The following is a 57,671-nucleotide window of genomic DNA, read 5'->3' as shown; positions in this document are numbered from 1 at the left end:
GCTATCCCGACGTCCTGACGGACTTCAACGGGGTTACCACCGACGAGGACTATGATGCCCGGGGCCTGCTGACCCAGCAGATCAGCGCCTCCAACGACACCCAAGGCTACAGGCGCACCATACAGACTGACTGGCACCCCCAGTTCCGGGTGCCCATCGAGCGCCGCATCTACGATGCAGCGAACGTGCAGGTCGAACGCTGGACATGGGCATACAACGCCCGCGGGCAAGCAGTAGGCGCAACGTCGCACGATCCCGCTTCCAGCTTGGCTCGGACCACCACCACGACCTATTGCGAGCAGGCCGACGTCAACGCGGGAAACTGCCCATTCGTGGGCTTGCTGACTTCGATCAAAGGCCCCCGCGGCGATGTTGCGGAGCTTACGACCTATCAATATTACGCCTCCGATGACGCGGCCTGTTCCGGCACCCCCACCACTTGCTCGCATAGGAAGGGGGATCTATGGAAGATCAGCAATGCACTGGGGCACATCACCGAGTACTTGGCCTACGACGGTGCAGGCCGAGTACTCTCGATGCGAGACGCCAACGGCGTAGTCACCGATTACGGTTATCACCCACGTGGCTGGCTCACCACCCGCATCGTTCGAGGACCTGATGAATCGAGCCAGGCCGATGATCAGATCACTCGCTTTGAATATTGGCCCAACGGCCTCGTCAAGCAGGCGACCCAACCAGACGGCGCCTTTGTTGTGTTCACCTATGATGCGGCCAAGCGGCTTACAAGCATTGCCGACAATGCCGGCAACACGCGGCAGTACACCCTCGACAATGCGGGCAATCGGGTGACAGAGGACACGCTCGATGCCAGCGGCGCACTCACACACACACTTTCGCGCATCTACGACCAGCTCGGCCAGCTGACAACAATGGCTACCTCCAGCGGTGACCCCACCGACATTGGCTACGATGCCAATGGCAACGCCACCCAGGTTACCGATGCGCTCGGTCGAAGAACCCAGCTCGGGTATGATCCGCTCAATCGCCTGGCCAGCACATTGCAGGATGTCGATGGCGTGGCAGCGGAGATCCGCAGCCAGTACAACGCGCTGGACCAGGTCACCCAGGTCACCGACCCGAAGGGCCTGCATACCACCTACGCCTACAACAGTTTCGGTGACCTGACTGGACAGGTCAGCCCGGACACTGGCGCCAGCAGCTTCACCGTGGATGCCGCCGGCAACCGCAAGACGGCCACCGATGCGCGTGGCGTCACCGCCACCTATCACTACGATGCACTCAACCGCCTGATCGGCATCGCCTACCCGGACCCCAATCTGGACGTGGGCTACAGCTACGACGTGGCGCCTGCCGCGTGTACCGCCGACGAGCGCTTTGCCAAGGGGCGCCTGGGGCAGGTGCTGCACGCCAATGGCAGCACCCAGTACTGCCATGACCGCTTCGGCCAGGTCACCCGTAAAGTGCAGACGATCAATGGTGTCGCCAGCACGCTGCGCTACGCCTACAGCAAGTCGAGCCGTCTGACTGCGTTGACCTACCCCGATGGCAGCGTGGCCGACTACGTGCGCGATACCCAAGGGCGCATCAGCCAGATCGGACTGACCCGGCCCGGCCAGGCCCGCCAGATCGTGGTGAACAGCGTGACCTACGCGGCCTTCGGCCCGGCGACGGGCTGGACTTATGGCAATGGCCGCCAGCTGCAGCGTCCGCTGGACCTGGACTATCGCCCGCAGGCGGTGCACGACCCGGCCGCGGGCGGCCTGTCGCTGGGCTATGGCTATGACCCGGTCGGTTCGATCACCGAGCTGAAGAACGGCACAGGCTCGACGGTGCTGGCCAATTACGCCTACGACGCGCTGGGTCGCCTGACCCAGACCCAGGACGGCGCGACCGGCACGCCGATTGAAAGCTATGCGTATGACGCCACCGGCAATCGGACCGCGCTGACCACCTCGGCAGGCACCGCCAGCTACACCTATCCCGCAACCAGCCACCGCCTGACTGCGGTGGACGGCGAAGCGCGCAACCATGACGCGGCGGGCAACACCACCAGCATCGGCGGCAAGACGCTCACCTACAACGATGCCAACCGCATGAACGCGGTGAAGCAGGGCAATGCCGTGCTGGAAAGCTACGGTTACAACCATCGCGGCGAGCGCGTGCTGCGTACTCCAGCCGGTGGCGCAGCTCAGATCACGCTGTACGATGAGGCCGGGCAATGGCTGGGCAACTATTCGGCCACGGGCCAGGCGCAGCAGCAGGCCATCTGGCTGGACAACTACCCGATGGCACTGATCAATGTGCCAAGCACAGGTGTGCCGGAGTTGGCCTACATCCAGCCGGACCATCTGGGTACGCCGCGTGTGGTGATCGACCCGGCGCGCGATGTGGCGATCTGGGAGTGGAGCAACAAGAGCGAGGCGTTCGGTAACCAGATTCCGAGCGCAGATCCGGATGGCGATGGTGTAGCGTTCGGGCTTGCGCTGCGCTTCCCAGGCCAGCAGGCGACGGATGCGAGTGGGTTGTTCTACAACTACCAGCGCGAGTATGACCCGGCGGTGGGGCGGTATTCGCAGAGTGATCCGATTGGGCTGATGGGGGGGATCTCCAGCTACGGCTACGTAAACTTAAGTCCTATCGGAATCAGCGATCCATTGGGACTTTTCGAAGCAGCGGATTTGCCTAATTTGCCGGATTGGCTGGTTGACGGAGCAGCGGGTTTGGGTGACGGTATCAGTGGAGGCCTGACCTCCGACTTCAGGGACTGGGCAGGCATCGGCAGCGTGAACAAGTGCTCGAGCAGCTATCGAGGTTCCGAGTGGGCAGGAATTGCTGCGGGATTAGTAGTGCCGGTGGGACGCGTCAGCTATGTATATAAGGTTGGTCAGCTTCCGAGGGCAGGCTTGTCTTTGGAACAGACAGTGGCGGCGAGAAATGCTCTGAAGTCCTACTATCGTGGCCGCCCACTGGATACTCTTTTGCCGAAGATCAGTAACAGGTTCGGCTATCCCGGAGCACAGGAAATACTGGCGAAGAATGGGGGCGACGCTGCCCGAGCCATTGCGCGATCTGGGAACACAAGTTTTCCGTGGACGCTCGGCTTGGTTGGTGCTGGTTCGGCCAAGGCGGCAAACAGCGCTGTCACTGCAGCGGGGAGGGAATGTGACTGCAATTAAAATGGTGGAAGGCTCTCTCGATAGCGAGTTCTATCTTATTGACTATCAAAGCGTCGGGAAAAGGCGCGTAGCGAAGATCAATGAAGATGGCGTTCTTGTGGTATCCGAGTCCGCCTCTTCTTCGGGGGCGCTTCCTCTACGAGGCGTTGTAGGGGAGGGGAGGTCTGGGTCGATGTACGTGCCAATGGCATTCCTCTCGTGGCATCTGGATGCTTCGCATGGGACGCCAGATTATTCCCGTAGCCTTGTATTGATGATCGACGGAAAGTTGATGGGAGATGGCTTCTCGGTGCCAGTGATTTCTTGGTCGAAGCGATGCTTATCGAGAGAGTTTGATGTACACCTTGAGGATGGCTGGAGCTTCAGAACAAAGTATACGGCACCATTCATTAGGGAATTCTTTATGCAGATGAATGTTGGTGGGACTTTGGACGCGCAGCCCGTGGATTTCATCGAGCAAATAATAACGGTCGTTGCGGAATTGAGGCCTGATTGGATCGCGGGGTTTGCGAATCAAAATATCTCTTAAGTGAAGTGCTCGACCTGGCGCATGGGTCACCTGGCTCTTAATGCCAAAGGCGATTGGCTACGTTGTCGGGAGGGATAGATCGTGGCACTCGGAAGACCTTCTTTGTGTAGAGGTTCCTCCCGTATCGTACTGCTCATAGGACGATACGCCGTCAAGTTCCCCCGCGTGTCCCGTCTGCGTCGGGTCACACAAGGACTACGCTGCAATCAAGCCGAGGTCGATGCTTGGAAGGAACAGCGCTACCCGAACCTTTGTCCCATACTGTGGTCGTCACCTGGGCCATTACTGGTTGTAATGCCTCGCGCACGCAGTATGTCGGACAATGAATTCGACGCATGGTTCGAATCAGACGATTGGCCGCACTTTGTTGGAGACGCCACGCCCTACGAGTTGAAGAGTGCTGATGCAGGCGTTCTTCCGGATGGACGGCGCGTGATGGTCGACTACGGCCTAGCTGGTTACCGATGAATCGGGGTGTAGGGGCAGCGCCCCTGCGGGGGGCGCTTTACACGCGCTGGCGGGGCCTCGGCCCACGGCTCATGTAGACAACATTGGACGCCCCAGCGCCGGAACTGGGGGCGCCCACGCGGAACCGCCGTTCTCGGCGAATTCTGAGCGCTTCGGCTAGGTAGATAACACTAGATTTCGCCGTAGTTGACGCCTTCCGGGCAGTTGCAGCCCGGGGAGCCGCCTCAGCCATCATCAGCCGCCATTCGCGTGCAATGTTGCAGGTCAGGGACCACCAGGCCATATCACGCTCGATACATAATTTCGCATAATGTATATTATGTTCTTAGGCTGCAGGCGTGGCTGGCACAGCGCTTGCCCAGCCCCCGGCTCCTACGTTGGCATGGAGCCTGATCAATGCGTGCTCGAAAACTGACCGGCCCTTGGGTCGGTTTTTCGTTTAAGGGCGGCCGACTGGTCACCCCGAGGGACGCGAGCTACTGCCGGAATCTGGCGTGGCTTTCGCTGACAGCTGCCCAAGCCCACGAATGGCGCCGAGCTCCGAATTTCCATGCAGCGCGAAACCTGCGAGCTTCCTGGATCCGACACCATGCCAGCTCCAGGCATGAATACACCGACGACGAATAGAGACGCCGCCGCAGTCTTCTGCTCGGACGTCGCACATGGATCCATCAAGATGCGGCCGGTATCGATCGCATCATGTATTGACAGCGCAATCTCCACACCAGCCCAAATCAATGGCAGCAGGGCAAACCACGCAATGTGCCCAGAAGGATCGCTGTAGCTGATCGGGTTGCCTAGAGCGTAGGCGTAGAAGTTCACATCGCCTGACGCGAAGCCATAGGAATCTTCACTGATGAACCGGCCCATGTCCGGGCTGTAGTAGCGCGCCCGATAGTAGTAGAGCCCGCTTTCGTCCTGTTCCCGCCCTGTGTAGCGGTAGGGGTTGGTGGCGCTTCCTGCAGAAGCCTGCAACTGACCATAGGGCGTGTAGTCGTAGCGTTGCAGCAGCTCACCGGCCCCATTGGTCAGGCCACGCGTACTGCCCAGATGGTCGGTCAGATAGTACGCCCGGCCGCCTGAGTCGTTGCGGGCGAAGCGCTGATCGACTCCAAGACCCGTCAGTATCGGGTTGACCTGGCTTCCGACAGTCTCCTGTACGGCATTCTGACCGTCATACAGGTAATGAGTGGTGGTACTTCCTTCGGTACGAACGACGCGCCGGCCCAGCGGGTCATAGCCGAATGTGGCCAGAGTGCTGGCCCCTTCCCGTATTTCCACGAGTTGGTTGCGCACGTTCCACACGTAGCTGCGGACGCCATCGCTTGTGAGATTGCCGTTGTCGTCGTAGCTCAGCGTGCGGCCATTGTGCGTCAGCTGGCGGTTGGCATCATCGAAGCTGCTCGCGCCCGTATCTGCCACGCCAAGCCTGTGAGCTGGTTGCTTCGGCTTGCCGGGCTCGATCAGGCGCAGGGCAATTTCCTTCTCGTGAGCCCACGCCACCCTCGCTTTGCCGCAAAACTCCTTGCCGTTGTCTGTCGTGATCACTTGCGGCAAACCGCGCTCAACGGACAATCTGTCCAGCACACTGGCAACCCCCTGCCCGGAAATGACCCGTTCCACCTCGATGGCCACCGCCTCGTGGGGGGCGCCGTTCTCGAACACCTGCTCGGCCAGCAGCTTCTTCAGGCGTGTGTTCTCGGCCTCCAGGTCCTTGAGCCGCTTGGCGTCGGGCACGCTCATGCCACCGAACTTGCTGGGCCACGCGCTACTCAATCTCGGAGGGGGAGCGCAGCTCGGCATAGAGCGGGGAGCAGCCCTCCCCTACCCTCAATATATCTTCCCAATCGTTCGCCCTGGGCGACACCCTCTTCCAGCCAGAGCAGACTACTGAGAGCCAAAGCTCTGGTCGGCCGCCCGGGCAGAACCAGCGAAAACTCTGCCAGAGCAGTAATGGCGCGAGGGAAGACACACCGCGCGACTACGACCCCTCACCTGGATCGTACTGCCACGCGCCCGACGTCTGGCCGTCATATCGGCTTTCGATGTCCTTCAGCCAAATCTCCAGGTCGCCAATAAAACGAATCTTATCGAAATCTTTGAACTTCACTTTGTTGAGCTGTTCCGAAAGCTGCTCAAGTAGCTCCCGGGAAACGTATCGCATCTTTTCCTTCATCGAAAGCGGGACGATGGTCGGCAAGTCCAGCATGACATCGGTATAAAACTCTGCCTTCTTCCTGCGGAATTGCACTCTACGGCTAAGGTTCAGTTCGGGGTCTTGACACAGCAGGAGCAATGCCACGCTCGTCACCTCGTCGCCATAGGACCGAGCGTCGAATTCTGAAGCATTGTCTACGTAGTAGTACAGGATCCTGTCTATTCGCGATTGCCAATCGTAGTCGGCCGTGAAATCCAGCTTCATTGAAACCCCTATCTTCTTACTTTATTCCCTGGAGGGAGCTGACCTGTCTGCGAGAGGAAGTTGTCAATTTTCATCTGCTCTAGAGTCAGCGCCTCTGCTTTTGTCCCGACAAACTCTTTCCTCAACTCGACTCCGCCCGTGCCGATTCCACTCAAATATTTCTGCGAGTATCGCTTGTCCGCATTCTGGGTTGTACCAAATTTCCACAATTCGCCCCTGGATAGCCAAACTTGAGCGGTGGGGTTTTTACTTCCTCTGGTCATCACAGGATACCAGCCGTCGGCCCTGGCCCGGAGAGCATACTGATAGACCTTCTTTGATCCCGCGCCGTATCCACCTCCAGGAGCGACGAGCCCGATACCGAATCCTACGGCGGCGATCACCTTTGCTTCGGTGGTCTCGCAGGGGTCGAGCAGGGTCCTTCCGGTGTCATAGGCGTCGTATACGGACAGGGCAATCTCTATCCCAGCCCAGATCAGCGGCAGCACAACAAACCACGCGATGTGTCCTGAAGGATCGTTGTAATTGACCGGGTTGCCTAGAGCGTAGGCGTAGAAATTCGCGTCGCCAGACGCGAAGCCATAGGAATCTTCACTGATGAACCGGCCCATGTCCGGGCTGTAGTACCGCGCCCGGTAGTAGTAGAGCCCGCTTTCGTCCTGTTCCCGCCCTGTGTAGCGGTAGGGGTTGGTGGTGCTCCCTGCTGCAGAAGCCTGCAACTGCCCATAGGGCGTGTAGTCGTAGCGTTGCAGCAGCTCGCCGGCCCCATTGGTCAGGCCACGCGTACTGCCCAGATGGTCGGTCAGATAGTACGCCCGGCCGCCTGATTCGTTGCGGGCGAAGCGCTGATCAACTCCAAGACCCGTCAGTATCGGGTTGACCGTGCTTCCGACAGTCTCCTGTACGGCATTCTGACCGTCATACAGGTATTGAGTGGTGGTACTTCCTTCGGTACGAACGACGCGTCGGCCCAGCGGGTCATAGCCGAATGTGGCCAGAGTGCTGGCCCCCTCCCGTATCTCCACCAGTTGGTTGCGCACGTTCCACATGTAGCTGCGGACGCCATCGCTTGTGAGATTGCCGTTGTCGTCGTAGCTCAGCGTGCGGCCATTGTGCGTCAGCTGGCGGTTGGCATCATCGAAGCTGCTCGCGCCCGTAGTCGCGGCAGGCAGGATCTGACTGGCAAAACTACCGCTTTGGCTGATGATCTGGCCGTTGCTGTCATATCCGAAGCCTAGGGTGCCGATCGCTTGTTGACCAGGCTTCTGCCACGCCAAGCCTGTGAGCTGGTTGCCGGCGTCATAGCTATGCGCGACTTCGATGCCGTTGGGTAGCGTCAGGTTGCTCAGGCGGTCAGCACCGTCATAGGTGAACTGAACCGATTCCATGCCCTGATCAAGCTGACGAAGGCGGTCAGCCGCGTCATAGGCGTAGCTGACTTTGGCCTGTGCCGCCGCGCGCATTTCCGTGCGTCGGCCTACGGCGTCGTGGGCATATCCCACTGATCCCTGCGGGCTGGACTCGGCGATCAGCGCGTCAGATTCATCGTAGTCCCAGCTCAGTGCACCAACTGCACCGGTATCAGTGAGTGTGCGGATTCGATTTCCGGCATCGTAGGAATAAGTAGCTGTGGACCCGTCTGGGAAGGTGGTTGTCTTCGGTCGTCCCAGCACGTCATACGTGTTGGTGACGCTGCGCTGCATCCGATCGGTGTAGCTGGTGACGCGATCGGACAGGTCATAGGTCCACTGCTCCACCTTGCCCGAGGCATCCGTTCGCGTCAGCAGGCGATCGCGACCGTCATAGGTGTAGGTGATGCCGTTGCCATTGGGCAGCAGCACAGCATCAACATTTCCGTTGGCGTCGTAGCCGTACTCAACCCCTGCTCCATGCGCATCCAGCAGCTTCCTGACACGCCCCATGATGTCGTACTCGCGGCGCACGACATTGCCTTGCGGGTCTTCGGTCGCGATCAAACGGCCCAGAGAATCAAAGCGATAGCTGGTACGTCGGCCTAGGGGATCGGTGACACCGACAAGATCGTACCCGTCGTAATGGAGCTGCAGGGTCCTTTGCAGCGGGTCGGTGGCGCTTACCATCTGGCCTGCTGCGTTGCAGCGGTAAGTCGCAGTACGGTTGAGTGGATCGGTTACCGAACTGAGGCAACGGTTCTGGTAGCCCAGCTTAGTCACGCGGTTCAATGGATCAGTGATGGTCGTCAAATCACCATCAGCGTTGTACGCCATGCTGACCGTACGCGCCTTGCTGGTGCCAGCCAGCGCGGTGATCTGCGTGGTTTGGCCATCGTTGTTGTAGACGTACTCCGTCTTCCGCCCCAACGGATCTGTGCTACGAACCAACTGACCATTGCTGTTGCGCTCGTAGGTGAAGGTCTGCGCATCGGCGGTCCCATAGGCAATCGTTTCCGATACCGGGTACGGTGTCCCCTGGGCGAATACGATCCTGCGCTTGCTGCCGTCAACCTCGGTAACCAGGGTGCCGCTCACACCATTGTCGACATGCGCGTAGTCCACGCTGATCTCGCCGCCATCGGCCTGGATCTGCTTGATCACCCGACCAGTCGAAACACCGTTGACCACCTCGAACTGATTCAGTAGCAGGCGATGCCCGCGCTGGTTGGTGATCGATTCAATGCGGTGCTGTACGACACTCCCGTTCTGAATGCGGGTCTGGAAGGTGTATTGACGGGAGGTGGCATCTGGATAGGTTGCCCTTGAGAGCAGCCCATTGCTGTCGTAGGTATAAGACCATTCCCTACCGGTGTGGTCCCGCAGTGATTTGATGCGATTGCTGCCGTCGTAGGCAATGGTGACGGAACGCCCGCTGGGCGAGATGATTTCCGACACCAGGCCTGCGTTGTAGAGAAGGGACGTCCGATTACCGTGGCGGTCCTCAATCCAGCGCACACGGATGTCGTTCCAGCTTGAGAACTGCATGCGCGAGCCATCACGAAGCGTAAGCAGGAACGCGCGTCCCCAAGGCTGGGTAGGGTCTGAATCGTAGACCGTCTTTATCAATGCGCCGGCGAAGCGGGTATTGGAGCCGGCTTGGCGCCACTCTCCCTGATTGCCGGTGCCGGAGATTCTATCGAACCGAAGTGCCGAGCCATTGGGCTGTACCAACTCCAGCACGTCGTAGTTGGCAGTATTGGGACGATTGAGGGTGTAGCCCCAGTTCCACGACATGCCGATACCGAAGACGCCGCGTTTGAGGTCGTTTGGCCGGTAATTGCGCCCTACAGTGATGGGCACGACATCATCGATGGCTACATCGGTTTCCGCGTGTGTGAACTCACCGGTCTTCAGGTCAATGGGGTCGCCCGCCACGGCCGCGTCACCACTACAGCCACATTCACCGGAGTTGTCGGGGGCCAGTCCAAGCTCGCTGGCTCCGTTGCCACCCGGGACGCTGTACATGCCCCCCATCGTCTCGTGCAGGGCGACGCCCTGTTCGGGCACAAAGTGGCGCCCGTCCTTGGAGACCGTGCCGCGCCCATACACCCGCCAGCCATCCGTGGGATCGTAGATCCAGAAGTCAGCCTCGGTGCCCTTCTTGTAGCCGTCGTAGTTCGGGTAATAGACGCGGATGCCATTGCGGGCATTGGGATCCAGGCCGCGCACCTGGGCGGCACCGGGCTCCACCGTGAACGCCATGGGGTGGTTTTCCATCACCGGGAATGGCGCCCTGTTTACCGGCGTCGGAACGATGGCGATCTCGTTGACCAGTCGCCCCTTGCGGTCATGGATGACCGTGCCTTTGGGGATGTGCAGCTCCAGCCCAGGGATGTCTGGATGGCTGACAATCAGGTCCTGCTTCAGCGGTGAGGCAATTCGCACCTTGTCGCGTGCACTGATCTTGGGTAGATGCATCAGGTAGGGCAGCTCGTTCAGCTGCCCAGCCTTGACCTCTACGCCAACTACGAACTGCCCATACTGATCATCACCGACATTGGCGGTGCTTCCGTCAACGTACAATTCCTGATGGCCCTTGGGCAGGTCAAACAACGCGAACCAGCCGTCAGCATTGGTTCGGGTCGAGATGCTGCCGACACTGACCTCCACGTTTGCAACCGGCATCTGGTCCACTCGGACCACCCGGCCGCGCAGCGCGGTCACCTTGTAGCGTGCTGCCATCGCGGCTGAGTACGCGGCAGGCTCAACACGCTTGTCCCCGCCATAGATCCGCCAGCGGTTATCAGTGTTGTCGCGCCCCGGATACCAGACGCCGCTCTCGACCACGCCATGTGCGCGGCAAGGCCGGTAGCCGTTGGCCGCCTGCTCGCAGCTGGCCTGGTTCCCCGCCTGACCAGTAGTGACCCGCTCACCTGCTGGCTCCGCATCGGCATCGCCCGGATCAACCGTACCTCCTGAGGCATCGAGGGCAGCAGTTCCAAAATCGAGCGCCACCAACGGCTGCGCCTTGCCCTCCGTAGTACGCACGCCATCGATCATCAAGGTGTAGTGTGAAGCGGGGAACAGCGACCGCTTCGGTGACACAAACAGGAGCCGGCCACCTTCGACCGGCATCACCTCGATGGGGGTAGATCCGCCAGGACCAATCAAAGTGACCGACGTCGCGGAGAAGTCGGCCATGTTGATGGGCTGGGTGAAGCGCACTGACAATCGCTCTGAGGGCAATACGTCCCTGCTGCCTTGGGTGGGAATCGATCCCCCCAGCCCCGCCTGCTGACGATCCTGATGTGCAAGCGCATTGGAGAATCGCCCATCCTGCTGGCTGTAGATCAATTCAGCATTCTGCTGAGTGCCACGTCGATCAACGCCACCGGCGAGGCGCACCCGACCATCACTCAGCAACAGCGCTGCGTGCCCACGGCGCGCGATGCTGGTTTCATCGCTGAGAGCGAGCGTACGGTTGCTGCGCTCGTTCCACAATTCGGCAGGCATCCCCTCAACACCGGTATCTCCGCCGGCGAACAGCACGCTGCCGTCTGTAAGCACCGTCGCCGTGTGACCTGCGCGTGGCGACAGCGTCAGCTCATCAGCTGGCGCGAGCTCATCCTTTGCGGGGTCATACCAGAGCCCGTCACGGTGCAGGGTTCCATTCTTGTCGGCCCCTCCCCAGACAAGAACCCGACCGCTGGGAAGCAGCGTCAGGCTCGGGTTGAGCCGCGCTGCCGGCAGGACAGTGACTTTGGCGGCTCCAGTCGGACCGCCCTCCCCCTTCTGAAGCCGGGTTCCAGCAGCGTTCAACGTCAACCAACGTCCATCATTGAGCTGTGTTCGCTGCTCCCGTCCCGGCAACGGCTGCCATACATCACTGGCACTTGTGTCCGCCGCACGGGCCTGCGCGGGGGGAAGGAGACCTGCATCAAGATGCCAGAGCGAACTAGCCATTGACAGTGCACCCAGCAGCAACCCAGTGACGAACACCTTGGGTCGACCAGTCTTGACTGCCCAGAACTTGGAGATTCCATTCTTCATAGTCGTTGATCTCTTCGCTGCTACGCTCAGGGCAAGTTCGAGACGGACACGGTCGCGTTGGCCGACCTTCCAAGATCGGGATCCACCAGGATCCAGTACGTTCCCGTCTCCGGCAACGTAAGGTTCAGGCTTGAGGCCGTCGTCGGCCCCGTCGTTCCTATCGAATATCCGCGGCGCCGATCACTGGGCTTGAAGACCTGATAGACAACGCGACCTCCGGCGGGTTGCGTGACCTGCCCTGCCACCTGCAACGTGACCTTTTCGCCCTGCGCACCCGCAAAGGTCAGCAGGCCATCTTGACCTCGACGCGACAACGCAAGTGGAGCACCAACGCCGCGTTGCAGGGCGATCCCAACGTTGGACGACAACGTTGCACTGAACTGCATCGTCTGTCCTGGCGCCACTGTCTGGACCAGGATGCTGTAGTCCCCGGCCACGGTGTTGTAGAAGTCGATGTCGCAGCCCCCGTCGCTGACATAGCAGTACGACGTGTCAGCAATGCTGGCGCCACTGGGTGAGTATGCGTACACCCGGACGTGGTTCCCTTCGTTGAGGGTCAGGCCACTGATGGCGAACCCGAGGTGCCCCCCCGCCGTTGCCTGGAATCTGAAATGCGCCGACTGGCCCTGTTGGCTCGAGGCAAACTGGGTGTCCGGGCCATCCACAACCAGCGGGTTCGATCCACCAGTGGACAAGGTAACCTGCCCATTGGTAGTGGCACCGTTGTCTGGATCTGCCCAGACCCAGTACGTTCCAGACTCTGGCAGAACCAGATTGATCGACCCTCCCGATGTCGGCGTAATTACGCCGACCTCGTAGGTGCGACGCCGATCACTGGGCTTGTAGATCCGGTATCGAACCGTCTTCGCCGATGGCGTGGTGGATTGCCCGGCAACAAGCAGGGCTACCGACTCCCCTGCACTGCCGGTGAAGGTCATTACTGCATCCTTGCCACGACGATCCAATTGCAGATTCAGTGGCACGTCCCGAGCGAGTGCAGGGCTGACGCTGCTGCTCAACCCTGCCTTGAACTGCATGGTCTGTCCTGGCTCCGTCGCCGAAACGATGACGCTATATGCTCCGGCGGTGGGGTTGTAGATATCAATGTCGCAGCCGCCATCAGCGACGTAGCAGTAAGAGATATCGCCCACACTGTCGCCATTGGGGGCGTATGCGTAGATGCGCACATGGTTGTTGCTACTGACCGCCAAGTCGCTGATCCCGAAGCCCAGGTGCTGACCAGCCGTCACATTGAAGCGGAAATGGGCTGACTGTCCGGGATAAGCCGAAATGAACTGAGCCACTGCTCCATCGCGCTCCATACCACTGACCGTTCCGGTGGAGAGCGTCACGTGCGAACGGGATGTTGCACCCTTGACTGGATCAGCCCAGATCCAATACGTACCCGTCTCCGGCAGTACCATATTGATCGAACCACCGGTCTGCGGACTGACCGAATGGATGTAGTAGCCGCTCCGCCGATCGCTCGGCTTGTAGACCCGATAGATCACCTGACGATCTCCGGGCAACGTCGTCTGCCCGACCACCTGGAAGGCCAGGCTCTCCCCCTGCGTACCGCTGAATGTGATCAGGCCATCCTGACCGCGACGCGCCAGATCGAGTACGGCAGGAACGTCGCGTTCCAGTGCAATACTCCTGCTGGACGAAAGCGTTGCATTGAACTGCATTGCTTGGTCGCTGTGCTCCGGAACGATCATGACACTGTAAGTGCCCGTGGTCGGGTTGTAGATGTCGATGTCGCACCCTCCATCGGCAACATAGCAGTACGAGTCATCCTGGATGCTGCTGCCATTGGGTGCGTAGGCGTAGATCCGAACTTGCGTCCCACTGCTTACAACGAGATCGCTCAGGCCGAAGCCAAGATGTTGGCCAGCGACGGCATTGAATCTGAAGTAGGCTGTCTGACCGGGAAGGATGGTTTCCACAGGCACTGATCCGCCGCTATGGGACAGGCCACTAGTGGTGCCCGAGGAGAGGGTGACTTGTGCGCTGGCGGTTGCGCCATTGTCAGGGTCGGCCCATACCCAGTACGTGCCGGTCTCTGGCAGCGACATGTTCAACGAACCGCCGGTAAGTGGCGTGATCGAGCCGAAGAAATATCCGGACCTTCGATCACTCGGTTTGTAAATGCGGTAGCGCACGCTGTTGCCAGCGGGTGCGGTTGCCTGGCCAGCCACCTGCAGTGCCACGGTCTCACCCTGAGTGCCATTGAAGGTGAGCACCCCGTCCTGGCCGCGACGTGAAAGCGTCATCTGGCTTGGGCTGTCACGAATCAGCTCAGCCGGTGCACTGCTGGACAGCGTCGCGGTAAATTGCATGCGCTGCCCTGACACGGACGGAACCAGCACCACGCTATAGGTCCCTGAAACCGGATTGAAGATGTCGATGTCACAGCCGCCCCGCTCTACATAGCAGTACGAATCGTCCTGGAAGCTGTCCCCGTTGGGTGCATAGGCGTATATTCGGACATGCGTGCCATCAGAAACCGCTAGGTCACTGACGGCAAAGCCAAGGTGCTGGCCCGCCGCCGCAGTGAAGCTGTAATGCGCAGATTGCGCGGGTTGATCTGCAACAAATGCCGCCGCCGCACCATCCAGAACCATGCCACTGGTGGTGCCGGTGGACAGTGTGATCCTGGCACTCGCAGCCGCTCCAAACTCAGGATCTGCGTATACCCAGTACTCGCCGCTCTCGGGCAGGCGAATGTTCACTGCCCCGCCCGTCTCAGGGAGGATACTGGCGATGTGATAACTCACCCTTCGGTCGCTGGGCTTATAGACCCGATAAGCAACCGTCCTGGCTGCAGGTACGGTGGATTGGCCCGAGATCTGGAAGGCCACGGTCTCGCCAGCCATGCCGCTGAACGCCAACAAGGCATCCTGGCCACGCCGATCCAGGCTCAGATTGAATGGCACATCCCGCGAAAGCGTGGAGCGCAGCGCTGACGAAAGCGTAGCCCGGAACTTCATCGTCTGAGTCGTACCCACTGGGCGCATGACGATGCTGTAGGTCCCACTCACAGGGTTGTAGAGTTGTACGTCGCAACCTCCATTGTTCACATAGCAATATGTTTCGTTGCCCACACTGGCGCCACTTGGCGTGTAGGCATATATCCGGACGTGCGTGCCATTGTTGACGCTCAGATGACTGACGCCAAAGCCCAGGTGCTTTCCTGCCACCGCATTGATGGTGAAGGACACATCCTTGCCTGCAGCGCTTTGATATTCCCCTATGCTGCCGTCCTGCTCCATTTCACCCAGAACGCCCGCTTCCAGGGTCAGCATTGACGTCGTAGTTGCACCGTGTTCCGGGTCAACAAAGACCTGATACGTGCCCGCGACATTGGTGTCTATCAACAGGGTTTTCTCGCCCGCAGCGTAGCCGGAGGCAATGGTCGTGCCATCCGGACGAAGCGCCCGGAAGTACACGCCTGCTCCCATTGGTACTGTGGTCTGCGCTGCGATCTTGAGAGCAATCACTTCGCTGGCCGATGCTGGAAAGACCAGGCGTGCATTCTGGCCGTGGCGGGGCAAGACCAGAGCAGTTGGTGCGCCACGGGTCATGTTCACCACAAGATCGCGGGACACCGTTGCGTTGAACGTCATGGTCTGGGTTGAATCAAGCGGCACGACTTCCACACCATGAACGCCCGCTTCCAGCGACGACAGGTTGAGATCGCAACCGGCATTCACCAGGTGACAGGTCGTGTTGGCCAACAGGACACCATTGGGGCGATACACGTTCACAACCACGCCGCTGCCGTTCGCGATGATCAGGCTGCTGATGCCAAGGCCCAGAGAATCCCCTTGGGATGCGTTGATCTGGAAATATGCAGCTTCCCCTGCCCGCGAAAGTGCATGAGTTGAAGTGGCGCCATCAATGACGGGACTTCCCTCGCCGGCACTCAACAGTACCTCCGTTGCAACTGTTTCCCCGTATCCAGCATCGATCACGACGTCATAGGTGCCGGTGGCTGGAAGGGCCAGGTTCATTACCATTCCACTTGCTACGGCGAGGGACTTCCAGAGGGTTCCATCTGGATGGTGAACCCGGTAGTAGACATTGCGACCTGCGGGCAGGGTCGTCTGACCAGCAACCAAGAGTCCAAGCACCTCACCTGCCGTTCCGGTGAAGCTCAGCCTTGCATTCTGCCCAGGGCGCAAAAGGGAAATGGGCAACGGCGTGGCGCGCGCCAAAGTGTGCTGCGAGTCAGTGGACAACGCTGCCTGGAATGCCAACAGGCGAGTGCCTGACGCTGCAGGTGCTATCAGAATTGCGTGTCTGCCCGTACTCAGGGCCGAGAGATTGAGGCTGCATCCGTTGTTGGCCTGCGTGCACTGCTGGAATCCAGCCTGCCCTCCATCAGGCCCCTGCACAGTCACTGTTGCCGAACCCCACGCTGGAGGACCGGTCTTCTCCGCCAAACCCAGCCCCAACGGCACTCCCTTGCGAGCGTCGAACACCAGTCGACGACTCTGTGCTGCAACGCTCGTACTTACTTCCTGCAGCGCGCCATCAACATCCAGGACGACGGACCGCTCCAGCTGCAGCTTCCATGCCAGTGGCCCCGCCTTGGGAGTCAGCACCAACAGGTGAGTGCCAGCAGACTTCAATGCAGGCATGTGGAAACTTGGCGAATTGGCCGAGACTGTGCCTGAGGCCAGGCGTTTGTTGCCGACTCCATAGAGAGCAAAGTTGAGCTCGCTGGCCAGTGCGGAAAATTGGGCGCTTATGTAGTCTCCGCCCTGCGCATCGAACAGGATGGCAACGCCTTGACCGGCTGCAGTCGTCGAAAGATCGTTGAGTTGGCCATCGACAGCCAGTCGTTTCACAGCGCCAATCGTCGACTCGTCGATTCCCGGCGGTACAACGAGTACGTCGTCCGTACTCACTGCGCTTCCATACGGAGTGGTGACCCGGATTCTGCCGCTGCTCGCGCCACTTGGAAGCAGGGCCTGAAGTGCGGTGTTGCTAGCCTGTTCCAGGGACAGTGGGGCCATGCCGAGGCGCGCACTGGTCTGCCCGGCGAGCGGGAGCAATGACTGCCCGCTGATGGTCAGCGCGGCCCCGACTGTGGTGATGTTAGGGCTGACTGCGGTGATGAGCGGGGCGCGAGGTTGTGCATCAACGACGAATGGCACGTCACTGCTTGCCGTCTGCGCACCCACGGTGACGGTCAGCACGCCAGTGGTGGCCGCCGAGGGAACGGTGACTGTCAGGCTGCCTCCACTGGCGGCGATGACGCTGGCAGGCACTCCATTGAAGTGAACGGTGTTCTGCGCCGGTGCAGCGCTGAATCCCCGTCCTTTCAGCGTGACCCGGTCTCCTGCGCCGCCGTGACGTGGCGCGAAATCAAATATGGCGAGCGCGCCAGATGCCAGGCGTTCAACCCGCTTGATGTTACCCAGCGTGTCGTAATGATAACGCGCCGTGTCGCCGGCGCTATTGGTCACTGCGATAAGGCGACCGTTGGCGTCGTACACGTAGTCGGCAGCCAAAGTCGATTCGCTTCCCAGCAGCAGGGCAACGAAGCCAACAATGCGCAGCCCGATACGGCGCACAGCACTGTGTCCAACGCTGCGCGCTCCGAGAAGCGCATAGAGCCAGCTAGCACGTCGTGAAACGCGGTATTGCGGAACGTCCATATCCCTTGGTCCCGTCTGCTAGTGCACATGTTGTTCAACAACAGCACGTGAGCCCGCTTGCGTGGCCCGGCATGCCTTCCATTGGCAGTTCCACAGCTTTAATAGTAGTTGCATAATTTCCAAGGGCGTGTCAAGTAACGACATTAAGGGCGATGGAGCGCACGGCGTTGAGTGGAATACTTCAAAACATTCTTGTGACATCCGTCATATTTTTCACCATGAGCGGACTTACGGGATGCGGGCTCTCCCCGCCCAGCTCCGACACCAACGGGGACGCGACCTCAATCGCCTTGGGGCGGGAGCTGTTCTTCGATCAAAGCTTGAGTGCCGATGGAACCATCAGCTGTGCGAACTGCCACGTTCCCTCGAAGTCATTCACAGATGGCCAGGGTGTTTCAATCGGCGTCCGTGGCGTGCCTGGCACACGAAACGCCCCAGACCTCTCTGATGCAACTGCCTACTCCACGTTGTTCTGGGACGGCCGGGAAAGCGAACTCAAGGTGGTGGCACTGCAGGCATTCACTAATCCCAGGGAGATGGGATTGCCTGACGAAGCCGCGTTGCTCAAACAGATCAACACCCAGGAGCGCTACGCGCGCTTTGCGAAGGGTCGCCCTCTGGATCAATCAGACATCGCCGGGGGCCTTACGCAGTACTTGCGATCTTTGCCACGGCAACCGACACGCTACGACCGCAGCATCGGTGAACCTTCACTTCTAAGCATGGATGAGCGCGCTGGTCTTGCACTGTTTGCTGGCAAGGCAGCCTGTACGGAATGCCACCTGCTTGCTGGAGATCCGGTCGCGTTGACCGATCAAAGGTTCCATCACGCCGGCGTTGGGTTTGAGCAGATCGCCGGGGACGTAACTGCATTGCTGGGGCGGCTGGAACAGTCCACGCGCACGGGGCAACCCTTGGGCGAACTTGTGCTGTCCGAGCGGGAGATTGCGGAGCTTGGTCGCTTTGCAGTGACTCGGAGACCGCCTGATCTCGGTGCGTTCCGCACTCCCAGTCTGCGTAACGTCGCACGCACAGCGCCGTACATGCATGACGGGAGCGTGGCAACCCTCGACAAGGCGGTGGAGCGTGAAATCTACTACCGCAGCCTGGGGCGAGGCCGCGCCGTGAACCTGACGGTTACTGAGCAGGCGCAACTGACCGCCTTCCTGCGCGCCCTGTCCACCGAGAATTAGTGGGCAGGCGCGGGCTCGTTGATATCAATGTCACGCGTGGTCAGCAAAGTGTCGCCGACACTGACTTCGAGAAGATACCGACCCGGCTCCCACTCCCGCGCGCCCGTTGGAGCAAGTGTCAATCTAGCTTCCTTGGTGGTGACAACCTCGGATGCAGAGGACGCTACCTGGCCTGTGGCCAGGTTGATGAAACGCGCCTGGAGTTGGCCGGCGCTCTCCGGCGGCACTGCATTCAGCACGACATCGACGGTCAGATTGTCCTGCACGGTGAAGGGTCGTGTGCGTACCGAGCCGTGCGCATCCCCGCTATCAATCGCCAGGGACTGCAGCGAAATGGGGCTGATCGCCGCCAGTTCCTGTGATGCCCCCCCCTTTCCGCAGGCGGCTGCCGCTGACAGCACGAAGAGCATCACGGGGAGAGTCCTTGCCTTCATAAGCACCACGCCTTTCCATGACTGAGCTGGCTGCAGTATGGCACCGCAAGCAGGTCATGCGCGAGTTAAGTTCCGCACACCGCCTCCCGGCCCACGTCGGTTCTAACCGAAACGGCCGGCCGCTAGTCCGCGCCTCCTTGGCCGCAGCGCCAGCCATTATCGATGGTAAGCCGACGAATCTTCTACCGCACCATCAGCAGCTGCTCTGGAGGGGCCCTCATATGGAACTGCTTGAGCGTGAATGGCACAGGATCCCCGAGCGTTACCGGTCACCCACACCAACTGCGATCTTGAACTGGGGAGACAACCCAGAACTGGATGTGTCACTTGCATAGCGCGCAACAAGGCTAGAGCCATTCCGACTGAGGAGTTACCTGACCCTTCATTGGCATTGCCCCAACTTGAGAGCCCTGCATTGGCAATTCACCAAAGTCACAACCCAGGGTTGTTCAATGTCCGCCTTGCTCACAGTGATCCGTGTGCCATCTTGGCGCATTTCGAGGACCCCGTCCTTACAAATCAACAAGTTGAAATTCTTCAAACTCCGAGCGTGCAACAGCTTGGTGTCTACGCGACGCGCTCCGAGAAGCATCTCCATAGGACAACCTTCAGCGTCATCCCTTACTGTCGATATCGAAGTAAACCTCCTTCGTCTGCCAACAGACATGACAGATCAGCAACACGATGAGCAATACCTTGCCGAAATCGTGGGAATTCTCAACGAGCTGACAAGCGAGAAGCCGCTCTCTTTGCCCAACGCAACAACCACGTGGCCATACCTCTTAGAGCGCAGCCTGCTGATCGCATATGTCGGCGTGCTCGTGATCACTGCCGTCTCTGCGGTAGTGACTGCAGCTACCTCGTTGCAGGAGCCGGCGGAGCCCTTCCTTCAAGGTGGTTTCTATACAGGATTCGTACTCGTTGTCGCGTACGTCCTAGCCTCACTCGTCAATGCGGTTATCGCCCATCGAAGAACGCGCAAGGATCCGACTCCTGCAATGCTCCGGAGAATGCGCCGCGACACGATTCAAGATTGGAAGCAGATCCAGTTGCTTCGGTCCTTTCCACGGCATCTTGTCGAATACGCACTGACACAGTACAAGTGGCATTGGGAGATGCTTGAGCAACGGGTTGGCCTCTTCTCAGGTGATCTCCGCCGGCTGGGCTTGGCTCCCGCATTAGCGGCCAGCGCTGTGGCTGCGGCCAATCTCATTAGGCAGCAAGGGGGGGTGTTGCTATGGGCGCCGATAGCGATGGCCTGTTGTTTCTACATCGTCGCTACTGTGCTGCTAGCGTCCCGCGAAAGGCCGAGACAGGTCGTCGAGCTACTTTCATTCTTGATCAGGAGCTGGGAGTCGCTCACCCCAGCTCCAGTGGCACAGCTCGCTCCTGAGCACCCTGATCTACCTCTTGCATTAGCTGCGGCCGAGCAGCTACAAAAACCGGTGCATCACATACACATCAACCAATCCGAGCTTTTGATGCCGGAACGCCGCCGGTAGCGTCCCGACCACAGCGAAGCCCAGCTTCCGGTACAGCTCAACCGCTGGCGCATTGGTGCTGACCACGTAATTGAACTGCATGGCCAGGAAACCCTTCGATCTGGCCCGGACCAGGCTGTCTTCCATCAGCGCCCGCCCGATGCCACGCCCTTGCGTCAGCGGATCGACCACGTAGGTGGCGCTGGCCACATGCGCCCCCAGGTCCGGGTAGTTGGCGCCCATCTTGTACATTCCGACCACGCGCCCTTCCAGAACGGCCACAAAGGCCGCCTGCACTCCGAACCAGTGGCTCCGAAAGGTGCCGGCCTCGAAGGTGCCGGCGAACGGGAGCGAATCCTCCATCGCAATGGCCGCCTTGAAAATCGCCCACATGGCGTCGAAGTCACCGGCGGTGGCAGCTCGGATATCCATGCGATTCCTCACGGATCGGCGTAGTGGGCAAGGCGGACACTAGCAGAATCCAGCAAGCATCCCCTACCCGCTTCACGCGCCACCGCCATCGGTTCGGCAATAGTTGAGTGAATTCCGGCCCTTAGAGCAGTACATGCCCCCTACTTCCGCGCGCATCCCGCACCGGCTCCGCCGATGGCGCGTCGCTGGCTACATCCTGCTGGGCGTGTACGTTCTCTACCTGCTGGCCGGCAACATCTTCCTCAACACCCCGCTGTTCGACCAGGTCACCAACCGCAAGCCGCACAAGTTCGTGATGACCACCGGCCCGGCCATCACGCTGCTGCCGGGCCACGTCATTGCCTGGAACGTACATATGCGCGGCCACGTCAACCACACCGTCTACGTACTGCACGCCGAGCGTGCCAGCGCCCGCCTGGCAGTCCTGCCCCTGTTTAGCCGCGAAGTGCGGGTTCCCCGATTGCAGGCCACTGGCGTGTCGGCCGAGATCAGTCGCGTTGAGGACGCCATTCCGTCGCCCCCGCGCAGCGACCAGGGCTGGACCCTGCGTTTCGACGCCATCCACAGCGACAGCATTCGCAGTGCCCGGCTCGGCAAGCTGCTGATCATCGGCAAGGGCCGGGGCACGGTTGGGTTCCTCAAGCAGCTGCGCGGCGGTCCGTCCGAACTGTTCGATTCCGAGGTCTCGTTCAGCAAGGCGGACACCAGCTATGACGGCGTGCAGCTGCTTGGCGACATGGATCTGACCGCGCGCTTCAGCTATCCGCGCCACTATCGCGACCAGGCGCCCGGCCTGGCCAAGTTGAAGCTGCTGCATGCGCAACTGGAGGTGGATGCGCGCAGCCAGGGCCTGCGCATGGATACGGATGCGCAGACGCCGCGCATCTCCAGCTCGCCAGTGCCCGGCCGCCTGCAACTGGCAGTTCACATGATCGACGGCCAGCTGCAACCCCGTGACCACGCGCTCTGGCAGGTGCCGCTCTTCCTCGGCGATGGCGCGCCCAATCGCGGCGTGCTGGCCCTGCAGCTCAATGTGGCCAACGACCTGCGCCTGCAGGCCCGCCTGCCGCCACGCCCGGATTCGGCCGCCGGCATCGATGCCGACCTGCTCATCACCGGGCGCGAGATTCCGTTCCAGCACCCTGCCCAGCTGCTGGAACGCAGCTCCGGTACCGTGCGTGGCGAATGGGCCTTCACCTCGCTCAACTGGATCCCTGCCCTGTTCGTGCGCAAACCATGGCTGCAGCTGGATGGCGGCGGCACGCTGAAGGCCGATCTGCGCCTGCGCAATGGCGAACTGATCGAAGGCAGCACCGTGGACATTCCCTCCGCTGCGGCGGTGGCCGAAGTGGCCGGCGTGCGTCTGGCCGGTACCGCCAGCGCGCATGGCGAGCTGAAGGCCGGCAGCCCCAACCAGGCACAGCTGGCGATCCGGTTGCCTCGCTTCACCGCGCGCCCCAGCGATGCGAAGGATGTGCGGCTGTTCGACGGGCGTGACCTGGCCGTGGACCTCACCGGCGATGGCCGCCTGCAGGAACTGCGCAAGGGCGTTCGTGCGCGGTTGCGCTTCAGCCAAGCGACCATCCCGGACCTGGCCGCCTACAACCGCTACCTTGGCTCCCAACAGGTGCGCCTGCTGCGCGGCACCGGCAGCCTCAGCGGCGACGCCACGCTCGACACCGATGGCCGCGTCGGCCACGGCACCGCGCGGCTGCTGGGCCGCAATGCCAGCGCCAAGGTAGCGGGCCTGGACATGGGCGGCGATGTCGACGTGAACGCGACGCTTCGCCGCGGCGACTTCAACGAGCGCCATTTCGATCTGTCCGGCACCACCGTGGAGCTGCGCAATGTGCAGGTGGCGGGCACCGATTCCAGCAGCGCGTGGAAAGGCCGTGCTGTGTTCAAGCGGGGCCGCATCGACGCGCAGTCCCCGTTCCAGGTGGACGCTATCACCGATCTGACCCTGAGCGACGCACGTCCTTTGTTGGCCGTGTTCGCCAAGCGCACCGACTATCCGCGCTGGACGCTGTCACTGCTCGACTCCGGCCAGGTCGATGCACAGGCCACGTTGCGCTGGCGCCCAGGCCATCTGCTGATCGACGGCCTGCGGGCCGAGAATGATCGCCTGACGGTACGTGCGCGGCTGGATCTGCTGGAGCAGCGCAAGCGTGGCGATCTCTACCTGCGCTGGGGGCTGCTGGGTGCCGGCATCGAGCTTGATGGCGACCAGCGCCAGTGGCATCTGGCCAAGGCGCGGGAATGGTTCGATCAACGCCCTTCGCTGTTGCCGGCTGGCGAAAGTGGAAGCGCCGCGGGTTCCTCGGACTGATCACCCCGGGCTGCATCCATTTGCCGCTTCCGTTCGTATGAGCGTGTAAACGCAGGACGGAGCGGCACGGAATGAAGCGGCGTGCACAGGTTGCGGGTCTTCTGGGATGGGGCGTGGTCACTTTTGCGGCGGCGGCAGTCGGCGCGTGGGCATCGACATCCGCCGCCAGCTTCTACGCCACCCTCGCCCTGCCCGCGTGGGCACCGCCTGCCAGCGTGTTTGGCCCGGTGTGGAGCCTGCTCTACGCAATAATGGCCATTGCGGCTTGGCTGGTCTGGCGCGAACGCGGCTGGCGCAACGCGCAACCGGCCCTGGTGCTCTATCTGGTGCAGCTGGCCGTCAATGCCCTCTGGAGCTGGCTGTTCTTCGGCTGGAAGCTGGGCGCGCTGGCCTTCGTCGACATTCTTGTATTGATCACCCTGGTCTGCGCAACGATCGTTGCCTTCGCCCGCCTCCATCGCGGGGCGGCGGTGATGCTGCTGCCTTACCTGGCCTGGATATCGTTCGCCTCGGCGCTGAACTTCGCGGTGTGGCGCGCCAATCCCGGGTTGCTGTGACCCAGTATCAGTGCTCTCAGGCCTGTGCGACGCGCTGCGGCTGCCATGCACGCAGCAACGCTGGCTTGAACGCCTGCTGGCCACAACCCGTGGGGCATCGCACCACGCGCGCGGCAGTGTGGCTGACCAACCCTTGCCCTTCCTCGGCCTTGAACACCGTTTCGCAGCTCATGCACCGCGCAACCAGCGAGTACAGGTGGAGCAGGCGCCCACTGGCCGGATCCTGCAGGGCATCCACATCCAGCAGTTCAAACTGGCAGCTGTCGGCAAGCACGCGGTATGGCGTTGAAGGGAAGATCTGCAGGTTCACGGACGGGGTCACTCAGGAATGTGCGTTCACCCTAGGCAAGTCGGTGTCGAGCGCGCGTGCAGCGCGCATGTACCTTTCGCGAAACATGCAAGTGCTGTTGGAATGTTCAGATGAAGAATTCAGGTTTGAATGAAACGTTCTTCACGCGCACGTGCTGGTAGGCGAATGCACGATTTTGCTTCACCATCCATGCATACCGGATGCAACGCTGGGCCATTCCAGCCATCCACGAATCATGAGTCCCGCCCTTGATGCCTTCTGCCGAGTCCACGCACGACACCGCCCAGTCCCGTTGTGCGCGCGAACCGATCCACACGCCCGGTGCCATCCAGCCATACGGCGTGCTTCTGGTAGTGGAGCCACAGTCACTGCGGGTGCGTGAGCGCGCCATCAGCCAGCCGGGGTTGCTGCAGCAGTTCGGCGAACCCTTGATGCAGCATGTCAGCGAAGTACTGGGCGGCGTGCTGGCACCCTTCCAGGCGCTGTTCCAGCAGGCCACGGTGGGCAGCAGCGCCCATGTCGGCGCTGTGCACCTGGATGGCCACGGCCGGCATCAGCTGCTGGTGCATCGCTCCGCCAGCGATCTGCTGATCGAGCTGGAGGCACCGGTTCCCGGCCAGCCAGGTTCGCTGGAAGAACTGTATCCGTCGATCCGCGAACTGATGACCGGCATCGAATCGGCTACCACCGTGGAAGATCTGTGCCAGCTGGCGGCCGCGCACATGCGCCGGCTGACCGGCTTCGACCGCACTCTGGTCTACCAGTTCGATGCCGGCTGGAACGGCATCGTGGTCGCCGAGGATGGCAACGGCCTGTTGCCGTCCTACCTGGACCTGCGCTTCCCCGAGTCGGACATTCCGGCCCAGGCCCGCGAGCTGTATCGGCGCAACCGGGTGCGACTGATCGCGGACAACAACTACACCCCTGCCCCACTGAAGCGCAGCGAGGAACACCGCGACGCGCCGGCCACCGACCTGAGCCTGGCCGTGCTGCGCAGCGTTTCGCCCGTGCACCTCCAGTACATGCGCAACATGGGCACCGGCGCGTCGATGTCGGTCTCGCTGGTGCACGAGGGCCAGCTGTGGGGCCTGGTGTCCTGCCACACGGTGCAGCCGCGCCGCCTGCCCTATCACGTGCGCACTGCCTGCGAATTCATGGGCCAGATCCTCTCGCTGCAGATCGCGCTGAAGGAGCGTGCACGCGCCTTCGAAGAGCGCGTGGCGCGCCGCTCGGTGCTGGTAAAGCTGCTGGCACGCATGGCCGGCGACGAGGATTTCATGGCTGCGCTGCGCCACGATGAAGCCAGCCTGCTGTCGCTGACCGGCGCGGCAGGCGCCGCCATCGTGCACAAGGGTGACTGCATGCGTGTGGGCCAGTGCCCGCCCGCAACCGACGTGCTGGCCCTGGCCGATTGGCTGGCCGCACAGCAGGCCGGGCAGGAGACGTACTGCAGTGACCACCTGGCGGCCGACTGGGCGCCCGGCGCGCGCCTGTCCGACGTGGCCAGCGGCGTACTGGCGGTGTCCATTTCGCAGCTGCATGACAGCTACCTGATGTGGTTCCGCCCCGAAGTGGTGCGTACCGTGCGCTGGGGCGGCGATCCACGCAAGACCGCGGCTCCCGGCGTGGCACTGTCGCCGCGCAGCTCCTTCGAGGCCTGGAAGGAAACCGTTCAGCAGCGCAGCCTGCCGTGGAACGACGCCGACCGCGATGCCGCCCACGAGATGCGCACCGCCATCGTCGACATCGTGCTGCGCAAGGCCGAGGAAATGGCCGAGCTCAACGAGCAGCTGGTCCGCAGCAACAAGGAACTCGAAGCGTTTTCCTATTCGGTCAGCCACGACCTGCGTGCGCCCTTCCGCCACATCGTCGGTTACTCGGAGCTACTGGGCAGCTCGGCCGGCGAACGCCTCAACGATACCGAGCGCCGCTTCCTGGATACCATCGTGGAGTCGGCCAAATCTGCCGGAACGCTGGTGGACGACCTGCTGAGCTTCTCGCAGATGGGCCGTTCCACGCTTGGCCGGGTACGGCTGGACATGGCTGCTCTGGCCGAAGATGTGCGCCGCAGCCTGGCGCTGGACTACGCAGGGCGCGACGTGCAGTGGACACTGGCACCGCTGCCGGAGGTGCAGGCCGACCCGACAATGATGCGCCTGGTCTGGCAGAACCTGCTGGCCAACGCCGTCAAGTTCACCCGTGAACGCGAGCAGGCAGCGATCGAGATCGGCCATGAGCGCCTTGAGGAGGAGGACCACTTCTTCGTGCGCGACAACGGCTGCGGTTTCGACATGCGCTACGTGGACAAGCTGTTCGGCGTGTTCCAGCGCCTGCACCATGTCGAGGAATTCGAAGGCACGGGCATCGGCCTGGCCAATGTCCGCCGCATCGTCGGTCGCCATGGCGGCCGCACCTGGGCCGAGGGCGAACCCGGCAAGGGCGCCACGATCCACTTCACCCTACCCCGTTCCACAGGAGATCACCCATGAGGGACCTGCGGCCGATCCTCCTGGTAGAGGACAGCCCCAAGGATGCAGAGCTGACGCTGGCGGCGCTGTCGCGTTGCCAGCTGCTGAACGATGTCATCCATGTACGCGACGGCGCCGAAGCGCTGGACTACCTGCGCTGCGAAGGCAAATTCGCCGGCGCCAACCACGGTGGTCCGGTGGTGGTGCTGCTGGACCTGAAGCTGCCCAAGGTGAACGGCCTGGAGGTGCTGGAGCAGGTCCGTGGCGATTCGAACCTGAGCAGCACGCCGGTGGTGATGCTGACCTCCTCCCGCGAAGAGCAGGATCTGGTGCGCAGTTACGAACTGGGCGTCAACGCATTCGTGGTCAAGCCGGTGGACTTCAAGGAGTTCTTCGACGCCATCCAGGGCCTGGGGATGTTCTGGGGCATCACCAACCAGCCGCCGCCGCATCGCCCCAACGGCTCGGGGCAGCACGATGCGTGATGGATCGCGCCGCAGCGAGCGCCTGCGCATCCTCATGCTGGAGGACAGTGCGCTTGATGCGGAGCTGATCACCGCACAACTGCAACGGGCCGGCCTCGACTTCGAGGCCGAGCGCCTGTGGACCCGCAATGCCTTCATCGAGGCGATCGAGAATCGCGCCTTCGATGTCATCCTGGCCGATCATGTGCTGCCGGGATTCGATGGCGACGCCGCGCTGGCGCTGGCCCGAGAGCGCATCCCGCAGACGCCCTTCATCTTTGTCTCCGGCACGCTTACCGAGGAGCTGGCGGTACAGGCCCTGACCCGCGGCGCGCGCGATTACGTGGTCAAGCAGCGCCTGCAACGCCTGCCGGATGCGATCCGCCGCGCCCGCCAGGAGGCGCACGAGCGCACCCAGCTGGCCCACGCCCAAGCCGCCCTGAATGACAGCCAGGCCCAGCTGCAGCAGGTGACCGATGCCGTCCCGGCACTGATCGCCCAGCTCGACAGGGAGCATCGCTACCGCTTCGCCAACAAGGCCTTCCTCGACTGGCACGGCGTCAGCCTGGCCGAACTGCTGGGCCGTACGGCGCGCGATGTCAGTGGCATTTCCGCCTTCGAACATGCCCTGCCCAGCATCGAACGGGTGCTGCAGGGTGAGCGCACCCGCTTCCAGGTGGAACTGGCCCACCGCAGTGGCGAGTCACGATTCGTGCAGATGGACTGCGTGCCGGAGCGAGGCGCCGACGGCGCCGTGGTCGGGTACATCTGCCTGGGCAGCGACGTCTCCGGGCTGAAGCAGGCCGAGCTCGCCCTGCGCGAAGACAACCAGCTGCTCGAGCAACAGGTGCAGGCGCGTACTGCCGAGCTTCGGGCCAGCAAGCGACGCTTGCAGGCCATCTTCGAATCCAGCTTCCAGCACCAGGTGCTGCTGGACCAGGGCGGCCGCGTGGTCGACGCCAATATCGCCTCGTTGGCCGCCGTACTGGCCGACAAGCCCGATGTGGTGGGTCAGCGCTATGGGCAATCGCTGTGGTTCGCCACCAGCGGCGACGTCGGCACCCTGGTGGACCAGGCCGTTGCCGCTGCCGCGAAGGGGCACAGCTCGCTGCATGCACTGGATCTGGAGTTGCCCACCGGCCGTCGCAGCTACGATTTTTCGTTCCGTCCGCTATTGGATGCCGAAGGCGCGGTGACGGCGGTGGTGTCGGAGGCCGTGGAAACCACTGCCCGCCTGCAGGCCGAGCATGCACTGCGCCAGTCACAGAAGATTGAAGCGGTGGGCCAGCTCACCGGCGGCATCGCCCACGATTTCAACAATATCCTGACGGTGATTTCCGGCAACGTCGAACACGCCATGCTGCTCAGCGAGCGTGCCGGCGAGCCGGGCGCCATGGTCAGCCGTGCGTTGGACAACGCCCTCAAGGGCGTGGGCCGTGCCGCCAGCCTGACCCAGCGCCTGCTGGCATTTGCCCGGCGCCAGCCGCTGCACAGCCAGGCCGCCAATCTCAACGATCGCCTGCTGGACATGCATGACATGCTGCAGCGTGCGTTGGGCGAGCTGGTGCAGCTGGAAATCCGCGCCGCTGCGGACGTCTGGTGCGTCGAGATCGACGTCAGCCAGCTGGAGGCTTCGGTGCTCAACCTGGCCGTCAACGCCCGCGATGCCATGCCCCACGGCGGCCGGCTGGTGATCGAGGTCGACAACAGTCATCTCGACCACGATTACGCTGCCCTGTTCCCCGATGCAGCGCCTGGCGAATACGTGATGCTGCGGGTCCGCGACAACGGCCACGGCATGGACGCGGCCACCCTCGCGCGCGTGTTCGAGCCCTTCTTCACCACCAAGCAGGTCGGCCGCGGCACCGGCCTGGGCCTGTCGATGGTGCACGGCTTCGTCAAGCAGTCCGGCGGCCATGTGCTGATCGATTCAATGGAAGGTGGCGGCACCAGCATCACCATGATGTTCCCACGTTCCGCGCTGGCCCTGCCCTGCGCGGCAAGCGCGCCTCAGACAGGCCTGGCAGGCTACTCGCCGCGCGAGGAAACCATCCTGGTGGCCGAGGACAACGATGATGTGCGTGCGCACACCGTTGATGCCCTGCGCCTGCTCGGCTATCGCGTGCTGGAAGCGCACGACGGCCCTTCCGCGCTGCGGCTGCTGGAACGTCCGGACACCCGGGTGGACCTGCTGTTCTCGGACGTGGTGATGCCCGGTATGTCGGGCTGGGAGCTGGTGCGTGAAGTGCGGGAACGCTGGCCGGAAGTCGCCGTGCTGTTCACTTCGGGCTATCCACGCGACCACGACCAGGTGGGCAGCCAGGGCCGGGCGGCCGCGCTGCTGCCCAAGCCGTTCACCCGTAGCGACCTGGCCCAGGCAGTGCGCACCGCACTGGAAGGTGCCTCGCACTGAGGTCAGGCAACCGGGTCGCTCACGTCCACCGCGATCCGGTTGATGTCCGCGCACTCCACCGTGGCCGGCGGATGCTCCCTTGCGGCCAGTGCAATCATCGCCTGGCCCAGGGCCAGGTTGCTGGTCATCAACGATGGCGCAATCGCGCCGGCCAGCTTCATCAACGGTGCGCCACCCCAGTACAAGGGCTTCAACAGGGGGTGACGGGTACCGGTTCCCTCGACAGGCCGAACGCCACCAGGACGCAGCATCACCGTGCGTACCGGCAGTTCCTGCAGTGCCCGCTCGGTCTCGCCCTTCACCCGCATTGGCATTACCCGGCTTCGCGCATCCGCGCCGGCGCCGGACACATACAGGAAGTACCCCTGCGGATTCGCGGTGGCCCAGGCGCGGGCGACGGCCAGAGTGGTGTCCAGCGTCACCCGCCGGTACTCGGCCTCGGCCGTGCCCACTGGCGGAGCGCCGGCACAGTAGAAGCAGGCGTCGAACCCCAACAGATCATCCTGCCGTTCCTGGATGCGCAGAAAGTCAGGCACGATCAATTCGCTGCCGCTGCCTTTGAGACTGCCCGGGTGCCGGACCAGTGCGGTCAGATCGGCGACCCTGGGCGAGCGCTGGCAGGCCAGGGCTACACCCTGCCCCACCAGCCCCGCAGCACCGGTCAGCAGAACCCGTAGCGCGCCCGTTGCCATTGCCGCACTCATCCTAGAGCTTCACGAAACGCTGGATCTTCCGCGCCAACCAGCCACTGAACACCAGTGGCGCATCCAGCGCCGACACGCAGATGCACGGCACGCCCGGCGCCGTCACCGGTTGATGCTCCACTTCCTCATCCAGGTCCGCCACGTCGCCCGGCGCAAACAGCCCCAGCGCATCGTTGTAGGAGCCGCGCAGGATCTGGGTCAGTTCGCTGCGGCCATGGCTGTGCATGGGCAGGCATTTGCCCGGGGCGATCTTCAGCATGATCAGCGAAGGCATCTGCTCGGCACGGATGCAGTGCACGCCCGGCGCCATCCAGCGCCAGCGCAGCCCACTGAGTGAAGCACCAAAGTAAGGGTGCAGCGAGGCAGGCAGATGGTCCGGATTGGCCTCGGGCCGCTCCTTCGGTACAGGCCGCACGGTTTCCGCCATGGCGATCGGCGTTTCCGAGGCCAGCTGCATCAGCATGGCCTCACGCAACTGCTCACGCCGCAGATCGGCCGTGGCTGGCTGCGTCTGCTCCAGCAGTGCGGAGCCGATCGCCTCGGCCTCGCGCAGGCGCTGCCGGCAATGCGGGCACTGCTCCAGGTGGGCGCCGGCCACGATGCTCAACGGCGCCGGCAGCGCGCCGGCGGCATAGCTCATCAAGGTGGATTCATGCAGGTGGTGATGCGGATTCACAGCGCACCTCCCACTTTCGACTGCAGCTGCAGAAACGCACGCCGCAGGTGTGATTTGACCGTCCCCAGCGGCATGCCGAGTGCCTCGGCGATCTCGCTGTGGCTCTTGGCTTCGAAATAGGACATGCGCACCAGTCGCGCCTGCACCGCGGGCAGCTCGTTGATGCGCTGGCGAAGACGTGCCTGGTCAGCGAACTGCTCGGCGCTGCTGCGTTCGATCACATCCACCGTCGCAGCGTCCTCCACTGCCGCCTGCACCTGCATCCAGCTGCGTTCGCGCCGTATGCGATCGATATGCAGGTTGCGAGCGATGCGGTACAGCCAGGTACTCAGCGCCCCCTGTGCTGGATCGAAGTCGGCGGCCCGCAGCCATAGCCGCAGCAGGCTCTCCTGCGCCAGTTCCTCGGCCACCGCGTCAGGCACGCCCAGGCCGCGCAGGTACACGCACAGCCGCGGCATGAAGTAGTCGTAGATCCGCATGAAACAGTCGCGGTCACGAAGCCGCGCCACGCCATCCATGTCACCGGCCCAGTTCGTCGGCTCGTTGCTCGGCTGCTGGGCGCTGGACACGATGCGTACGCTATCGAAGTTGAGGAGATGGCTGGCGGCGTCAGGGTACATCGGCGTTCGCGGCGGGCGGGTGAAGGTCTGTCCTCTGTACGCGCGGGGGCAGCAATTGGATGCAGGCAACGCAACGCATCCAACCACCCCCTCCCACCGTATCACCAGAGCCCTTCCCCTCCGGATGAACGCCATGCGCATTGCCTGGCTGCTGCTGTGCCTGCCCCATGCCGCGCTGGCGGCGCCCTGGCTGCGAAGCGAGGGCGTTGCGACCTCCCGCCAAGGCGCCGTCCTTTACCGTGAGGTGCACTGGCGGCGCGAGGCAGCGGAGGGCGCCGAGCGATGGGTGTTGTACCAATGCCCGGACGGCCAGCCATTCGCCCGCAAGCATCTGCCGGCAAGCACCCGGCCACAGGCACGGGGTTACTCGCTCGAGGACCGTCGCAGCGGCCAGAAGGCCGAGGTGGAGGCCGCCGGCGATTCGGTGTCGATCTCCTGGCAGGAAGATGGCACAAGCCCGCTGCGGCAGGGCCAGCTTGCGTTGCCGACGGATGCGGTGATCGATGCGGGATTCGACGCAGCGGTGCGCCTGCACTGGCCGGCGCTGCTGCGGGGCGAGCGCATTACGCTGCCGTTCCTCGTGCCGGCACGCCAGCGCTACTTCCCGGTGCAGGTGCGGCGCACCGGCCCCGTTCGTTGGCAGGGCATCGACGCCCAGGCAATCGAGGTCAGCCTTGACACCTGGTACGGCGGCATCGCGCCGCGCCTGGCCTTGGTCTACGCCACCGCAGACCGCCGCCTGCTGGAGTTCCGCGGCACCAGCAACCTGCGCGATGCACGCGACAGCTACCCGCAGGTGACGGTGCGCTTCCGCTCGCCACCAGCCGAGCGACCGGCAAGCGACTGGCAACAGGCGTGGGCGCAACCCCTGCTTGAGCGCTGCGTCGTGACGCCCAGGTGAAGTGGAAATTTACTGCGCCGTGGCGCATCCATTGCGCATCCTGCTGCGTACAGGACATCACGACACCCGCCGAGATCCGCCATGGCCTCTGTAGCGCCCCTCCCCCGTCGACGCTGGCGCCTGCTGCGCACGCTGCAGCGCTGGTTCGATACCGGCAACGCAGCAGACGCCACTGGCGAGCGGCCGGGACGGATCGATTGGGTGCGCGCCGTGCCATTCGCGCTGATGCACCTGGCCTGCATCGCGGTGCTGTGGGTGGGTATCTCGTGGACAGCGGTGATCGTCGCCGCAGCGCTCTATGCGGTGCGCATGTTCGCCATCACCGCGTTCTACCACCGCTACTTCTCGCACCGCACCTTCCAGGCATCGCGGCCGGTGCAGTTCGTGTTCGCGGTGATCGGCGCCTCCAGCGTGCAGCGCGGGCCGCTGTGGTGGGCTGCCCACCATCGCCACCATCACCGTCACGCCGACCAGCCGCTGGACCCGCACTCCCCCCGTGAAGGCGGCTTCTGGCGCAGCCACATGGGCTGGTTCCTGACCCGCGAGGCCTTTGCCACCGATCTGTCGCGGGTACCGGACCTGGCGCGCTTCCCCGAACTGCGCTGGCTGGACCGTTTCGATACGGCCGTGCCGGTACTGCTGGCCGCAGCGCTGTATGCAGTGGGCGCCGGGCTGGAGCGCTGGGCACCGGGCCTGCACACCTCCGGCCCACAGCTGCTGGTGTGGGGCTTCTTCATCTCCACCATCGTGCTGTTCCATGCCACGGTCACCATCAATTCGCTGGCCCATCGCTTCGGCCGCCGCCGCTTCGAGACCCGCGATGACAGCCGCAACAACCTCTGGCTGGCGCTGATCACCTTCGGCGAAGGCTGGCACAACAACCACCACTTCTTCCCGGGCACCGTCCGCCAGGGCTTCCGCTGGTGGGAAGTGGACCTGACCTGGTATGGACTGCGCGCGATGGCGGCGCTCGGGCTGGTCAAAGGGCTCAAGCCGATTCCCGAGTGGGTGCTGGCCAAGGCGAGGTACTGACATGCGCATCGCGATCATCGGTTCGGGCATTGCAGGACTGGCCAGCGCCTGGTGGCTGGACGGCGAACACGACGTCACGCTGTTCGAGGCCAACGACTACCTGGGCGGCCACACCCACACCCACGACGTGCAGGTGGATGGCATGCGCATGGCGGTGGACACCGGCTTCATCGTGTTCAATCCCCAGCACTATCCGCTGCTGACCGCATTGTTCGACGAGCTGGGTGTAGCTTCGCAGCCGACCACGATGAGCTTCTCGATGCACAGCGAGCGTAGTGGCGTGGAGTACAACGCCACCTCGCTGGATGGCCTGTTCTGCCAGCGCCGCAACCTGGTGTCGCCGCGGTTCTGGGGCATGCTGGCCGACCTGCGCCGGTTCTATCGCGATGCCCCCCTGTTGCTGGCAGAAGACGAGGGCCCAACGCTGGGGCAGTACCTGCGCACCCAGCGCTACGGCGATGCCTTCATCGACGAGCACCTGCTGCCGATGGCCTCCGCGCTGTGGTCGTCCCCGACGGCCACGGTGATGGACTTCCCGGCCCGTTACCTGGCCCAGTTCATGGCCAACCACCAGATGCTGCAGATGACCGGGCGCGCGCCGTGGCGGGTGGTGAGCGGCGGATCGGCGCGCTATGTCGACGCCCTGCGCGCCCGCTGGCGGGTGCATGAGCGGCTGGAGTGCCCGGTGCAGTCGGTCGAGCGCATGCCCTGGGGGGCGCGCGTGCACAGCACGGCCGGCGTGGAAGGCTTCGATGAGGTCATCCTGGCCTGCCACAGCGACCAGGCCCTGGCGCTGCTGCGTGACGCCGACCCCATCGAGCGCGACGTGCTCGGCGCCATCCGCTATCAAACCAATGAGGCGGTCCTGCACACCGATGCGTCATTGCTGCCGCGCAACCGCAAGGCGTGGGCGGCATGGAACGCCCACGTGCCCCGCGACCCTGCCGCGCTGTGCACGGTCAGCTACTGCATGAACCTGCTGCAGGGCCTGCCCGGCAACACGCCGCTGGTGGTCACGCTCAACCGCAGCGCGGCGATCAACCCCGGCAAGGTGCTGCGCACCCTGCGCTACGCCCATCCGGTGCACGACCATGCGGCAGTGCGCGCGCAACAGCGCTGGGCCGAGCTGCAGGGCCGCCGTCACACCTGGTTCGCGGGCGCCTATTGGGGCTGGGGTTTCCATGAGGACGGCATCCGCAGCGCCCGCCGCGTGGTCGATGCCCTGCGCACCTGCGAGCCGCACCGGGTCATGGCGGCTCCCGGCGAGGTGGCCGCATGAGCGCCAGTGCGCTCTACTTCGGGCAGGTGATGCACCGCCGGCATCATCCGCATCCGCATGCGTTCCGTTATCCGATCGCACAGCTTCTGCTCGATCTGGACGAGCTGGACACGGTGTTCGCCGGCCGCTGGCTGTGGTCGGTCAATCGCCGCAACCTGGCCGAGTTCCGTCGCAGCGATTACTTCGGCGATCCCGCGTGGCCTTTGGCCGATGCAGTGCGCGACCACGCTGCATCCACCCTCGGCTACCGGCCCACCGGCCCGGTCCGCCTGCTCACCCATCTCCGCTTCGCCGGGCATGTGTTCAACCCGGTCAGCTTCTACTACTGCTATCGGGCCGATGGCAGCACGCTGGACTGCATCGTCGCCGAGATCACCAACACGCCTTGGAAGGAACGGCATGCCTACGTGCTGCCAGTCGCGACGGCCACGAACGAAGGCACCTCGCTGCGCTGGCGGTTCGACAAGTGCTTCCATGTCTCGCCCTTCATGCCGATGGATTGCCATTACGACTGGCGGTTCAACCGCCCCGATGAGGATCTGCGCGTGCACATGCAGGTCTGGCGCGGCGGCGCGCGCCAGTTTGATGCCACCCAGGTCATGCAACGGCACGCCCTGGATGGCCGCGGACTGGCCCGCGTCCTGGCCTGCTACCCACTGATGACCACCCAGGTGGTGGCCGCCATCCACTGGCACGCGCTGCGGCTGTGGCTGAAACGCAATCCCGTGCACGACCACCCCACCCTTGCCGAGAAACCGCGATGAACTCGATGACTCCTTCGGTCGCGCTGCCGCGCCCCGGCGCATTGGATGCCTTCCTGCGCCGCCGTCTGCTGGCCCAGCTGGCCCCGATGCGCGACGGCCGCCTGTGCGTGCGCGACGCGCTGGGCGACGTCTGGTTGGGCGATGCCCGCGGCGAACTGCATGTCACCGTCACCATCGAAGACCCGGCGTTCTATCGCAAGGTGGCGGCACAAGGCAGCGTCGGTGCAGGTGAAAGCTATATCCAGGGCGAGTGGTACTGCGATGACCTGGTCGCACTGATACGCCTGCTGGTGCGCAATCGCGATCTGCTCGACAGCATGGAACACGGCCCGGCCCGAGTGGGCGGCTGGCTGTTGCGCGGCTGGAACCGCCTGCGCCGCAACAGCCGCGAAGGCAGCCGCCGCAACATCGCCGCGCACTACGACCTCGGCAACGACTTCTTCGCCCTGTTCCTGTCGCCGGACCTGATGTATTCCTCGGCGCTGTTCACCAGCGACAGCGAGCCGCTGGAGGCCGCCTCGCGGCGCAAGCTGGACCGCATCTGCCAGCAGCTGCAACTCAAGCCGGGGGACCGTGTGGTGGAGATCGGCACCGGTTGGGGTGGTTTTGCGTTGCACGCGGCGCAGCACTATGGCTGCCATGTCACCACAACCACCATCTCCGCGGAACAGCATGCATTAGCCGCCGAACGTGTGCGGGCAGCTGGCCTGCAGGATCAGGTCACGCTGCTGATGCAGGACTACCGCGACCTGCAGGGCCAGTTCGACAAGCTGGTATCGATCGAGATGATCGAAGCCATCGGCGCCGAATACCTGGACACCTACATGGCAACGCTGCAGCGCCTTCTCAAGCCCGATGGTGTCGCCCTGCTGCAGGCCATCACCATCGAGGACCACCGCTACGAACAGGCCCGGCGCAGCGTCGACTACATCAAGCGCTATGTGTTCCCGGGCAGCTTCATTCCGTCGATCAACGCGATCATGGCCGCCAAGACCCGATCCAGCGACCTGCAGCTGGTCGCCCAGCAGGATTTCGGCCACTCCTACGCACTGACCCTGCGCGCCTGGCGCCAACGCTTCCTGGCCCAGCTGCCCGCCGTGCAGGTGCAGGGCTTTGACGCGCGCTTCTGCCGGATGTGGGAGTTCTACCTGGCCTATTGCGAGGGCGGCTTCCTGGAGCGTTCGATCGGCGTTTCGCATCTGCTGCTGGCGCGCCCGGGGCATCGTCCCGCTGGCGCATCGGGTCAAGGCGGCTGAGATGCGCCGGTTCTGGGCCAATCTGCTTGGCAACCAGCTGGTCTGGCTGTGCGCCGTGGCCGGCGCCGGTCGCGGCTGGCAGTGGCCGGCACTGCTGGCAGCGTCGCTCTACATTGGCAGCCAGCTGCTGACCTCGCCGCAACCGCGGCTGGATCTTCGGCTGATGCTGTTGGCGCTGGCCTGCGCGTGGCTGGTCGACGCCAGCGCCACCGCCAGCGGCGCCGTGCGCTACGCCGCGGCTCCGCTGGGCTGGGCGCCGCCGCCCTGGATCATGGCGTTGTGGGCCGCGTTTGCGATGACGCTGACCACCTCGATGCGCTTCCTGCTGCGCCACGCTGCCCTGCCAGCCCTGTTCGGCCTGCTGCTGGCCCCGCTGGCGTATCTCTCCGCAGCGCGCGGTTTCGATGCGGTTCGATTCACTGCACCGCTGTGGCAGGGCCTGCTGGTGCTGGGTGTGGGCTGGAGCATCGCGCTTTCGCTGCTGTGCATGGCCGCTCGTCGCGGTTCCCGCACCCTCCCGCCGCCCTTGGCCGGAGCACCGTCATGATCAAACTGTTGTGGGTCCTGCTGTATGCCGTGCTGGTGATGAGCTGGGGCTGGGCCTGGCAGCGCCGCCACGACAACATCGGCGTGGTCGATGTGCTCTGGGCAAAGGGCGTGGGCGCTTCGGCCCTGCTGCTGGCGCTGCTCGGCGACGGTGCGGCGGCGCCACGGATGGCGCTGGGCGCGCTCGGCGGCCTGTGGGGCAGCCGACTCGCCCTGCACCTGTGGCATCGGGTCCGCCACGAACAGGAAGACGGTCGCTACCGTTATCTGCGCGAGCACTGGCAGGGGCATCAAGGCAAGATCTTCGGCTTCTTCATGGCCCAGGCGCTGCTGGTCGTGCTGTTCGCCCTGCCCTTCGTCGCGGTGGCTGCCAATCCGCAGACAAGCATGACGGTGTGGATCGTGGCCGCCGCACTCGTCTGGCTGCTGAGCGTCGGTGGCGAGAGCCTGGCTGACCACCAACTGGCCCGGTTCCGCGCGAATCCAGCGAACAAGGGCCGCACCTGCCGCGATGGGCTCTGGCGCTACTCCCGCCACCCCAACTACTTCTTCGAATGGCTGCACTGGTTCAGCTATGTCCTGCTCGCGGTCGGCTCGCCACTGTGGTGGCTGGCGTGGGCCGGGCCGCTGCTGATGTACGTATTCCTGCGCTACCTGAGCGGCATCCCGTTCACCGAAAAGCAGGCGCTGCGCAGCCGCGGCGACGACTACCGCGCCTACCAGCGCAGCACGCCGATGTTCTTCCCCTGGTTCCCCCGTTCTTCCAAGGAGCATCCCGCATGAGCGCGATCCCGTCACTGAACCCGGCCGACGAGGCGGAAACCGGGCTGATCGCCTGGGCCGAGCGCGGACTGGTTCCCGATGCGGCCCTACGCGCCGGCGTCCGTCGCCTGTGCGCGCAACGCCTGCACGAGGAAATGCTGGGCGGTATCGAAGCCCAGTCCGCGCGCTTCAGCCGTCGCATCGCAGAGCTGGCCGGCAGCCCGCTCGCGCTGCATACCGACGCGGCCAACCGCCAGCATTATGAAGTGCCGGCGGCCTTCTTCCAGGCCTGCCTGGGCAAGCGCCTGAAGTACAGCAGCTGCTACTACCCCACCGGGGGCGAAACGCTGGACCAGGCGGAGGAAGCCATGCTGGACCTGTACGGCCAGCGCGCCGGTCTTGCCGATGGCCAGCACATCCTGGAGCTGGGCTGCGGCTGGGGTTCGCTGACCCTGTGGATGGCCGAACGCTACCCCGCCGCTGCGATCACGGCAGTGTCCAATTCGCACAGCCAGCGCCAGCACATCCTGGCGCAATGCCAGGCCCGGGGGCTGCACAACGTCGAGGTGCTGACCCGCGACGTCAACCAGCTCGAGCTGCCCACCGCGCGCTTTGATCGCTGTGTCTCGGTGGAAATGTTCGAGCACGTGCGCAACTACGAACGCCTGCTCGCGCGCATCAGCCAGTGGCTGAAGCCCGACGGCGCGCTGTTCGTGCACATCTTCGCCCATCGCACGCTGATGTACCCGTTTGAAACCGAGGGTGGCGACAACTGGATGGGGCGTCACTTCTTCACCGGCGGGCTGATGCCGGCGGCCGATACGCTGCTTCACTTTCAGCGTGACCTGCGGCTCGATCAACGCTGGCTGCTGGATGGCACCCACTACCAGCGCACCGCCGACCACTGGCTGGCCAACCAGGATGCAGCCCGCGACAAGGTGATGCCGGTTCTGGTCGCAACCTACGGCCAGGCTGCGGCGAAGATCTGGTGGCAGCGCTGGCGCATGTTCTGGATGGCATGCGCCGAGCTGTTCGGCTACGACGACGGCCAGCAATGGCTGGTCGCCCATTATCTGTTCCGCCCCCGTTGAGGTGTGACATGCGCATGCGCTCGTTGCTTCCCCTGCTGGCATTGAGCCTGTTTGGCTCCGGCTGCAGTTCCAGCGATACCCGTCCCCTGCCTCGCCCGCCATCGGTGGACGTGCCACGCTTCATGGGCGACTGGTATGTGATCGCCCACATCCCGTCCTGGCCGGAGCGCGAAGCCTTCGACGCACTGGAGAGCTACGCATTGAAGCCGGACGGGCGCATCCAGACAACCTTCACCTATCGCAAGGGCAGTTTCGACGCCCCGCAGAAGTCGATGCACCCTGTTGGACGGGTCGAGAAGAACGGCAACGGCGCCATCTGGGGCATGCAGTTCATCTGGCCGATCCAGGCCGAGTATGTGATTGCCTGGCTGCGCGATGACTACGGCCAGACCATCATCGCGCGCAGCAAGCGCGACTATGTGTGGTACATGGCACGCACGCCGCAGGTATCCGAGAGCGACTACCAGCAGGCCGTGCAACGCATCGCGGCCATGGGCTACGACACCGGTAGGCTGAGGCGTGTACCGCAATCGGTGCGATAGATTGCGGAGCCGCCCACGACCCGACTCACTCGGGATCAGGTACTCCGCCGTGATGCGTCACATTAATGCCCTCTCGAACGGTGTCGGCAGCCCTTCAATACGGGTCAGCCACACCCAGGGAGAGCCCTCCAGGACAATGCGACCCGGCGGCCTTCAACCTGACGATACGCCCGGCCCATGGATCAGCCCGTATCGATGGAGCGCATCCATCGATCTTTAGGAATAGTCGTAAAAACGCAACAAATTCGATGTTCGACGCGACAGCGGCGCCAGAATGACGGCCACGCCCATGGGCGCCGACCACCTCCCGCGCATGAATGGATTTCCTGCACCGCGTCGGCTACGCCTGGCGCTCCTGGACGACCACGAAGTGGTCCGTCGCGGCACCGCCCTCCACCTGTCAGGCGACCTCCGTTTCGACATCATCGCCAGCCATGGCTGCAGCGACGATCTGCTATGCAGCCTGCAAGCCACGCACGTTGATGTGGCCATCATCGACCTCACGCTCGCCGGTGGCGACCTGGGCGGCATCGAGCTGGTTGCCCGGCTGTGCCGGGACTTCCCGCGCACGCCCTTGCTGGCCTTCGCTACGCTCTCGCCCACCACCAACCTCAACAGCCTGATCGATGCCGGGCTCAGCGGGTTCGTCAGCAAGGCCGAGCCGCTTCCTGCGTTGTCCGACGCCATCGTGCGGGTTTCCCAGGGCCTGACCCTGGTTCCACCGGACGTCAGGCTGGCCGGCGATCGCGGCGAGCTCAGCCGCAACGAGCGCGAGGTGCTGGGCCTGCTGCTGGAAGGCTTGACCGTCTCCGAGATCGCACTGCGCCGGCATCGCAGCATCAAGACCGTCAGCACGCAGAAGGTTGCCGTGCTGCGCAAGCTGGGACTGCGCAGCGACGTGGAGATCTACGCGTTGCGCGAACGACTGGAGACACCGTGAGGCGCCAGCCGCCGTTGCGCCGCCGCTTCCTGTCCACGGGGCTGCTGGCGCTCCTTCTCCTGCCGGCTGCCTCGGCCGAAGATATCCGGTCGCCACGCTGGCTGCCGGGCAGCACGGTACGGGTCGCCACGACCCCCTCCCTGCGCCCGCTGCCCGCAGCCTTGGCTGATACGTCATCACCGCCAACGCTTGCCCATGGCTACGCCAACCTGGTGGCCCGGCACGCCCAGCTCCGTTTCCTGGAACAGCCCTATCCAACCACCGCCGCATCGATCCTCGCGGTGTGCCATCACGAGGCCGACCTGGTCATGGTCTTTGGCGGGGCGAGGCACCAGGCCCTCCCCTGCCCCGACCTTGCCGCGTCCAGCCGCTTTCGTGGCGGCGCCACCCTGCTGGCCGGACGCGCCAGCGAGTGGTTGCCACGGGAGATGCACGAACTCGGCACGCGGGTCGTCGCCGTCGTTGAAGGCGGGCCCTACGCCGGCTGGCTGCACGCACATCACCCACAGGTCCGGCTGCGGCACCTGCCTGATCGGTACGCGGCATTGGCCGCCGTCGAATCCGGCCTGGCGGACGTGGCGATCGGCCTGGAGCCCACACTACGCCCCCTGGTTCGACGCCATTTCAATGGCAGCCTGCGCCTGCAGTCGTTCGACAGCGGCTTCTCCACCGACCTCTACCTGCTCGTCCGCCACGAAGACCAGCAGCTGCTGGGCCGCATCCAACAGGCACTACGTGAGATCACACTGGAGGAGCATGCGGGCCTCCTTCGACTCTGGGCGGGGCAGACGCTGCCTGCCGCGGCCGGGAATGCACTGGACTGGATGCAGGCGTCGCCCCCGCGCCGGTGGCTGCTGCTGGCTCCCCTGCTGATCGCCCTGCCGCTGCTGTGGCTCGCAATGCGCCACCTGCGGGCACGCGGTGACCGAAGCGGCGCGCACGCCATCGGCGTGATCAGCCACGAGATGCGCAACTCGGCGCAGGCCGTGCTGACCTCGATCGAGCTGCTGGGGCAATCGACACTGCCGAAGGGTGAACGCGACCTGCTGGCCGCTGCCAGCACGGCCAGCCAATCCCTGCGCAGCCTGTTGAACCGCGCACTGGACTTTTCGCGCCTTGCGAGCGGCGCATTCAAGCCGCATGCGCAAGCCTGCGATGCAGTTCAGCTGTGCCGGCAGGCACTGGAGGCGATCCGGCCGCAGGCCCAGCGGAAAGGCCTGCAGCTGCATCTCGATACCCAGGATGCATCCCCGTCGAACATCCTGGTGGACGCCGATGCGCTACGCCAGATTGCCAGCAATCTATTGGCGAACGCGGTGAAGTTCAGCGATATCGGCGGCATCGAGCTGCGCCTGCAGCTGATGCCGACGGCGTGTCCGCGGGAGCTGCTGCTGGAGGTGATCGACAGCGGCATCGGCATCGCACCGGCACAGGTAGCCACCCTGTTCCAGCCTTTCCAGCAAGGCAGCAGCGGACAGCAGCGTGGCGGCAGTGGCCTGGGGCTTTCCATCGCGCGCGAGCTGGCCCGCGCGATGGGCGGCGACCTCACCGTGCACAGCGTGCTGGGCCGCGGCAGTCGCTTCATCCTGCGCCTGCCGGTGCGCCCGGCTGGCGCCGGTGAGGATGCCCAGGACATGCCCGTGGGCGATACGCCACTGGCCGGAGTGCACCTGCTGCTGGTCGAGGACCACGAGCTCAATCGCCACGTCCTCGCCGAACAGCTGCGCCGCTGGGGCGCTGAGGTGTGCGCCGTGGAGGACGTGGCTGGCGCCCTGGCCGAACAGGCGCGACAGCCCCGCCCCATCGCATTGATCGACATCGGGCTGCGTGGCATCGATGGTCACGTGCTGGCGCGCGAACTGCGTGGGCATGCCGGGCAGGCAATTCGCCTGATCGCATTGTCTGCCCGCACCGGACGGCGTCATCGCACACGCTGCCGTCGCTCGGGCTTCGACGCGGTACTGGCCAAGCCGCTGCGCGCCGCCCAGCTGCTGCCTGCGCTCGGCATTGCGCGACCAGAGGGCCTGGGCGCAGCCGCGCGGACGATTGACATGGACGCAGCCTACATCGCCGACATCCGCGATGAGCTCGACAGCATGGAGCGGGTTGTCGATCGCGCGGACGCATCGGCACTAGGCCATCACGCGCACCGATTGCAGGGCACGCTGCAGATGCTGGGCCAATGCGAGCATGCGGCCATCGCGGCGGAGCTGGCCGATCTGGCACATGACGCCGCGCCGGACTGGGCCGATGCGCGGCGCCTGCTGGACGTGCTGAAGGCTGGACAGGGCTCCCACGCAGCGGGAACCCTGCCAGTGCCTTGATCAGGCGGCCAGGCGCTCGACCTGGCGACGGGTCAGGTCATTGAAGCGACCCAGCGACATCAGGTGCTGGTGGATCAGTGCCAGCCAGCCGCTGCGGTGCCACTCGACCACGGTCGCTTCCGGCAGTGCAACGAACTTCTCGACGTCCACCACCAGGAAGCCATTGAGGTTGAACTCGCGGCCATCCGGGGTACGCACGGTGGCGTTGCGCTCGACCAGCAGGCCGTTGTCGGTCAGGGCCTTGGAGAAGGCCAGGGTCTGTTCGTGCTCGCGGGTGTACTGGCCGCAGAACTCCAGCGCCTGCTGCACCATTTCGGTGGCCTTGCCGTCAACGAACAGCGGCTGGCCTTCTTCGCCACCCTTGACCACGCGCGGGCTTTCCTCGTCGATGCCCAGCAGGAAGTCATTCTCCGCGCCGGTGTCGATGAAGATGAAGGGGTGGCGGCGCAGGTAGGCCGGAATATAGGCCTCGTCTTCCCACAGGCCGTCCTTGATGAACAGGTTCTGGTCGGACACGCCCACGGCGGCCATCGGCACCGCGCCCGGGCCGGCGAACAGGATCGGGAAGTGGTGCAGGGCCAGCGAGAACTCGCCCAGCACCAGCGGAATGGCGTTGTTGCCGGCGGCGAACTCGAGCTTGCCCGGCAGGATGCGCAGATCGGCATGCACATCGGCCTGCAGCGGCACCGGACGGGTATAGAACAGGGGGGCGCCGCTCTGCGCCGCTTCGGTGGTGGTGTCGCTGGTGGTGGTCATCTTGGGAACCGTTCGATCATGCGCGCCTGCCATCCCGGGCACGCCAGCGGGAACAACCTGAATCCCGCATTATCAACAAGCTCGATGACAACGGCCACCCCGCCGGCGAACTATTTCAGCTGCAGGGGGTAGCGCTGCCAGAGCACGTGGACCAGGAACCCGGCCAGCTCGGTGTCGCGCGCGCTCACCGCAGCACGGATCTTGTCCAGCAGCACCATGTCGCTGCAGGAGCGCACGTCGGCATGGTTGGCCTGCCCTGCCCTGCGCGCACGGTAGCGCGCGGCCCGCTGCGCATCGCTCATCGCGTACCCGAACTTGGGCGGACGACCGCGCTTGCGCGGCAGGGTCAGCTCCAGGGTTCCGGGGTCTTTGTCATCACGCATGGGCAGGGTGCGGGCGGCGGCGAGCAACGGGGGGTGCGCAATTTATCGTGAGGCATCACTTTAATCCAGCTTTTTCTGCGGTTTTGTTGCGATGCAGTGCAAAAAAGGCGGATCCCCTGACAACGGCATCCACGCATGGCGTGGATCCATTGCAGAGCCCGCAACCCGATCGCCCGGCGGAATCGCACCATGCGTGGATGGGCAAACCCCAACGACACCCGGTAGATCCACGCCATGCGTGGATACGGGAACCAGCCAACACGAAAAAGGGAGCCCGCGAACGGGCTCCCTCACCTTCTTCATGCAGCGCGCACCGGCTCGTAGCCATGCAGGTGCGCCTCGCTGCTGGCCCTGCCCTGGCTCAGCGAGCGCAGCGAGGTGGTGTAGCCCACCAGCTGCGCCAGCGGCGCGAAACCGCTGACCTCGGCACGACCATCCTGGTCGTCGATGCGGGCAATGCGACCGTGGCGTCGGTTGAGGTCGCCGACCACATCCCCCACCGATGCCGACGGCGAATGCACCGTCACTGCCATCACCGGCTCCAGCAGCTGCGTGCCGCCCTCTGCCAGCGCGGCCTTGATCGCCTCGGCGCCGGCGCGATGGAATACCATCTCCGAAGAGTCCTTGGCATGGGTCTGGCCATCGACAAGACTGACCTCGATGCCGACCACCGGATGGCCCTGCGGACCTTCCGACAGCGCGGCACGCACGCCCTTCTCCACCGCCGCGATGAAGCTGCGCGGCACCACGCCACCGACGATGCGGTCGTTGAACACCACCTGGTCGTCCTCGCGCGGGGCCACATCCAGCACCACATGAGCGAACTGGCCCTGGCCGCCGGTCTGCTTGACCAGCCGGCCCACTACGCCGGTCATCGCACGCATCGGCGTCTCCTGGTAGGCCACGCGCGGCGCACCTACGCCCACGTCGACCTTCCATTCACTGCGCAGGCGCTCGACCATCACCTCCAGATGCAGCTCGCCCATGCCCCAGACCAGAGTCTCCGCCGTGTCGCGATCGGTTTCGACACGGAACGACGGATCTTCCTGGGCCAGGCTGGCCAAGCCCTGTGCCATCCGGATCAGGTCGGCAGCACGCGCCGGCTCCAACCGCCACGCCAGCACCGGCGCCTGTGCCTGGATGTTCTCCAGGCGCAGCGGCTGCGCACGCCCGCTCAGCGTTTCACCGCTGACCGCATCCTTCCAGCCGAGCACCGCGACGATGTCACCGGCCACGGCCTGTTCGATATCGTGGGTCTGGTCGGCCTGCACCCGCACCAGGCGACTGACGCGCCGCCCTTGTGGATGCTGCGAACTCGCCACTGCGTCGCCCACCTTCAAGGTGCCCGAGTACAGCCGCACGAAGCTCAGGGCACCGTGCTGCTGGTGGGTGATCTTGAACAGCAGGCCGGCCAGCGGACCGTCTGGATCCGGCGGCAGCACCACGTCGCCATTCTCGCTTTCAGCGGTGACGGCAGGCCGATCCAGCGGCGACGGCAGGTAATCCACCACCGCATCCAGCAGCGTCTCGATGCCCTTGTCCTTGAACGCGGCACCGGCCAGTACCGGCACGCCCGCACCCGCCAGCGTCGCCCGACGGATCGCCGCACGCAGCAGCTCGGCATCGATCGCGCGACCTTCCAGCCAGGCATCAGCCAGAAGTTCGTCGTGGTCGGCCACAGCCTCGACCAGTGCGTCGCGCTGCGCCTGCCACAGGGCGCGCGCCGCGTCGTCCCACGGGGTCACCGTGGTTACGGCACCATCCTGCCAGTGCAGTACCCGCTCATCGACCAGGTCGACCCAGCCGTTGAAGTCGCTTTCGCTGCCCAGCGGCACGCCCAATGCCCACGGCCGCGCCTGCAGCTTGTCCTGCAGCTGCTCCAGCACGCGCTGGAACGAGGCGCCGACGCGGTCCATCTTGTTGACGAACGCGATCAGCGGCACACGGTGGCGACGCGCCTGGCGCCACACGGTCTCGGACTGCGGTTGCACGCCATCCACGGCCGAGAACACCGCCACGGCGCCGTCGAGCACGCGCAGCGAGCGCTCGACTTCAATGGCGAAGTCGATGTGGCCGGGGGTGTCGATCAGCGTCAGCCGATGCGGCGGCAGGTCACGCGGCGCCCACTGTGCCTGCACGGCGGCCGCGCCGATGGTGATGCCACGCTCGCGTTCGATCGCCGAGAAATCGGTGGTCGCATTGCCGTCGTGCACTTCGCCGACGCGATGGATCTCGCCGCTTTTCCACAGCAGGCGTTCGGTCAGCGTGGTCTTGCCGGCGTCGATGTGGGCAATGATGCCGAGGTTGCGACGGCGGGAAAGGGTCTGGGTGTTCATGAGAAAGGTTCCTGCAAAGCCAACTCCAGGGGCCGCACACCCCGGTTGGCGACAGGGTGCGCGGCTAGCGTTCGGTCTCGGCGATCTGGTGCATGGCACGTTCTCCTTGCGGTACATCGGGTTACGGGGAATGGAACTGCGGAAACGAAAAGAGCGCCCCGGAGGGCGCTCTGTCGAAGGTCCTGCGATGGCCGATTCAACGGCCTCGTGAGGCTCCAGGCAGACACGCCCGTTCCGCGCTTGCGCGGGTCAGGGTGAAAAACTTCAGGAGCGGCATCCGGTTCATGGGGCGCATTCTAGACCTGCCAATCTGGCGCGCAAGTGAATATTGCGCGCATAAATGGAACGATGAGGCCGACAGCGCTCGGGGTCGGATCCCTTTGCCACGGGCAAAGGGCTCTGACCCCTGCCCTGCATTACTTGCACTCGTGCAGCGTGCGAGCCTCAGCCACGGTCGCCGCCTGGTCGTCCGCCATCGACACCCATCCCTTCAGCGACATCGCCGGATCCACCTGCGCCTGGCGGGGGCCGCCGTGGATCAACGCTTCGGTCCAGCTCCCAACCGGTGCCAGCTCGGACAGGCGAGCCGCCTGATCATCCTCCGTACTGAACGTATCATCCGGCGAAGCGGGCTTGGCGTTGTTCACGGTTTCGGTCTTGCGCGCCCGCACCCGCAGCGCGCCGTCAGCCATGCGCTGGGTGGTGACGTCATACCGCTCCACACCGTAGGCCCAGTTGCTTTCACCCGTGCGGCGCAGCTCGCTGCCATCGTCGGCCACCGTCACCGCGTCGCCGGCCACTTCGGCCACGGCTGCGATCGCCCCCAGCCCCGACATCACCGCCTGGTAGGTAATCATCTGCCGCTGCTCGGTGGTCAGCGCATCGGCCTTCAGCTTGGCGGCGGGAATCTTCAGATACGCCGCTTCCTTGCACAGCACCAGCACCTGCTGGTCATCCCAGCTGACCGACAGCTCATCATTGGCAAAGTAGCGGGTGGTCATCGCGGCCACCGGAGCGCCATCACCGGCCGAGTACCGGGTTTCGATCAGAGAAGCCTGCTCGGCCGCGCTCATCAGCGACACCGGCGAGGTCGATACCGCATTGGCGGCGCCTGCGGAGGCGACCATCACGGCCAGCAGCACGCCACGCGAAACATTACAGATCATTGCATCAGTCCATTGAAGGAAATCCCGTCGAGCATGATACGCGGTGGAGCGCGCCAGGCCTGCGCTCAGGTCACCACCACCAGCGGCACCCCGCGCCGCGGATGCTCCAGCACCACCACGTCCTGCTGGTAGACCCGCTGCAGGTTGCCTTCGGTCAGCACCTGCAGCGGCGTGCCATCGGCCGCCACCCTGCCCTGCTCCAGCAGCACGATGCGGTCGGCATAGCCGGCAGCCAGATTGAGATCGTGCAGCACCACGATCACGCACGCCCCGGCCTCGGCGCAGGCGCGCACACTGCGCAGCGTGCGTTCCTGGTGGCGCAGATCCAGCGCTGCGGTTGGCTCATCCAGCAGCAGCAGCGGCGTGTCCTGCGCCAGCACGCGCGCGAACGTGGTCCGGGCGGACTCGCCGCCGGACAGCTGCTGCACCTCACGCAGGCGCAGCGCCTGCAGTTCGGCAGCATCGATGGCGGCTTCCACCTGGGCGTCATCCACCACCGGATCCGGCGGATGCGGCAGCCGCCCCATCGCCACCACTTCCTCCACGCTGAAGGCGAAACGCACGCCGTGCTCCTGCGGCATCACCGCGCGCTCACGTGCCAGCGGCCCGGCCTTGTAGGTGGCCAACGGCTTGCCGAGCAGGCTTACCTCGCCCGCGTCAGCGCGCAGGTCACCGGCGGCGACGGCCAGCAACGTGGACTTGCCTGCGCCGTTCGGGCCCACCAGCGCGGTCACCGTACCCGGCTCGAACGCCAGCGAAATGCCATGCAGGATCTCGCGCTGCTGGCGACGCACCACCACCTCGTGCAGCTTCAACAGCACGCTCATGGCGCGGCCTTGCGGCGCTGCTGCAGCACCAGCCAGAGGAAGAACGGCGCGCCCAGCGCTGCCGAGAACAGGCCCAGCGGAATCTCGGCCGGCGGATCCAATGTGCGCGCGGCAGTGTCGGCCACCACGATCAACAGCGCACCGAGCAGCCCGGACAACGGCAGCAGCCAGCGGTGTCCCGGGCCGACCAGCAAGCGTGCCACGTGCGGCACCACCAGGCCGACGAAACTGATGGAGCCGGCAAACGCCACCGCTGCCCCGACCAGCAGCGCGCTGAAGGCCACGAGGCGGCGACGCGTACGTGTGACATCCAGCCCGAGGTGCTGTGCCTGGCGTTCACCCAGCGCCAGCATGTCCAGCGGCGTAGCCAACCGCTGCAGTGCGAACACACCAATGGCGAACAACGGCACCACCGCCGCCACGTCGGCCCAGTTGGCGCGCGCCAGCGAGCCCATCTGCCAGAACACCAGCGACTGCAGTTCGCTTTCACTGGCGATATAGGTCAGGAAGCCGATCAACGCCGAGCAGAACGCGGCCATCGCGATACCGACCAGCAGCAGCGTGGCGTTGCCCGTCCCCTTGCCCGGCCGGGCCAATGCGTAGGTCAAGCCGATGGCCAGTGCGCCGCCAGCGAACGCGGCCACCGGCACCAGCCAGCCGGCAGCACCCGCGGCGCCGAGCACGATGGCGGCAACTGCGCCCAGTGCCGCGCCCTGGCTGACACCGACGATGCCGGGGTCGGCCAACGGATTGCCGAACAGGCCCTGCAGGCTGGCGCCGGCCATCGCCAGCGACGCACCGACCATCGCGCCCAGCAGGGCGCGCGGAATGCGCAACTGCCAGACCACGGCCAGGTCACGACTGCTGACTGCCTGCGGATCAAGCAGGCCCAGCTTCACCGCCAGCGCCTGCATCACCTCCAGCGGCGGCAACCGCAACGGACCCACGGCGAACGAGGCCAGTACCGCCCCCAGCAGTGCCAGCAACGCCACCAGCAACATCGTCCGCCCGCGACGGCGGCGCCGATCCGCCGGACTCATGCCTTCGGCAACGCCGCCAGGGCCTTGGCCAGCGCCAGCGCACCGGCACCGGAGCCCACGCTGGTGTACTTCAGCTGCACATCCGGCATCACCCAGACCCGGTTGGCCTGACCGGCCGGCGTCTGCTTCAGCGTCGGGTACGCCTTCCACAGGCCTTCGGTACCGCCGAACAGCTGCAGGTCATGCTCGGTCACCAGGATCACTTCCGGTGCCGCCGCGACCACGCCCTCATTGCTCAGCTGCGAGTAGTTCTTCACTCCCGCTTCGGTACCGATGTTGATGCCGCCGGCCAGGGCGATCAGCTGCGCCGACGCACTGTCGGCACCGGCAACGGTCGGTGAGCCACCGGCACCCGTGGCCGAGACGTGGATCACTCGTGGCGCATGGCCCAACCCCTTGCCAATCGCTGCAGCCTCGTCGAGCTGGCGCTGCACCTGCGTGGCAAGCGCCTGCCCTGCCTCGGCCAGCCCTAGTGCGGCGGCGACCTTGCGCACCTTGTCAGGCGCTGGCTGCAGGTCATCGATGACCACCGCCGGTTCGCCCACTTCGCGCAGCTTCTTGGCCAGCTCGGTGTGGCGGCGCAGGCTGTTGCCGAGGAACAGCGAGCCCTGCAGGCTCAGCACGCCCTCCACGCCAGTGGTGCGGTTGAACAGGAACTGGTGCGGCGCGGTCAGGCCGGCCTGGGTGGTGGTGTTGGTCGGCGCGGCAAACACCTGCTTGCCCAGGCCCAGCGCCTCGATCACCGCGATGACGTCGTCGCCGCCGGCAATGATGCGGCTGGTATCGACCACCTCGATATCGGCGCCGTCATCGGAATGCACCTTGGCCGGCAACACCGCCTTCTGATCGCGCACGGCCGGCATATCAGTGCCGGCCACATGCTGCCAGCCTGCCGGCAACGCGACTTCGCCAGCCGCGGTCGCGGCGGCAGGCTCAGCCGGCGTGCCGGTATCCGAGGGCGTCGATGAACCGCCACAGGCAGCCAGTGCCAGCGAGACAGCCAACGGAAGCGCACACAGGCGCAGACGGGACGCGATGTTCATGCTTGTTCTCCTTGCTGGCAGGGCGACGCGCACGCCGCCCTGCCGTGTGACTTACTGCTTCGGGGTGATGCGGGTGATGCGGTCACCCTTCGGGTCTTCGGCGCCGCGCGACTTGTTCACCGCGAACACGTTGCCCTTGCCGTCGGCGCGGACATGGTTCGGCAGCGTGCCGCCATCGAGGTTGGCGACCACCTTGCCGTCACCATTCACCACGGTGACGGTGCCTGCGCCACGGTTGCTGACATAGGCCAGGCCGGAGGCATCATCGAAGGCGACGTTCAGCGCACCGGCGCCGACCGGCACGTCATGCAGCACCTTGCCGGCCGCCACGTCGACGATCAGCAGGTTGTCGGTGCCCTGCGAGGCCACGTAAAGGCGGTTGCGTGCCGCGTCGAAGGCCACGCCCGAGGCACTGATCGAATTGCCCAGGTCGATGACCTTCTCGACCTTGCCGCTGGCCACATCGATCACCGCCGCTTCCGGGGTGCCGATGCTGACGGTGAACAGCTTGCCGCCCTTCTCGTCCAGCACCAGGCTCATCGGGGTGAACTTGCCGTCATCCACGCCGGACTCCAGCGTCACCGCTGGCAGCTCCTTGAAGGTCCTGGCGTCGAACACCGACAGGTGGTCCTCGCCCGTGGCCGAGGCGAACACCTTGCCGTGGGTGCCATCGACCACGACGTCGCGCGCATGCGGCACGGCATCGACCGGGAACTGGTGGACCAGCGACAGATCCTTCTGGCGGTAGACCGCGATCGAGTTCTGGCGGGTGTTGGTGACCCAGACATTGCCATTGGTGTCATCCACGCCCACGCCGTAGACCGCGTACACCGCACCATTGGTGCTGCCCGGCACCTGCGCCGGGGTGATCGCCTTGGTCACCTTCAGCGACTTCGGGTCCAGCTTCAGCAGCTGCGACTGGGTCACCGGCGGACGGCCCACGGCCGAGGTCACGAACACCGCATTGCTGGCGGCGCTGTAGGCAGACTGGTACAGGCCCGGCACCAGCTTGTTGGACTGGGTGGCGAACTGCGCCTGGCCGGACAGCGGCAGCTGCGGCGACACGCGCAGCTTCAGCACCGTGGCTGCGGCCGGCTGGCTGGCGCGCACCACCACCGGATGGGTGCCCGGCACGGCGTCGGCCGGAATGCTCAGCTGGGTCTTGAAGTTGCCATCAGCATCGACCACCAGCGGCTGCGTGTTGAGCACGCTGTCGCCACGCAGCAGGCTGACCTTCTGGCCCGGCACGAACCCGCGACCGACCACGTCGGCCGTACTGCCGGGAACCACGTTCTCACCGCGCGAGACGACCTCGCCCTTGAAAGTGGCGTTGGCCGGCTGGTCGAACACCGGCTGCGCGGTGGCGGTCACCGCCAGCAGCAGGCCGGCAGCGAGAGAGGTAAGACGGAGAGACGGACGGAACGACATGGCAGGCTCCTTGCACACGTAGGCCGCGCCACGTGGCGCGGGAGTCATCGGTTGCCTGGGCCGCTGCACGTCGGCAGCCTCGCCTGGGTAGTGGGGTCGCACGGCATCGCGTGCGAAGGGATTCATTCGGCGGCGTTGTCACCGCCATCGGGGGCGCCATCGCCAGCACTGCGGTCGGTCACGCCATACAGCTCATGCAGCGCCGCGTGGAACGACGCCGGCAGCATCGGGCCGTGGCCAAGGCCGGGAAACTCGCGGTACTGCACGCGCATGCCCGGCACCTTGCCCAAGCGCTCGGACAGCTGCATCGCCGCATCCGGGGTGGCGCCGCCGATGCGGCGCAGGTGTGCGACCACGCGCGGATTGTTCATGTCACGCTTGCCGCGATCACCGACACGCTCGGCACCACCCAGCATCAGCCAGAGCGTTGCCGGTTGGCCGTGCACGTTCTGCACGAACTGTTGTTCCGGATCCCCCAGCGCCGCACCCTGGCTCCACCACAGCGACGGGCTGGCGGCCAGATAGGACTGGAAGGCGGCCGGGCGGGTGTACAGCGCATTGAGCACGAACAACCCGCCCAGCGAATGGCCCCACAGCGCTTGTTGCTGCCTGTCGATGCGTGCGCGACGCTCGACTTCCGGCTTGATGCGGCGCTCGATCACATCCAGGAACGCGGCAGCACCACCGCCAACCGCCTGGGTCGTACCGCTTTCGTCGTCGGCGCGGTCGATCCATGCGGTGTAGTCGCGGGTGCGCGCCTTCGAATCGATGCGCAGGTCGTTGTCGTAGCCGATCAGCACCAGCACCGGCGGCGCCTTGCGTGCGGCCAACTCGGCCAGAAGCGGCTGGTCCAGCACCATGGCCACGGCATTGCCATCCAGCGCATACAGCACCGGCGATGGCGTCTTGCCGGCCTTGGCCGGGATCGCCAGGTTCACCCGCCAGCGGCGCTGCTGGTCGGGGCTGTCCACCACGAAATGCTCGAAGCGATAGCTCGCTGCCGGCTCATCGAGCACGGTGTGGCCGATCTTCTGCAGCGGATTGCGCTGCTGCGCATGGGCGTACGGAGTGGCCAGGAGCAGACCCATCATCAAGGCGGCCAGGCCGCGGGCCAACGGGCCCCGGCGCGAAGGCAGGACGAAATGCTTCATCAGCGGCGGCAGAAGCGGCCCACGGCCGCCGGTTCACAAGGGACCGCAGTCTACCTCAAACGCGAATGATTATCACATCGATCGAACGTCACGCTGTGTATCACGCGCGCGATGACCCGGTTGCGCTGGACGCGGCACTCCCCTATTTTGCCGGCCACCGGGGCATTGGATCGCCCCGCTTACAGCGCAGCCACGGAGGGCGGGCAGCCTGCCGCCGACCAGGCCGCGTTCATCCGCGCCATGACCGCCATGGGATTGGATCCCATGATTGTGAGACTCCCTTGAAGCACACCACCCTGATCGCCCTTTCCCTCGGCCTGCTTGCGCCGCTGGCCGCGCACGCCGCGCAGGACCTGCCGTCGCTCTACCAGGCCTACGAAGAGGCCGGCAATTCGACGCTGAGCATGGAACAACTCAACCAGACGGTAACGTTCACCGCGGTGGCGCTGGGCGTGTCCAGCAACCTGCAGGGCGAGCCACTGATCGAAGCAGGCGATGACCAGGGCAATGTCCTGGCCCGGCTGACCACCGACGATGCGCAGCAGGCCGCCAAGCTCAGTGCGCTGGAAGAAGGCGCAACGTTCACCGCCAGCTGCACGCTGCAGTTCAGTTCCGGCACGGACTACCTGTCCTTCGGTGACTGCAGCATCAAGTAAAGACGAAGCCGGCGACATGCCGGCTTCAGTTCATTGCCTCTGTAGCGTCGAGCCATGCTCGACTCCCTCAGCCTTACGGCCCCGTCGGCACCGGACCGTACACATTCTCCTGCGGCGTACCCGGCATCAGCGCGAACACGAAGATCACCAGGCCACCGAACGGAACGAAGGCCAGCAGGTACAACCAGCCCGACTGGTTGCAGTCATGCAGGCGGCGCACGGTGACAGCGATGACCGGCAGGAAGGTAGCCAGCCAGAACACAACGAACAGAATGATCGACGCGATGCCCAGGCCATCGGACTGCATCACCAACCCGGCGATGAGCGGCACCATCAGCACGGCGGAGACGATCAACATGAACAGCTGGAACATCCAGTACTCGCGACGGTTGGCACGACCATCGAACTGGGCGTAACGCTTCAACGGCAGAATCATTTCCTGCACGGCATCCATCCTTGAAAAAGTAGCCGCGCAGTGTGCCAAAGACCAGCGCGCAGGACAACGTAGAATCGAGCCATGCATGAGTAGAGTCGAGCCATGCTCGACTGCTGCTCCCGAAGGCACCTGCAGCCCGTGCAAGCGCGGAGTCGAGCATGGCTCGACTCTACATAAGCCAGCTCAACGGCCCTTCGCGGCCCGCGCCGCTTCGCGCTCGGCACGCAGCCGGTCCAGCTTTTCCTTCAGCTTGATTTCCAGCCCGCGCGGCACCGGGTTGTAGTACACGCGTTCGCCCATCGCATCCGGGAAGCCTGTCTGGTCCAGTGCGATACCGCCCTCGGCGTCGTGGTCGTACTGGTACTCGGCGCCGTAGCCCAGCTCCTTCATCAGCTTGGTCGGCGCGTTGCGCAGGTGCAACGGCACCTCTTCGGTGCCACTCTCGCGCACATCGGCCTTGGCCTGATTGAAGGCCGCGTAGCCGGCATTCGACTTGGCGGCGCTGGCCAGGTACAGCACCAACTGGGCGAACGCGAGCTCGCCTTCCGGACTGCCCAGCCGCTCGTAGATGTCCCAGGCCTCCAGCGCCATGCTCTGCGCGCGCGGATCTGCCAGGCCGATGTCCTCGATGGCCATGCGGGTCAGCCGGCGGGCCAGGTAGGACGGATCGCAGCCGCCATCGAGCATGCGGGTCAGCCAGTACAGCGCGGCATCCGGATTGGAGCTGCGCACCGACTTGTGCAGTGCCGAGATCTGGTCGTAGAACTGCTCGCCGCCCTTGTCGAAGCGACGGGTGCGGTCGGCCAGCACCTGGGTCAGGGTCTGCGGCGTGATACGCCCACCCTCCCCGCCCGCCAGCTCGGCGGCGATCTCCAGCAGGGTCAGCGCACGGCGCACGTCGCCGTCGGCGGCGGTAGCGATTTCCAGCAACAGCTCGGGGGCGACCTCGATGCCCTCCTCGCCCAGGCCGCGTTCGCGGTCACCCAGCGCACGCTCCAGCGCCTCGACGATGTCCGTGGGCGAAACGCCCTCCAGCACATGCACGCGGCAGCGCGACAGCAGTGCGGAGTTCAGCTCGAACGACGGATTTTCGGTGGTGGCACCAACGAACAGGATGGTGCCGCGCTCGATGTGCGGCAGGAACGCGTCCTGCTGTGCCTTGTTGAAGCGATGCACCTCGTCCACGAACAGCACGGTGCGACGACCTTCAGCGAAACGCTGCGCGGCCTCGGCCAGCACCTGGCGCACTTCCGGCAGGCCGGACAGCACCGCGGAGATGGCACGGAATTCGGCGTCGGAATACTCGGCCAGCAGCAGCGCCAGCGTGGTCTTGCCACAGCCCGGCGGCCCCCACAGGATCATCGAATGCACGCGCCCGGATTCGACCGCGCGACGCAGCGCGCTGTCCGGCGCCAGCAGGCGCTTCTGCCCGACCATTTCGTCGAGGGTGCGCGGGCGCATGCGCTCGGCCAGCGGGCGCAGATGTTCCCGATCGACGCTCAGCAGATCGGGGCCGGGGAAGGAAGTTGAACGATGTCTTGCCACCGGCTCATTGTACCGCGAGAGCGTGCCAACCAAGGTTGGCAGCCACCACGGCGGCCGGGCCATGATCGGTAGTGCCGGCCGCTGGCCGGCAGATCAAAAGCGTGTCAACCAAGGTTGACACCTACCGAAGCAGATCAAAAGCATGCCAACCAACGGTTGGCACCCACCAGAGCAGGTAGCGCCAGGCCATGCCCGGCGTCCCCGATCAGTTACCGATGACGTCGGTGCCCTTCGGCGGGGTGAAGCTGAAGGTGCCGGCGGCGAAGCCCGGGTTGCGCTTCCAGCCGCTGAAGCTGATCACGGTGCGCTGGCCGACCGCGTCGGTGATCTCCATCTTGGCCAGACCCTGCGCGTTGAAGCCCAGCGCGGCGTACTGGAAGCTGGCTTCGGTATCGCGCTTCGGCGACAGCGACAGCCACTGCAGGCCGTCGCGCTGCGCGGCCTCTTCACTGACATCGTACTGCTGCTCCAGCAGCGCCGGGTTGATCAGCGCGGTCAGCGGGCTGTTCTGCTCTTCCTTGCCCTGCTCGCGCACGGTGGCCTGCTCCAGGTCCGGCTCGTACATCCAGACCTTCTTGCCGTCGGCCACGATCAGCTGTTCGTGCGGGCGCACGTATTCCCAGCGGAACAGGCGCGGCGCTGACAGGGCCACGCGGCCGCTGGTCGATTCCTTCACCTTGCCGCGGCTGTCGAACACCTGCTGGCTGAACTGGCCATCCAGGCCCTTCAGGCCACTGGTGAAGGTCTTCAGGTCATCGCGGGCGCCAGCCCAGGCGCTGCCGGCGGCGGCGCAGGCCACGGCCAGGGTGGTGGTGGCAAGGAAACGGCGGAAGCGGAAGTTCATGCGGGAATCCTGTGGGCGCGGGCGCCAGGAAAGGTGGTTGCCAGTGTGCCCAAATAAAGATGAATGGGCGATCAGGGCGACATTATGCCGCCCTGAACGTCCATCGGCGATTCAGCCGCCGGAGCCGGGCAGCTTGCCGTACAGCACCTGGCCACGGAAGCCACGACGCACTTCGCGGTACAGCGCGCGGAACGCCGGATAGTCCTGCGGCTGGCACAACGCCTCCGGGCCGCGCACCGCGTTCTGCTGCAGGCGGTGATGCACGATCACGTCCTGGCCCTCGCGGCTCCAGTCCACGCGATACTCGCCGGCGGCGTTGGTGAAACGCTGGCTGGCCGGGATGGCGATGATCGGCGCATTGACCGGGAACTGCAGGCGATAGGTTTCCTCGCGCAGGCTGGCATTGCAGTAGAACGGCGTCTCGTTGGCCGGCGCCGAGGCGGTGGCGTACAGGCCGCGCACCGATTCACCACCCGGCGGATCCGGCACGGCCATGCCGCCAGCCACACTGAAGTCGGCGTAATCCTTGGCCTGGAAGGCCATGCGGTAGCCGAACGGCCGGGTCAGGTCAACCGGCACGCCCTGGATCTGCAGCTGCCCTCGCCCGTCGAAACCGGACGCGGCCATGATCTGCTCTTCAGCGCGCGCACGGTTCTGCGCGTTGAGCTGGGAGAACTGCGCACGCATGCCGATCTCGGCGTTCTCGCCCAGCTTCGGGATCGTCTCGCCGCGCAGGTTGCCGTTGGCGTCGAAGGTGAAACGCACTTCCATGGAGGTGGCGTTGCGCTGCGGCGTGTTGGCCGGGGTGCGTGCCAGTGTGGCGTCGCGGGTGCGCAT

44 protein-coding genes and 1 pseudogene (2 of these 45 only partly in view) are annotated in these 57,671 nt (G+C 64.5%); 21 read left to right on the top strand and 24 right to left on the bottom strand.

All coding sequences use genetic code 11. The annotated features are described in order from the left end of the window. A protein-coding gene (locus tag AB1281_RS09015; protein WP_430345642.1) for an RHS repeat-associated core domain-containing protein crosses the window boundary here: on the top strand, positions 1 to 3,158 show its 3' portion. 1,213 nt of this gene lie to the left of the window's left edge; only the last 3,158 of its 4,371 coding nucleotides appear in the window; its start codon lies off the left edge, out of view; its stop codon occupies positions 3,156 to 3,158. Further along, a complete protein-coding gene (locus tag AB1281_RS09010; protein WP_430345641.1) occupies positions 3,145 to 3,687 on the top strand; it encodes a hypothetical protein in 543 nt (180 codons plus the stop codon). Before AB1281_RS09015 ends, AB1281_RS09010 begins: the two co-directional genes overlap by 14 nt. Positions 3,688 to 4,548: 861 nt before the next feature. Here the strand turns inward: AB1281_RS09010 and AB1281_RS09005 are convergent. The 5 genes and pseudogenes from AB1281_RS09005 to AB1281_RS08985 form a co-directional block, all read right to left on the bottom strand. Continuing rightward, the gene (locus AB1281_RS09005) at positions 4,549 to 5,436 is read right to left on the bottom strand and encodes an RHS repeat-associated core domain-containing protein (RefSeq protein ID WP_430346984.1); all 888 of its coding nucleotides are present in this window, start codon (positions 5,434 to 5,436) and stop codon (positions 4,549 to 4,551) included. Positions 5,437 to 5,586: 150 nt separating this feature from the next. Further along, a pseudogene (locus tag AB1281_RS09000) lies at positions 5,587 to 5,919 on the bottom strand (integrase catalytic domain-containing protein); the annotation flags it as partial. Between the two features lie 217 nt (positions 5,920 to 6,136). Continuing rightward, a complete protein-coding gene (locus AB1281_RS08995) occupies positions 6,137 to 6,577 on the bottom strand; it encodes a hypothetical protein (RefSeq protein WP_430345640.1) in 441 nt (146 codons plus the stop codon). 8 nt (positions 6,578 to 6,585) lie between these two features. Continuing rightward, positions 6,586 to 12,039: an RHS repeat-associated core domain-containing protein gene (locus tag AB1281_RS08990; protein WP_430345639.1), complete on the bottom strand. Its 5,454-nt coding sequence runs from the start codon at positions 12,037 to 12,039 to the stop codon at positions 6,586 to 6,588. A gap of 26 nt (positions 12,040 to 12,065) precedes the next feature. Then, entirely contained in the window at positions 12,066 to 17,705 is a 5,640-nt protein-coding gene (locus AB1281_RS08985; RefSeq protein WP_430345638.1) for an IPT/TIG domain-containing protein, read from the bottom strand. A 218-nt stretch (positions 17,706 to 17,923) separates the two neighbouring features. On the opposite strand from AB1281_RS08985, the gene AB1281_RS08980 reads away from it, so the two are divergent. Further along, positions 17,924 to 18,898 carry a cytochrome-c peroxidase gene (locus AB1281_RS08980; protein WP_430345637.1) on the top strand — a complete coding sequence of 325 codons (975 nt, stop codon included), beginning with the start codon at positions 17,924 to 17,926 and terminating at the stop codon, positions 18,896 to 18,898. Here the strand turns inward: AB1281_RS08980 and AB1281_RS08975 are convergent. Beyond that, positions 18,895 to 19,308: a hypothetical protein gene (locus AB1281_RS08975; protein ID WP_430345636.1), complete on the bottom strand. Its 414-nt coding sequence runs from the start codon at positions 19,306 to 19,308 to the stop codon at positions 18,895 to 18,897. The two genes, AB1281_RS08980 and AB1281_RS08975, sit on opposite strands and share 4 nt — an antisense overlap. Positions 19,309 to 19,997: 689 nt before the next feature. On the opposite strand from AB1281_RS08975, the gene AB1281_RS08970 reads away from it, so the two are divergent. Then, on the top strand, positions 19,998 to 20,834 hold the full coding sequence (locus AB1281_RS08970) for a hypothetical protein (RefSeq protein ID WP_430345635.1): 837 nt from the start codon (positions 19,998 to 20,000) through the stop codon (positions 20,832 to 20,834). Here AB1281_RS08970 and AB1281_RS08965 read toward each other — a convergent pair. Further along, positions 20,766 to 21,245: an N-acetyltransferase family protein gene (locus tag AB1281_RS08965; protein ID WP_430345634.1), complete on the bottom strand. Its 480-nt coding sequence runs from the start codon at positions 21,243 to 21,245 to the stop codon at positions 20,766 to 20,768. The two genes, AB1281_RS08970 and AB1281_RS08965, sit on opposite strands and share 69 nt — an antisense overlap. A 133-nt stretch (positions 21,246 to 21,378) precedes the next feature. Between AB1281_RS08965 and AB1281_RS08960 the strand changes: the two genes are divergently transcribed. Beyond that, entirely contained in the window at positions 21,379 to 23,574 is a 2,196-nt protein-coding gene (locus tag AB1281_RS08960) for a hypothetical protein (RefSeq protein ID WP_430345633.1), read from the top strand. A 71-nt stretch (positions 23,575 to 23,645) separates the two neighbouring features. Beyond that, positions 23,646 to 24,131, top strand: a complete 486-nt coding sequence (locus AB1281_RS08955) for a TspO/MBR family protein (RefSeq protein WP_430345632.1) — start codon at positions 23,646 to 23,648, stop codon at positions 24,129 to 24,131. Between the two features lie 16 nt (positions 24,132 to 24,147). Here AB1281_RS08955 and AB1281_RS08950 read toward each other — a convergent pair whose 3' ends face one another. Then, positions 24,148 to 24,441, bottom strand: a complete 294-nt coding sequence (locus tag AB1281_RS08950; RefSeq protein WP_430345631.1) for a hypothetical protein — start codon at positions 24,439 to 24,441, stop codon at positions 24,148 to 24,150. A gap of 251 nt (positions 24,442 to 24,692) precedes the next feature. On the opposite strand from AB1281_RS08950, the gene AB1281_RS08945 reads away from it, so the two are divergent. From AB1281_RS08945 to AB1281_RS08935, 3 genes are read left to right on the top strand one after another with little or no spacing between them, the layout of a single operon-like run. Then, on the top strand, positions 24,693 to 26,930 hold the full coding sequence (locus AB1281_RS08945; protein ID WP_430345630.1) for an ATP-binding protein: 2,238 nt from the start codon (positions 24,693 to 24,695) through the stop codon (positions 26,928 to 26,930). Further along, entirely contained in the window at positions 26,927 to 27,394 is a 468-nt protein-coding gene (locus AB1281_RS08940) for a response regulator (protein ID WP_049445287.1), read from the top strand. The genes AB1281_RS08945 and AB1281_RS08940 overlap by 4 nt, the downstream gene beginning before the upstream one ends. Then, the gene (locus tag AB1281_RS08935; protein WP_430345629.1) at positions 27,387 to 29,786 is read left to right on the top strand and encodes a response regulator; all 2,400 of its coding nucleotides are present in this window, start codon (positions 27,387 to 27,389) and stop codon (positions 29,784 to 29,786) included. The genes AB1281_RS08940 and AB1281_RS08935 overlap by 8 nt, the downstream gene beginning before the upstream one ends. 2 nt (positions 29,787 to 29,788) lie before the next feature. On the opposite strand, the gene AB1281_RS08930 is transcribed toward AB1281_RS08935, so the two are convergent. Genes AB1281_RS08930 through AB1281_RS08920 form a run of 3 tightly spaced genes read right to left on the bottom strand, consistent with a single transcriptional unit; the run spans position 29,789 to position 31,786 of the window. Continuing rightward, on the bottom strand, positions 29,789 to 30,478 hold the full coding sequence (locus AB1281_RS08930) for an oxidoreductase (RefSeq protein ID WP_430345628.1): 690 nt from the start codon (positions 30,476 to 30,478) through the stop codon (positions 29,789 to 29,791). Positions 30,479 to 30,491: 13 nt separating this feature from the next. Beyond that, a complete protein-coding gene (locus tag AB1281_RS08925; RefSeq protein ID WP_430345627.1) occupies positions 30,492 to 31,166 on the bottom strand; it encodes a ChrR family anti-sigma-E factor in 675 nt (224 codons plus the stop codon). Continuing rightward, the gene (locus tag AB1281_RS08920) at positions 31,163 to 31,786 is read right to left on the bottom strand and encodes a sigma-70 family RNA polymerase sigma factor (protein ID WP_430345626.1); all 624 of its coding nucleotides are present in this window, start codon (positions 31,784 to 31,786) and stop codon (positions 31,163 to 31,165) included. Before AB1281_RS08920 ends, AB1281_RS08925 begins: the two co-directional genes overlap by 4 nt. A 133-nt stretch (positions 31,787 to 31,919) precedes the next feature. Here AB1281_RS08920 and AB1281_RS08915 point away from each other — a divergent pair, with 133 nt between their 5' ends. The 11 genes from AB1281_RS08915 (at position 31,920) to AB1281_RS08865 (ending at position 43,223) form a co-directional block, all read left to right on the top strand. Then, complete coding sequence (locus tag AB1281_RS08915; protein ID WP_430345625.1) at positions 31,920 to 32,687, top strand: hypothetical protein; 768 nt, start codon at positions 31,920 to 31,922, stop codon at positions 32,685 to 32,687. Between the two features lie 81 nt (positions 32,688 to 32,768). Further along, on the top strand, positions 32,769 to 33,719 hold the full coding sequence (locus AB1281_RS08910; RefSeq protein WP_430345624.1) for an acyl-CoA desaturase: 951 nt from the start codon (positions 32,769 to 32,771) through the stop codon (positions 33,717 to 33,719). A gap of 1 nt (position 33,720) precedes the next feature. Continuing rightward, entirely contained in the window at positions 33,721 to 34,998 is a 1,278-nt protein-coding gene (locus tag AB1281_RS08905) for an NAD(P)/FAD-dependent oxidoreductase (protein ID WP_430345623.1), read from the top strand. Beyond that, on the top strand, positions 34,995 to 35,762 hold the full coding sequence (locus tag AB1281_RS08900; RefSeq protein ID WP_430345622.1) for a DUF1365 domain-containing protein: 768 nt from the start codon (positions 34,995 to 34,997) through the stop codon (positions 35,760 to 35,762). The genes AB1281_RS08905 and AB1281_RS08900 overlap by 4 nt, the downstream gene beginning before the upstream one ends. Beyond that, positions 35,759 to 37,018, top strand: a complete 1,260-nt coding sequence (locus AB1281_RS08895) for a class I SAM-dependent methyltransferase (protein WP_430345621.1) — start codon at positions 35,759 to 35,761, stop codon at positions 37,016 to 37,018. The genes AB1281_RS08900 and AB1281_RS08895 overlap by 4 nt, the downstream gene beginning before the upstream one ends. 1 nt (position 37,019) lies before the next feature. Then, entirely contained in the window at positions 37,020 to 37,565 is a 546-nt protein-coding gene (locus tag AB1281_RS08890) for a DUF2878 domain-containing protein (protein WP_430345620.1), read from the top strand. Next, positions 37,562 to 38,347: a DUF1295 domain-containing protein gene (locus tag AB1281_RS08885; RefSeq protein WP_430345619.1), complete on the top strand. Its 786-nt coding sequence runs from the start codon at positions 37,562 to 37,564 to the stop codon at positions 38,345 to 38,347. The genes AB1281_RS08890 and AB1281_RS08885 overlap by 4 nt, the downstream gene beginning before the upstream one ends. Beyond that, positions 38,344 to 39,417, top strand: a complete 1,074-nt coding sequence (locus AB1281_RS08880) for an SAM-dependent methyltransferase (protein ID WP_430345618.1) — start codon at positions 38,344 to 38,346, stop codon at positions 39,415 to 39,417. Before AB1281_RS08885 ends, AB1281_RS08880 begins: the two co-directional genes overlap by 4 nt. An 8-nt stretch (positions 39,418 to 39,425) precedes the next feature. Beyond that, a complete protein-coding gene (locus AB1281_RS08875) occupies positions 39,426 to 39,959 on the top strand; it encodes a lipocalin family protein (protein WP_430345617.1) in 534 nt (177 codons plus the stop codon). Positions 39,960 to 40,272: 313 nt separating this feature from the next. Beyond that, positions 40,273 to 40,899 carry a response regulator gene (locus AB1281_RS08870; RefSeq protein WP_430345616.1) on the top strand — a complete coding sequence of 209 codons (627 nt, stop codon included), beginning with the start codon at positions 40,273 to 40,275 and terminating at the stop codon, positions 40,897 to 40,899. Continuing rightward, positions 40,896 to 43,223: an ATP-binding protein gene (locus AB1281_RS08865; protein WP_430345615.1), complete on the top strand. Its 2,328-nt coding sequence runs from the start codon at positions 40,896 to 40,898 to the stop codon at positions 43,221 to 43,223. Before AB1281_RS08870 ends, AB1281_RS08865 begins: the two co-directional genes overlap by 4 nt. Here the strand turns inward: AB1281_RS08865 and AB1281_RS08860 are convergent, their stop codons facing one another. The 9 genes from AB1281_RS08860 to AB1281_RS08820 form a co-directional block, all read right to left on the bottom strand. Further along, a complete protein-coding gene (locus AB1281_RS08860; RefSeq protein WP_014037169.1) occupies positions 43,224 to 43,979 on the bottom strand; it encodes a SapC family protein in 756 nt (251 codons plus the stop codon). It lies immediately after the preceding gene. A gap of 110 nt (positions 43,980 to 44,089) precedes the next feature. Beyond that, positions 44,090 to 44,362: a hypothetical protein gene (locus tag AB1281_RS08855; protein WP_005409616.1), complete on the bottom strand. Its 273-nt coding sequence runs from the start codon at positions 44,360 to 44,362 to the stop codon at positions 44,090 to 44,092. 299 nt (positions 44,363 to 44,661) lie between these two features. Continuing rightward, on the bottom strand, positions 44,662 to 46,698 hold the full coding sequence (fusA, locus tag AB1281_RS08850) for an elongation factor G (RefSeq protein ID WP_430345614.1): 2,037 nt from the start codon (positions 46,696 to 46,698) through the stop codon (positions 44,662 to 44,664). A 416-nt stretch (positions 46,699 to 47,114) separates the two neighbouring features. Then, positions 47,115 to 47,864, bottom strand: coding sequence for a hypothetical protein (locus AB1281_RS08845; protein WP_430345613.1), 750 nt, complete (start codon positions 47,862 to 47,864; stop codon positions 47,115 to 47,117). A 65-nt stretch (positions 47,865 to 47,929) separates the two neighbouring features. Further along, a complete protein-coding gene (locus tag AB1281_RS08840) occupies positions 47,930 to 48,691 on the bottom strand; it encodes a heme ABC transporter ATP-binding protein (RefSeq protein ID WP_430345612.1) in 762 nt (253 codons plus the stop codon). Further along, positions 48,688 to 49,731: a FecCD family ABC transporter permease gene (locus AB1281_RS08835; RefSeq protein WP_014037165.1), complete on the bottom strand. Its 1,044-nt coding sequence runs from the start codon at positions 49,729 to 49,731 to the stop codon at positions 48,688 to 48,690. Before AB1281_RS08835 ends, AB1281_RS08840 begins: the two co-directional genes overlap by 4 nt. Beyond that, complete coding sequence (locus AB1281_RS08830) at positions 49,728 to 50,774, bottom strand: heme/hemin ABC transporter substrate-binding protein (protein WP_430345611.1); 1,047 nt, start codon at positions 50,772 to 50,774, stop codon at positions 49,728 to 49,730. The genes AB1281_RS08835 and AB1281_RS08830 overlap by 4 nt, the downstream gene beginning before the upstream one ends. 51 nt (positions 50,775 to 50,825) lie before the next feature. Next, positions 50,826 to 52,202, bottom strand: coding sequence for a YncE family protein (locus AB1281_RS08825; protein ID WP_430345610.1), 1,377 nt, complete (start codon positions 52,200 to 52,202; stop codon positions 50,826 to 50,828). Positions 52,203 to 52,324: 122 nt separating this feature from the next. Then, entirely contained in the window at positions 52,325 to 53,353 is a 1,029-nt protein-coding gene (locus AB1281_RS08820) for an alpha/beta hydrolase (RefSeq protein WP_430345609.1), read from the bottom strand. A 281-nt stretch (positions 53,354 to 53,634) separates the two neighbouring features. On the opposite strand from AB1281_RS08820, the gene AB1281_RS08815 reads away from it, so the two are divergent. Next, a complete protein-coding gene (locus AB1281_RS08815) occupies positions 53,635 to 54,009 on the top strand; it encodes a hypothetical protein (protein WP_430345608.1) in 375 nt (124 codons plus the stop codon). 73 nt (positions 54,010 to 54,082) lie between these two features. Here the strand turns inward: AB1281_RS08815 and AB1281_RS08810 are convergent, their stop codons facing one another. The 4 genes from AB1281_RS08810 to AB1281_RS08795 form a co-directional block, all read right to left on the bottom strand. Beyond that, a complete protein-coding gene (locus tag AB1281_RS08810; RefSeq protein WP_042359180.1) occupies positions 54,083 to 54,454 on the bottom strand; it encodes a DUF805 domain-containing protein in 372 nt (123 codons plus the stop codon). A gap of 174 nt (positions 54,455 to 54,628) precedes the next feature. After that, positions 54,629 to 55,906 carry a replication-associated recombination protein A gene (locus tag AB1281_RS08805; protein WP_430345607.1) on the bottom strand — a complete coding sequence of 426 codons (1,278 nt, stop codon included), beginning with the start codon at positions 55,904 to 55,906 and terminating at the stop codon, positions 54,629 to 54,631. 289 nt (positions 55,907 to 56,195) lie between these two features. Beyond that, positions 56,196 to 56,834 carry an outer membrane lipoprotein chaperone LolA gene (lolA, locus tag AB1281_RS08800; RefSeq protein WP_049445350.1) on the bottom strand — a complete coding sequence of 213 codons (639 nt, stop codon included), beginning with the start codon at positions 56,832 to 56,834 and terminating at the stop codon, positions 56,196 to 56,198. 111 nt (positions 56,835 to 56,945) lie between these two features. Next, positions 56,946 to 57,671, bottom strand: the end of a protein-coding gene (locus tag AB1281_RS08795; RefSeq protein ID WP_430345606.1) for a DUF3857 domain-containing protein. It continues 1,218 nt past the right edge of the window; the window shows 726 of its 1,944 coding nt (coding positions 1,219–1,944); the start codon falls outside the window, past its right edge — the gene reads right to left on this strand; the stop codon is at positions 56,946 to 56,948.

It is taken from the genome of Stenotrophomonas sp. NRRL B-14846 (assembly GCF_050473585.1).
Lineage (GTDB): Bacteria > Pseudomonadota > Gammaproteobacteria > Xanthomonadales > Xanthomonadaceae > Stenotrophomonas.
The sequence above is the reverse complement of the archived record's forward strand: the minus strand, read 5'-3'. Positions and strand labels throughout refer to the sequence as shown.

Excerpts from the sequence above, each read along its gene's own strand:
- AB1281_RS08860 (WP_014037169.1), bottom strand. The coding sequence starts at position 43,979 with ATGACCACCACCAGCGACACCACCACCGAAGCGGCGCAGAGCGGCGCC.
- AB1281_RS08845 (WP_430345613.1), bottom strand. The coding sequence starts at position 47,864 with ATGATCTGTAATGTTTCGCGTGGCGTGCTGCTGGCCGTGATGGTCGCC.
- AB1281_RS08880 (WP_430345618.1), top strand. The coding sequence starts at position 38,344 with ATGAGCGCGATCCCGTCACTGAACCCGGCCGACGAGGCGGAAACCGGG.
- lolA (WP_049445350.1), bottom strand. The coding sequence starts at position 56,834 with ATGAACTTCCGCTTCCGCCGTTTCCTTGCCACCACCACCCTGGCCGTG.
- AB1281_RS08915 (WP_430345625.1), top strand. The coding sequence starts at position 31,920 with ATGCGCATTGCCTGGCTGCTGCTGTGCCTGCCCCATGCCGCGCTGGCG.
- AB1281_RS08900 (WP_430345622.1), top strand. The coding sequence starts at position 34,995 with ATGAGCGCCAGTGCGCTCTACTTCGGGCAGGTGATGCACCGCCGGCAT.
- AB1281_RS08985 (WP_430345638.1), bottom strand. The coding sequence starts at position 17,705 with ATGGACGTTCCGCAATACCGCGTTTCACGACGTGCTAGCTGGCTCTAT.
- AB1281_RS08830 (WP_430345611.1), bottom strand. The coding sequence starts at position 50,774 with ATGAACATCGCGTCCCGTCTGCGCCTGTGTGCGCTTCCGTTGGCTGTC.
- AB1281_RS08805 (WP_430345607.1), bottom strand. The coding sequence starts at position 55,906 with ATGCGCCCGCGCACCCTCGACGAAATGGTCGGGCAGAAGCGCCTGCTG.
- AB1281_RS08855 (WP_005409616.1), bottom strand. The coding sequence starts at position 44,362 with ATGCGTGATGACAAAGACCCCGGAACCCTGGAGCTGACCCTGCCGCGC.
- AB1281_RS08935 (WP_430345629.1), top strand. The coding sequence starts at position 27,387 with ATGCGTGATGGATCGCGCCGCAGCGAGCGCCTGCGCATCCTCATGCTG.
- AB1281_RS08910 (WP_430345624.1), top strand. The coding sequence starts at position 32,769 with ATGGCCTCTGTAGCGCCCCTCCCCCGTCGACGCTGGCGCCTGCTGCGC.
- AB1281_RS08905 (WP_430345623.1), top strand. The coding sequence starts at position 33,721 with ATGCGCATCGCGATCATCGGTTCGGGCATTGCAGGACTGGCCAGCGCC.
- AB1281_RS08975 (WP_430345636.1), bottom strand. The coding sequence starts at position 19,308 with ATGCTCTTCGTGCTGTCAGCGGCAGCCGCCTGCGGAAAGGGGGGGGCA.
- AB1281_RS08980 (WP_430345637.1), top strand. The coding sequence starts at position 17,924 with ATGAGCGGACTTACGGGATGCGGGCTCTCCCCGCCCAGCTCCGACACC.
- AB1281_RS08990 (WP_430345639.1), bottom strand. The coding sequence starts at position 12,039 with ATGAAGAATGGAATCTCCAAGTTCTGGGCAGTCAAGACTGGTCGACCC.
- AB1281_RS08875 (WP_430345617.1), top strand. The coding sequence starts at position 39,426 with ATGCGCATGCGCTCGTTGCTTCCCCTGCTGGCATTGAGCCTGTTTGGC.
- AB1281_RS08870 (WP_430345616.1), top strand. The coding sequence starts at position 40,273 with ATGAATGGATTTCCTGCACCGCGTCGGCTACGCCTGGCGCTCCTGGAC.
- AB1281_RS08885 (WP_430345619.1), top strand. The coding sequence starts at position 37,562 with ATGATCAAACTGTTGTGGGTCCTGCTGTATGCCGTGCTGGTGATGAGC.
- AB1281_RS08940 (WP_049445287.1), top strand. The coding sequence starts at position 26,927 with ATGAGGGACCTGCGGCCGATCCTCCTGGTAGAGGACAGCCCCAAGGAT.
- AB1281_RS08840 (WP_430345612.1), bottom strand. The coding sequence starts at position 48,691 with ATGAGCGTGCTGTTGAAGCTGCACGAGGTGGTGGTGCGTCGCCAGCAG.
- AB1281_RS08995 (WP_430345640.1), bottom strand. The coding sequence starts at position 6,577 with ATGAAGCTGGATTTCACGGCCGACTACGATTGGCAATCGCGAATAGAC.
- fusA (WP_430345614.1), bottom strand. The coding sequence starts at position 46,698 with ATGAACACCCAGACCCTTTCCCGCCGTCGCAACCTCGGCATCATTGCC.
- AB1281_RS08820 (WP_430345609.1), bottom strand. The coding sequence starts at position 53,353 with ATGAAGCATTTCGTCCTGCCTTCGCGCCGGGGCCCGTTGGCCCGCGGC.
- AB1281_RS08960 (WP_430345633.1), top strand. The coding sequence starts at position 21,379 with ATGCCCCCTACTTCCGCGCGCATCCCGCACCGGCTCCGCCGATGGCGC.
- AB1281_RS08825 (WP_430345610.1), bottom strand. The coding sequence starts at position 52,202 with ATGTCGTTCCGTCCGTCTCTCCGTCTTACCTCTCTCGCTGCCGGCCTG.
- AB1281_RS08965 (WP_430345634.1), bottom strand. The coding sequence starts at position 21,245 with ATGGATATCCGAGCTGCCACCGCCGGTGACTTCGACGCCATGTGGGCG.
- AB1281_RS08895 (WP_430345621.1), top strand. The coding sequence starts at position 35,759 with ATGAACTCGATGACTCCTTCGGTCGCGCTGCCGCGCCCCGGCGCATTG.
- AB1281_RS08835 (WP_014037165.1), bottom strand. The coding sequence starts at position 49,731 with ATGAGTCCGGCGGATCGGCGCCGCCGTCGCGGGCGGACGATGTTGCTG.
- AB1281_RS08945 (WP_430345630.1), top strand. The coding sequence starts at position 24,693 with ATGCCTTCTGCCGAGTCCACGCACGACACCGCCCAGTCCCGTTGTGCG.
- AB1281_RS08955 (WP_430345632.1), top strand. The coding sequence starts at position 23,646 with ATGAAGCGGCGTGCACAGGTTGCGGGTCTTCTGGGATGGGGCGTGGTC.
- AB1281_RS08930 (WP_430345628.1), bottom strand. The coding sequence starts at position 30,478 with ATGGCAACGGGCGCGCTACGGGTTCTGCTGACCGGTGCTGCGGGGCTG.
- AB1281_RS08970 (WP_430345635.1), top strand. The coding sequence starts at position 19,998 with ATGACAGATCAGCAACACGATGAGCAATACCTTGCCGAAATCGTGGGA.
- AB1281_RS08920 (WP_430345626.1), bottom strand. The coding sequence starts at position 31,786 with ATGTACCCTGACGCCGCCAGCCATCTCCTCAACTTCGATAGCGTACGC.
- AB1281_RS08890 (WP_430345620.1), top strand. The coding sequence starts at position 37,020 with ATGCGCCGGTTCTGGGCCAATCTGCTTGGCAACCAGCTGGTCTGGCTG.